Origin of the sequence: Pedobacter nutrimenti (genome assembly GCF_003208655.1) — a bacterium.
Lineage (GTDB): Bacteria > Bacteroidota > Bacteroidia > Sphingobacteriales > Sphingobacteriaceae > Pedobacter > Pedobacter nutrimenti.
Window position 1 is genome coordinate 57672 of the sequence record NZ_QKLU01000006.1, and the last position, 57671, is coordinate 115342.

The 57671-nt window shown below is 44.9% G+C and carries 38 protein-coding genes (1 of these 38 only partly in view); 28 read left to right on the plus strand and 10 right to left on the minus strand.

Annotation, left to right across the window (positions count from 1 at the left end; translation table 11 throughout):
* Position 1: 1 nt before the first annotated feature.
* Positions 2 to 1189 (minus strand): alginate lyase family protein, encoded by a 1188-nt coding sequence (locus tag B0O44_RS16990; RefSeq protein ID WP_110833161.1) that lies wholly within the window; start codon positions 1187 to 1189, stop codon positions 2 to 4.
* 179 nt (positions 1190 to 1368) lie between these two features.
* Between B0O44_RS16990 and B0O44_RS16995 the strand changes: the two genes are divergently transcribed.
* From B0O44_RS16995 to B0O44_RS17020, 6 genes are all read left to right on the plus strand, one after another.
* Positions 1369 to 4290, plus strand: coding sequence for a helix-turn-helix and ligand-binding sensor domain-containing protein (locus B0O44_RS16995; protein ID WP_110833163.1), 2922 nt, complete (start codon positions 1369 to 1371; stop codon positions 4288 to 4290).
* A 203-nt stretch (positions 4291 to 4493) separates the two neighbouring features.
* Positions 4494 to 7652, plus strand: coding sequence for a SusC/RagA family TonB-linked outer membrane protein (locus tag B0O44_RS17000; protein WP_110833165.1), 3159 nt, complete (start codon positions 4494 to 4496; stop codon positions 7650 to 7652).
* Between the two features lie 11 nt (positions 7653 to 7663).
* Positions 7664 to 9193 (plus strand): RagB/SusD family nutrient uptake outer membrane protein, encoded by a 1530-nt coding sequence (locus B0O44_RS17005; protein WP_110833167.1) that lies wholly within the window; start codon positions 7664 to 7666, stop codon positions 9191 to 9193.
* Positions 9194 to 9255: 62 nt separating this feature from the next.
* Positions 9256 to 10749 (plus strand): glycoside hydrolase family 30 protein, encoded by a 1494-nt coding sequence (locus B0O44_RS17010; RefSeq protein WP_110833169.1) that lies wholly within the window; start codon positions 9256 to 9258, stop codon positions 10747 to 10749.
* Between the two features lie 23 nt (positions 10750 to 10772).
* Positions 10773 to 12530: a cellulase family glycosylhydrolase gene (locus B0O44_RS17015; protein ID WP_110833171.1), complete on the plus strand. Its 1758-nt coding sequence runs from the start codon at positions 10773 to 10775 to the stop codon at positions 12528 to 12530.
* Positions 12531 to 12664: 134 nt separating this feature from the next.
* Positions 12665 to 13924, plus strand: a complete 1260-nt coding sequence (locus tag B0O44_RS17020; protein WP_110833173.1) for a prephenate dehydrogenase — start codon at positions 12665 to 12667, stop codon at positions 13922 to 13924.
* Here the strand turns inward: B0O44_RS17020 and B0O44_RS17025 are convergent.
* Both B0O44_RS17025 and B0O44_RS17030 read right to left on the minus strand, forming a co-directional pair.
* Complete coding sequence (locus B0O44_RS17025) at positions 13921 to 15021, minus strand: hypothetical protein (protein ID WP_110833176.1); 1101 nt, start codon at positions 15019 to 15021, stop codon at positions 13921 to 13923. The genes B0O44_RS17020 and B0O44_RS17025 overlap by 4 nt on opposite strands.
* A complete protein-coding gene (locus B0O44_RS17030) occupies positions 15015 to 15647 on the minus strand; it encodes an ABC transporter ATP-binding protein (protein ID WP_110833179.1) in 633 nt (210 codons plus the stop codon). The genes B0O44_RS17025 and B0O44_RS17030 overlap by 7 nt, the downstream gene beginning before the upstream one ends.
* A 28-nt stretch (positions 15648 to 15675) precedes the next feature.
* Between B0O44_RS17030 and B0O44_RS17035 the strand changes: the two genes are divergently transcribed.
* The 20 genes from B0O44_RS17035 to B0O44_RS17130 all read left to right on the plus strand — a co-directional run bounded on the left by B0O44_RS17035 (position 15676) and on the right by B0O44_RS17130 (position 46064).
* Positions 15676 to 16275: an HPP family protein gene (locus tag B0O44_RS17035; RefSeq protein ID WP_245943686.1), complete on the plus strand. Its 600-nt coding sequence runs from the start codon at positions 15676 to 15678 to the stop codon at positions 16273 to 16275.
* Between the two features lie 164 nt (positions 16276 to 16439).
* A complete protein-coding gene (gene rhaT, locus B0O44_RS17040) occupies positions 16440 to 17513 on the plus strand; it encodes an L-rhamnose/proton symporter RhaT (RefSeq protein WP_110833184.1) in 1074 nt (357 codons plus the stop codon).
* Positions 17514 to 17529: 16 nt separating this feature from the next.
* Positions 17530 to 19650 (plus strand): bifunctional aldolase/short-chain dehydrogenase, encoded by a 2121-nt coding sequence (locus B0O44_RS17045; protein ID WP_110833188.1) that lies wholly within the window; start codon positions 17530 to 17532, stop codon positions 19648 to 19650.
* Between the two features lie 69 nt (positions 19651 to 19719).
* Positions 19720 to 20994: a TIM barrel protein gene (locus B0O44_RS17050; RefSeq protein WP_110833192.1), complete on the plus strand. Its 1275-nt coding sequence runs from the start codon at positions 19720 to 19722 to the stop codon at positions 20992 to 20994.
* A gap of 11 nt (positions 20995 to 21005) precedes the next feature.
* Positions 21006 to 22394, plus strand: a complete 1389-nt coding sequence (locus tag B0O44_RS17055) for an FGGY-family carbohydrate kinase (protein ID WP_110833195.1) — start codon at positions 21006 to 21008, stop codon at positions 22392 to 22394.
* 37 nt (positions 22395 to 22431) lie between these two features.
* Complete coding sequence (locus B0O44_RS17060; RefSeq protein WP_110833198.1) at positions 22432 to 23172, plus strand: (Fe-S)-binding protein; 741 nt, start codon at positions 22432 to 22434, stop codon at positions 23170 to 23172.
* Positions 23169 to 24527, plus strand: coding sequence for a lactate utilization protein B (locus B0O44_RS17065; RefSeq protein WP_110833200.1), 1359 nt, complete (start codon positions 23169 to 23171; stop codon positions 24525 to 24527). The genes B0O44_RS17060 and B0O44_RS17065 overlap by 4 nt, the downstream gene beginning before the upstream one ends.
* Positions 24524 to 25108: a LutC/YkgG family protein gene (locus B0O44_RS17070; RefSeq protein ID WP_110833203.1), complete on the plus strand. Its 585-nt coding sequence runs from the start codon at positions 24524 to 24526 to the stop codon at positions 25106 to 25108. Before B0O44_RS17065 ends, B0O44_RS17070 begins: the two co-directional genes overlap by 4 nt.
* A 211-nt stretch (positions 25109 to 25319) precedes the next feature.
* Positions 25320 to 28400 carry a SusC/RagA family TonB-linked outer membrane protein gene (locus tag B0O44_RS17075; RefSeq protein WP_110833205.1) on the plus strand — a complete coding sequence of 1027 codons (3081 nt, stop codon included), beginning with the start codon at positions 25320 to 25322 and terminating at the stop codon, positions 28398 to 28400.
* A gap of 47 nt (positions 28401 to 28447) precedes the next feature.
* Positions 28448 to 29998 (plus strand): RagB/SusD family nutrient uptake outer membrane protein, encoded by a 1551-nt coding sequence (locus B0O44_RS17080; protein ID WP_110833207.1) that lies wholly within the window; start codon positions 28448 to 28450, stop codon positions 29996 to 29998.
* Positions 29999 to 30012: 14 nt separating this feature from the next.
* Positions 30013 to 30843, plus strand: a complete 831-nt coding sequence (locus B0O44_RS17085; RefSeq protein ID WP_110833209.1) for a phytanoyl-CoA dioxygenase family protein — start codon at positions 30013 to 30015, stop codon at positions 30841 to 30843.
* Positions 30843 to 31676 carry a sugar phosphate isomerase/epimerase family protein gene (locus B0O44_RS17090; RefSeq protein WP_110833210.1) on the plus strand — a complete coding sequence of 278 codons (834 nt, stop codon included), beginning with the start codon at positions 30843 to 30845 and terminating at the stop codon, positions 31674 to 31676. Before B0O44_RS17085 ends, B0O44_RS17090 begins: the two co-directional genes overlap by 1 nt.
* Before the next feature lie 7 nt (positions 31677 to 31683).
* Positions 31684 to 34551: a glycosyl hydrolase gene (locus B0O44_RS17095; protein WP_110833212.1), complete on the plus strand. Its 2868-nt coding sequence runs from the start codon at positions 31684 to 31686 to the stop codon at positions 34549 to 34551.
* A gap of 12 nt (positions 34552 to 34563) precedes the next feature.
* Positions 34564 to 36030 (plus strand): glycoside hydrolase family 28 protein, encoded by a 1467-nt coding sequence (locus B0O44_RS17100; RefSeq protein ID WP_110833213.1) that lies wholly within the window; start codon positions 34564 to 34566, stop codon positions 36028 to 36030.
* A gap of 22 nt (positions 36031 to 36052) precedes the next feature.
* Positions 36053 to 37513, plus strand: a complete 1461-nt coding sequence (locus tag B0O44_RS17105) for a glycoside hydrolase family 28 protein (protein ID WP_245943687.1) — start codon at positions 36053 to 36055, stop codon at positions 37511 to 37513.
* A 90-nt stretch (positions 37514 to 37603) separates the two neighbouring features.
* A complete protein-coding gene (locus B0O44_RS17110; RefSeq protein ID WP_110833216.1) occupies positions 37604 to 39895 on the plus strand; it encodes a GH92 family glycosyl hydrolase in 2292 nt (763 codons plus the stop codon).
* Positions 39896 to 39898: 3 nt separating this feature from the next.
* On the plus strand, positions 39899 to 41740 hold the full coding sequence (locus B0O44_RS17115) for a CocE/NonD family hydrolase (RefSeq protein WP_110833219.1): 1842 nt from the start codon (positions 39899 to 39901) through the stop codon (positions 41738 to 41740).
* A gap of 6 nt (positions 41741 to 41746) precedes the next feature.
* A complete protein-coding gene (locus B0O44_RS17120; protein ID WP_110833222.1) occupies positions 41747 to 43057 on the plus strand; it encodes a M28 family metallopeptidase in 1311 nt (436 codons plus the stop codon).
* Positions 43058 to 43067: 10 nt separating this feature from the next.
* Entirely contained in the window at positions 43068 to 44099 is a 1032-nt protein-coding gene (locus tag B0O44_RS17125; RefSeq protein ID WP_110833225.1) for a GntR family transcriptional regulator, read from the plus strand.
* Between the two features lie 69 nt (positions 44100 to 44168).
* The gene (locus B0O44_RS17130; protein WP_110833227.1) at positions 44169 to 46064 is read left to right on the plus strand and encodes a TonB-dependent receptor plug domain-containing protein; all 1896 of its coding nucleotides are present in this window, start codon (positions 44169 to 44171) and stop codon (positions 46062 to 46064) included.
* A gap of 3 nt (positions 46065 to 46067) precedes the next feature.
* Here the strand turns inward: B0O44_RS17130 and B0O44_RS17135 are convergent, their stop codons facing one another.
* The 4 genes from B0O44_RS17135 to B0O44_RS17150 form a co-directional block, all read right to left on the minus strand.
* Positions 46068 to 46787 (minus strand): YqjF family protein, encoded by a 720-nt coding sequence (locus B0O44_RS17135; RefSeq protein WP_110833229.1) that lies wholly within the window; start codon positions 46785 to 46787, stop codon positions 46068 to 46070.
* A 448-nt stretch (positions 46788 to 47235) separates the two neighbouring features.
* Positions 47236 to 48783, minus strand: coding sequence for a RagB/SusD family nutrient uptake outer membrane protein (locus B0O44_RS17140; RefSeq protein WP_170123363.1), 1548 nt, complete (start codon positions 48781 to 48783; stop codon positions 47236 to 47238).
* 43 nt (positions 48784 to 48826) lie between these two features.
* Positions 48827 to 51931, minus strand: a complete 3105-nt coding sequence (locus B0O44_RS17145) for a SusC/RagA family TonB-linked outer membrane protein (RefSeq protein ID WP_245943688.1) — start codon at positions 51929 to 51931, stop codon at positions 48827 to 48829.
* A gap of 153 nt (positions 51932 to 52084) precedes the next feature.
* A complete protein-coding gene (locus B0O44_RS17150) occupies positions 52085 to 52441 on the minus strand; it encodes a hypothetical protein (RefSeq protein ID WP_110833233.1) in 357 nt (118 codons plus the stop codon).
* 158 nt (positions 52442 to 52599) lie between these two features.
* On the opposite strand from B0O44_RS17150, the gene B0O44_RS17155 reads away from it, so the two are divergent.
* Positions 52600 to 52944: a single-stranded DNA-binding protein gene (locus tag B0O44_RS17155; RefSeq protein WP_110833235.1), complete on the plus strand. Its 345-nt coding sequence runs from the start codon at positions 52600 to 52602 to the stop codon at positions 52942 to 52944.
* On the opposite strand, the gene B0O44_RS17160 is transcribed toward B0O44_RS17155, so the two are convergent.
* Together B0O44_RS17160 and B0O44_RS17165 are read right to left on the minus strand one after the other, a co-directional pair.
* The gene (locus B0O44_RS17160) at positions 52931 to 54991 is read right to left on the minus strand and encodes a TonB-dependent receptor (RefSeq protein WP_245943690.1); all 2061 of its coding nucleotides are present in this window, start codon (positions 54989 to 54991) and stop codon (positions 52931 to 52933) included. The two genes, B0O44_RS17155 and B0O44_RS17160, sit on opposite strands and share 14 nt — an antisense overlap.
* A gap of 320 nt (positions 54992 to 55311) precedes the next feature.
* Positions 55312 to 56547: an NADP-dependent isocitrate dehydrogenase gene (locus B0O44_RS17165; protein ID WP_110833237.1), complete on the minus strand. Its 1236-nt coding sequence runs from the start codon at positions 56545 to 56547 to the stop codon at positions 55312 to 55314.
* Positions 56548 to 56709: 162 nt separating this feature from the next.
* Here B0O44_RS17165 and B0O44_RS17170 point away from each other — a divergent pair, with 162 nt between their 5' ends.
* Entirely contained in the window at positions 56710 to 57135 is a 426-nt protein-coding gene (locus B0O44_RS17170) for a hypothetical protein (protein WP_110833239.1), read from the plus strand.
* Here B0O44_RS17170 and B0O44_RS17175 read toward each other — a convergent pair.
* Positions 57132 to 57671 carry the 3' portion of a DNA polymerase III subunit gamma/tau gene (locus B0O44_RS17175; protein WP_110833242.1) on the minus strand. It continues 1260 nt past the right edge of the window, so 540 of the gene's 1800 nt are visible here — the last part of the coding sequence; its start codon lies beyond the right edge, outside the window; its stop codon occupies positions 57132 to 57134. The genes B0O44_RS17170 and B0O44_RS17175 overlap by 4 nt on opposite strands.

Below are 57671 nucleotides of genomic sequence, written 5' to 3' on the forward strand. Positions count from 1 at the left end.
TTTAGCGGTAAAGCAAGTCGGTCATCAGGTTCTCATTTGTTCTTGGGAGCGCGGCGGCAGCTTCCAGATAGGTGCTGCTCTTGTATTTTAATCCTGCGAGCAAGAGTGGTCTGTACATTTCCCCTTTATTATAAGGACTGATCTGTTTATGGTCTTTAGGTTTATCACCAATGGTGTAAGGGATCAACCAGTCCAGTGCTTTGCGTAAGCTTCTGCCGTCGGTGGTGCTGTAATTCCACAGGTCAATATCGAGTTTTTCGCCCAGTATGGCCAGGTTAAACCAACCGTTAAGGTTCATGGTACTGTAACCATAAGCGTTCGTTCTTTCCAGTTCGAGCGGCTGCTGGCCATCAGGTTCAATTTGTACAGGTATCCTTTTTAAGCTCTCTTTTAAGGTTTGAGCGGCCAGTTTCCGGTCACCGGTAAACAATGCAAAAGCGACAATTTGGGTATCATAATGCGTACCATGATTGTTTTTCGCATGGTGTTCGTCCTGTCCGTTTTTACTGGTCATCATCCAGTTGAGGTATTGTTTGTACCAGTCTTTAAGGCCTTGCATTTCTTTGGTGTTCCAGGAGGCAGAACCAGTCAGCAGGCCGGCCCAGTCTGCAAGATCGGCCAGTGAACGGGTTTCAATGATGCCAATTCCCCTTCCGTCATTGACGCCCCTGATCGCCTGGGCATAGTTCAGGTTGGGGTTCATTTTTGTTTCTGGGTTCAGGAACCAGATCTGCATGAGTTGGGAGGCCTTAGCGGCGTATTTTTCTGTATTTGTAAAATAATAAGCCAGCGAAAGAAATTTACATTTATTGTTCAGGTCACTTAAATAAGTACCATCGGTTATTGTCCTGATTTCCGGATTACGCTCTCCGTCTTTTCTGATATAGGGCCGGCCATCTGCCTTGGCGGGATCCGGCCAAAAATAAGGGGCCAGGCTCATGTAATCGTGCTTTGATCCGCTTGGTGGAGTAAACGATTTGTCCAAAACAGACTTCGGTTTAGTGTCCAGGTAACCATCGGCAGTTTTAAGCACAAAATCAACTTGTCTGGTTACCTCTTTGTCTTTTCGAAGATAGGCCTCTTTTTTTGTTTTCAACAGGCCTGCATTTAGTAAAGAAACTTCCGGTAGCTGGGCATAAGAACTGGTGAAAAAAAGAACAAGAGCAATTGATAAACCGAATACTTTCATTTTTAAGGGGTGAGGTGAAGAGAAACAAATCTACTCTTTAAATATAAAAATAAAAAAGAGCTGCAGATCAATAAAATTGGCATTCTATTATGAAATATTGGAATCTTATTAAGAAAAATTATTAAATTGAATCTCGACTTAAAAATCTTTAAGTCAAAAAGAGAAACCATCATTCCCCCATGAATTATTTAAAGAACGTCCCGGTCCTGATCCTTTTTTTGTTGAAAATTTCAGCATTCGCACAAGCCCCTTTAGCCCTTCCGCAAATCATCAATTATAGTTACGGACAATATAAAGGTGGCATTCAGAATTGGGATGTGGCACAAGATGCCAATGGCATTCTCTATTTTGGGAATAACGATGGTTTACTGAGTTTTAACGGCAGGTTCTGGACCATTTATCACCTGCCGAATTTTACGGTGGTCAGGTCTGTTGAAGTAGATGCCCACAATAGGATATTTGTAGGGGGGCAGGATGAAGCCGGATATTTTTTTCCTGATGCCCATGGTGTGCTGACCTATCATTCCCTGATAGGCCTGCTTCCTTTAAAAGAACGTAAATTTGCTGATGTCTGGAATATTGTGATCCGGGGAGATGAGGTCTTTTTCAGAACACTCAATAAAATCCTTCATTTTAAGGACAACCGCATGCGGGTCTATAAACCCGAAACACAATGGGACTTTATGGGAGAGGCCAATAACCAGGTCTTTGCACAGGCCAAAGATAAAGGCCTGATGATTTTCAACAATGGCAGCTGGAAACCACTTCACCCCGCTGGAGACTGGAGCCGTTCGTCCATTACGTCCATGTTGAAATATAATGGAGACACTGTGCTGATGAGCACCCTGAAAAATGGCTTGTTTACACTTGTCGGAAATCAGATCAAACCATTTAAAACAGATGTAGACCAAATTTTTTTTAACGACCGGATTTATTGTGCAGTTCCAGTAAATAAAGATTGGTATGCTTTTGGGAGTACCTCAGCAGGCATACTGATCATGAATAAGAAAGGCCGGCTGCTTCAGCGTTATACCTACGAGGAGGGCTTGCAGAAGGACAACATCAGAGGTTTATGGATCGATAAAAACAAAAGCCTCTGGGCGGCCCTGGATGATGGAATTGATCTGGTTGGCATCAACAATGCCATTAAAACTGTATTTCCGGATAAAAATAAACAGGCAACAGGCTATGCCATTAACCTGTTCAAGAATACCCTGTATGTGGGGACTTCCAATGGTTTGTATGCATCTGCCATTGATCCTTTGGAAAAAGACATCAGTTTATCAAAACGGGCATTTTATGAAGTAAAAAATGCAAAAGGACAGGTGTGGGGACTCCAGGAGATTAACAATCAGCTTTTGATGGGGCACGAAGATGGCTTTTTTACCATTGAGGGCGGGCAGGCGAAGAGAATTTCAACTTCAGGCACCTGGCTCTTTAATCCCGTATCCTGGGTTTATCCGGTTAAAGATGTAATTGCAGGTAACTATTACGGACTGCAGCACCTTGTTTTTAGAAATGGGAAGTTTGAGGATAAGGGACAGCTTTCAGGATATACCGACTCCTTCCGTTTTCTTGATTTTGACAGCGACGAAAATACCGCCTGGGTTTCTCATCCCAATTGGGGGATTTATAAAATGAAGCTTTCTGCCGATTACAATAAAATCCTCAAAACAAAGATTTACAATAAAAACAATGGTCTGCCTTCCAGTCTGCACAATTATTTGTACAGAATTAAAAACAGAAGGGTAATTGCAACAGAAAGAGGAATTTATGAGTACGATGCTGCTGCTGATTCTTTTAAACCCTCTTCCTTGTTTAACCGTGTATTGAAAGACATACCCATCCAGTACCTTAAAGAAGATAATGAAGGGAACGTGTGGTTTATTTCCAACAAAAAGGTGGGGATTATTGACATCACCGGGGCTACAGAATCAAAACCATTTACCATTATTTACTTGCCGGAGCTGAATGAAAAGGTGGTTGGTGGTTTCGAATCCATTTATGCCCTTAACAATGAAAATGTCTTTATCGGTGCCAGTAAAGGCGCTTTTCATATCAATTATAAAAAATATAAGGAAAACAAGTTTAGTTCGACCATACTGCTTGGCCAGGTGAAGTTATTTGGTAAAAAAGACAGTATTCTTTTTGGGGGCTATTTTATGAAGAAAGGACACCTTTCAACTTTTCAGGACCCGGATGAACTGGTACAGCTTCCACATTACTTAAATGCCCTGCATTTTGAATATTCCTCCACACTTTTTGAACAACAGAACAATATTGAATTCAGCTTCCAGTTAAAGGGATTTGACAAGAACTGGTCGGCCTGGAGTGCTAAAAGCGAAAAGGATTATACCAATTTGTCTCCAGGTGATTATACTTTCCGGATCAAATCCAGGAATAACCTGGGGAGTGAGTCTCCCGTTCTGGAATATAGCTTTACCATTTGGCCGGCCTGGTACCGGAGCGTTTGGGCTTATCTGATCTATGGTATGGTGCTGGTCTTGTCTGTCTTTTTTATTTTCAAATGGCAAAAATTAAAATATCATAAGGAACAGGAAAAACTGAATTACCTGCACCAGCTAGAGACGGACAGGAATGAAAAACAGATTGCCCATCTGAAAAATGAAAAACTGGAAGCAGAGGTCGACTTTAAGAACCGGGAACTGGCAACCATGACCATGCACCTGGTGCAACGGGGCAAAGTCCTGATCCGGATTAAAGAAGTGATTTCCAGTTTGGTCAAAAGACAGGATACCCAGGATAGCGCGCAAAGTTTCCGGCATTTGCTTCGGTTGATCCGGGAGGTCGAGAAATCAGATGAAGATAAAGACCAGTTTACCTTGCATTTTAACCACATCAATGAGCAGTTTTTTAGCAGGTTGAAGGACCGGTATCCGGACCTGACACCTAATGAGTTAAAATTATGCGCGTACCTGAAAATGAACCTTTCCACAAAGGAAATTGCGCAACTCATGAACATTACCATTAAAGCCGTGGAAGTTGGACGTTACCGTTTGCGTAAAAAATTGCAGCTCCAGTCAGATACCAATCTCTATGATTTTCTGATGCAGCTTTCCAGAGCTTCAGATGGTTATTAATTTGTTGATTATTAGTTTTTTATGGTATTGCTGTAGTAGTAATGTAGTGGCTTTTTTTTAGCTTTTTTTTCGTTTGGGTAAGCGGTGTAGGGGTAGTGTAGGGCAGTCAAAAACAACGGCTTAAACACTCGTACTCTAATTTGGTATCACTGAAATCGCCAGGTTTCAGCCAATTAACCAAATACTAAACCAAACTAAATTGTATGAGCTTAAAATCTACGTTCATTTTTCTCCTGGCTTGCGTATTGCTTTTTCCAGCAATTTCAAACGCACAGGACATTACAGTGAAAGGTACCGTAACAGACCAGAAGAATGGAATCCCCATTCCTGGTGTTACTGTTAAAGCATTGGGAAGTTCAAAAGGGACTTTGACCGATGTTTCCGGAAATTTTGTTATTGCAGTACCCCAGGGTACAAAACTGACCTTTTCTCAATTGGGAATGGTTTCCCAGACCGTCACGGTCAGTTCATCTGCAGCCATCAGGATTGCCCTTTCAGAAGACTCCAAAGCCCTTGGCGAAGTGGTCGTGGTAGGTTATGGTACCCAGAAAAAAAGTGTGGTGACCGGCGCCATTTCTGGTGTTAAGGCTGCAGATCTTGAAAACCAACCCGTCAACCGGATTGAGCAGGCTTTGCAGGGAAGGACTTCAGGTTTAACCATTGCGGCCACTTCCGGGCAACCGGGTTCAGCTTCAACAGTCCGTTTACGTGGGGTGACTTCCTTTGGTGAAAATTCCAACAACAAAAACAATCCATTATGGGTGGTCGATGGTGTGGTGATTGATAATGGGGGAATCGGCTATTTAAATCAATCGGATATCGAATCTATAGAGGTACTTAAAGATGCCGCCGCCGCCGCGATTTATGGTGCCAGATCTGCCTCAGGTGTTATTCTGGTGACCACCAAAAAAGGAAAAGAAGGAACATTGACGATCAATTACAGTGGGTATTATGGTACCCAGGCACCTGCTAAAAAACTGGACCTGCTCAATGCAAGCCAGTATGCCGATGTGATCAACAGGGCTTTTGCCGCGGGACTTAAAAATGGAGGTCAGCCGCTTCCTTTTCCTAACCCATCTGCTCTTGGACAGGGTACAGACTGGCAATCTGTAATTTTTAACAACGATGCGCGTAAACAGAACCACGAGGTCAGCATTAGTGGTGGAAATGAAAAATCAACATTTTATACCTCCGCAGGTTACAACCTGATGGATGGTATTGTAGCCACCCCTATATCGAAATGGAACCGGGCAAATGTCAGGTTAAATTCTACCCATAAAATCAGAAAATGGTGGACCATAGGTGAAAATCTGGGCTACAGCCATACCGTTAACAGCGGTATCGGTGCAGTGAACCGGGAATTCGGCGGGCCTTTAAGTTCTGCCATCAACCTGAGCCCGACCATGCCAATTGTAGAAACCAATCCGGCACTGCTGGGGCAGCTTCCCTATACCAATGCCAATGTGGTCAGAGATGCTAATGGCAACCCATACGGCATACCGGCCTCGGGTTTTCAGGAGATGACCAATCCACTGGCTTATATTCAAACCAGGTTGGGCAATTACAACTGGGATCATAATATTGTGGGTAATGCTTTTGTCGAATTGGAACCCCTTAAAGGATTGCGCATCCGTTCTACCATAGGGACTAAACTGGCTTTTTATGGCAATGATGCTTTTTCACCTCTGGCCTATTTTAGTACCACGGCCAGTACCCCCCGTTCTACTTTCAGGCGCGAGCTGAATTACAGCATCGCTTATAACCTGGAAAACACCATTTCTTATACCCGGGATTTTAACAAACACAATGTAACCTTATTGTTGGGCCAGGGAAATTACAAAGACGGGTATTCCAGACAACTGGTCACCACCTATTTTGATATTCCCGCAACAGATTTTAACTCTGCCAATATGAGGTTTAAACCTATTGAGGCCAACAAAACCACCAGTGGAGATGAAGGAACTGAGCACAAGGTCAACTCTTTCTTTTCCAGGGTACAGTATAACTACGATGAGAAATACCTGTTAACAGCATTAATCAGAAGGGATGGCTCCTCCCGTTTTGGACCAAATCATAAATTTGGTTATTTCCCTTCAGTTTCTGCGGGCTGGGTGCCAACAAGAGAGGATTTTTTTCCAAAAAATAATATCGTAAACACTTTAAAAATTCGTGGAAGCTACGGGGTTACCGGAAATGACGTGATTGGTGATTTTGCCTATGTTGCCACTGTGGGCAGTGGAAGGAATTATCCTTTTGGTACAGCCGGGAATGTGATCATTGGTTATAGTCCCGAGGCCTCCCCGAACCCAAACCTGAAATGGGAAGAGACCAAACAAACAGATATCGGTATAGATGCAACGCTCTTTAATGATTTCACTTTGACGGCAGATTGGTACAAAAAGAAAACCACAGGAATTCTTCAAACCCCGCCAACCCCTGATTATGTAGGGAGCGGAAGTCCTGCCAGAAATTTAGGAGACATGCAGAATACCGGTTTTGAGCTGGAGCTGGGGTATAGAAAACAAATCGGACAAATCCGCTTTGGGATCAGCGGAAATGCTTCCTGGTTAAAAAACGAGGTAACCAAGCTGGCCCCCGATGTGAATTTTATAGAAACAGACGGAGCATCTTTCCAAAATATGGGTACCATAACCCGCACACAACCAGGTCATAGTTTTAATGAATTTTATGGCTACCAGAACCTGGGCTTATTTCAAAGCCAGGCAGAAATCGATAATTATAAAGGACCTAAAGGAACCGTTTTGCAACCGAATGCAAAGCCTGGTGATATTAAATTTGCCAATCTGAACGGCGATGAGACTATTGATGTGAATGACCGTACTTTTCTGGGCAGTCCTATTCCTAAATTTACTTATGGCTTTACCATTAATTTAGGTTATAAGAATTTCGACCTGGTGGCTTTTGGAAGTGGCGTTGCCGGCAATAAGATTTTCCAGGGCCTACGCCGTCTGGACATTGCCAATGCCAATTACCAAACCAAAATTTTAAACAGCTGGACCCCGTCCAATACCAATACGAACATTCCCCGCCTGGCGGTAGATGACCCTAATGAAAATTATAAGAAATTCTCCAGCCTGTATTTGGAAAACGGAGATTTTTTCAGACTCAGGACTTTACAGATTGGCTATACCCTTCCAAAAGCAACAGTAGAAAAGTTAAAACTGCAAAAATTGCGGATCTATGTGCTGACCGAGAATTTATTTACGATTACCAAATACAGTGGTTATGACCCGGAACTGGGGGTTGGTCCTGATGCAGGTAGTGGTGGTGCCTTCAGTATAGACCGGGGTGCCTATCCACAGGCCCGTACATTTCTTATAGGTATTAATGTTGGATTTTAATTTAAGTAAAAATGAAAAAGAAATATATATATATGCTGACAATGACCCTGGCCCTGGGGACATTAGGTGCTTGCAAGAAATACCTGGATGTAAATCCCCAGGACAGGATCCTCACTTCCAACTATTATAAAACACAAACCGAAGTTTTTTCAGGGCTGGTGTCTATTTATGATAGTTTTGGTTACCAGTACAGTGGTTTATATGATAAAGTTGCCATTATGGATGTGGCTTCTGATGACCACTGGGCAGGTGGTGGGGGCCCGGGCGATATCAATGACCTTCAGGTCATGGAAACGTATAAGCTCAATTCCCAGTCCGGACCTTCCACTTATTTGTGGTCAAAGGGATATCAGGGCATTTTTAGAGCAAACTTCTTTTTGTCCAAAGTAACGGATGCCCCGATAGATGCGGGCTTGAAAAGCCGTTTTGCTGCGGAAGCAAAAACCCTGAGGGCCATTTTTTACTTTGATCTGGTCAGGTTCTTTAAAAATATCCCGCTTTTACTTCAGGAAGTTGACCCGGCCAAAGTAAATGATGTTGTACAGGCTTTGCCAGCAGAAGTATATGCGCAAATGGAAAAGGACCTTAGCGAAGCCATTCCCGCTTTACCGGCAACGGTTCCGGCAGCGACAGAAGGCGGGCGCATTACCAAAGGGGCAGCACAAGCCCTATTGGGTAAAGTTTATCTGTGGCAGAAAAAGTTTGACAAGGCTGCCGAGCAGTTTGCCCTGGTGAACGGACCAACCCCGGGACAAGTTAATCCTGCAAATGGTTATAAACTGCTAAATAATTATGCAGATCTTTGGAATGTGAACAATAAATTTAACAGTGAATCCATTCTTGAAATTGTTAAAACCACTTCTTCAAATGGTGGTTGGAGCAATGCGGGAGCGTCTGACGGGAATTTATTAAACATCATTACCGGGCCCAGAGGTTATCAGCCAATTAAACCAGATGCACCCGACTATTATCCGGGTTATGGCTTTCTGTCTTTCACCAAAGAGTTTTTTGCCGTGATCCATTATGATCCGCGTAATGCGCCGACGGTTGCAAACCTGGACAGCCTTAGAAAAAATGGAATTGCCAATTACAGCGATTCCTATAACAATACGGGTTATATGCTGGAGAAATTTATTGGACGGCAAAAGAATAAACCAGCTACCGGTCAGACGGAGCTGAACTTTGGACAGGACATCTATGAAATCCGTTTGGCAGATACTTACCTGCTGGAGGTGGATGCACTGCTAAACGGTGGGGCAGCTGTAGGTGCCGGAAGCCGGGCTTACCAGCTTTTAAATGCGGTCAGGGCAAGGGTAGGATTGAACCCCGTTGCAGTAACGATGGATAACCTGGTGCTGGAAAGACGTCTGGAACTGGCAGGTGAAGGCCATCGCTGGCTCGACCTGGTGCGTTGGGGCAGGACTTCAGTATTGGCTTATAAAGGATTTGATGCGACTAAAAATACCGTGTTCCCGATTCCACAAAAAGAACTTAATAACACAAAAATAGAACAGAACAAAGAGTGGGGCGGCACTAAATAACCTCTTCACACCGGAGGCGGGCGGTTGTCTGCCTCCATTTTAAACAAAAAGCAATAAAAAATATGCACATTAAAAGCTCAAAAACCAAGTTAACAAGCCTCTTACTTACCCTATTGTTCAGCTCGGGCGGAACGTTGCTTTTTGCACAGGTAAAAAAAAGACCTTCCCTTCAGACCCCCTATTCGGCAAAAGGAAAAACAATTACGGTGTACACCACAGCCGAACAATCGGATCTGCGCATCAGCCAATCGGGAACTTTGAATTTTAAAGATTTAAAACAACCTTTGGAAACTCAGATTTGCGTATTTGTGGATCCTGACCGTAAATTTCAAACCCTGACCGGTATCGGAGGCACGATTACTGATGCGGTGGCAGAAACGTATGCCAAACTGCCCAGGGAAAGCCAGCAGGAATTTCTGAAAGCTTATTATGATCAGCAGGAAGGAAATGGCTATTCGCTGGCCAGAACCACCATCCACAGCAGTGATTTTTCCAACGACAGTTATACCTACATCAAAGAAGGTGACAAAAGCCTTAAAAGCTTTACGGTCGAACATGATCAGAAATACCGCATCCCCTTGCTTAAACAGGCCATTGCGGCCGCAGGCGGACAGCTGACTTTATTTGTCAGTCCATGGAGCCCTCCCGCTTTTATGAAAAGCAACAACAATATGCTCCGTGGTGGCCAATTACTACCTGAATTCAGGCAAACCTGGACAGATTATGTGGTTAAATTCATTAAAACTTATGAAAGTATCGGCATCCCGATCTGGGGCCTTACGGTTCAGAATGAGCCTATGGCTACCCAAAAGTGGGAATCCTGTATTTTCAGTGCAGAACAGGAGCGGGATTACATCAAACAGTTCCTGGGGCCTGGTCTGAAAAAAAATGGACTGTCAGGTAAAAAATTAATAGCATGGGACCACAACAGGGATCAGGTTTATCAGCGGGCAAGTACCATTCTGGAAGATCCTGAAGCGGCCAAATATGTCTGGGGCATCGGCTACCACTGGTATGAAACCTGGACAGGTAGCGACATGCTGTTCAATAATGTTAAACTGGTCCATGAAGCTTTCCCTGAAAAACAACTGATCATGACCGAAGGCTGTGTCGAAAAATTTAGCAGGGACAGTATAGGCCGCTGGGATTTGGGTGAACGTTATGGCTATTCGCTGATTAATGATTTTAACAGTGGAGCGGGTGGCTGGACCGACTGGAATATGCTGCTGGACGATCAGGGCGGACCCAATCATGTGGGCAATTTTTGCTTTGCACCCATACATGCAGACCTGAAAACCGGGAAGCTGTTGTACACCAATTCCTATTATTATCTGGGCCATTTCTCGAGGTTTATAAAACCCGGAGCAAGGCGGGTTGCTGCTTCTTCGGGCAGAGATAAACTGATGACCACAGCCTTTGAAAATAAAGATGGTAAATTGGTTATAGTGGTGATGAATAAAACAAAGGACAAAGTGCCTTATTATCTCTGGATCAAAGGACAGGCTGCTGAAACCGTCAGTTTACCGCATTCCATTTCTACTTTTATTGTTCAATAGTTCCTCTAGATATCCTGTACTATATGTCACTTAAATTAAAGAAAGAAACGGTATGCCTGTTTCTATTGTTGCTCGTCTGTTCAGTTTCGGGCCGGGCCCAGGGTTTTCTGCGGGCCGAAGGAAAAAAAATAGTTAATGAAAAAGGAGAAAATGTATTGCTTAGAGGCATTGGTCTTGGTGGTTGGATGTTGCAGGAGGGCTACATGCTTAGAATCAATAAAGAAGCCCAGCAGCACCGTATCCGCGAACGTTTTGAAACGCTGATCGGGGCGGAGCAAACCCGTCAGTTCTATGAACGCTGGCTTTCGGGTCATACCCGTAAAGTGGACATAGATTCCCTGAAAGCATGGGGTTTCAACTCGGTGAGGCTACCGATGCATTATAACCTGTACACCCTGCCGGTAGAAAAAGAACCGGTGGCAGGACAAAATACCTGGCTGGAAAAGGGTTTTGCCATGACCGATAGTTTATTGTCCTGGTGTAAAGCCAATCAGATTTACCTGATCCTGGACCTGCACGCTGCTCCGGGAGGCCAGGGAAATGACCTGAATATTTCGGACAGAGACCCTTCAAAACCTTCACTTTGGGAAAGCAAGGACAATCAGCAAAAGACCATTGCTTTATGGAAAAAACTGGCAGAACGCTATGCAAATGAGCCTTGGATTGCAGGATACGACATCCTGAATGAGCCAAACTGGGGTTTTGAGGACCTGGCCAACGATAAAAACGGTCTTAAAGAACAGAAAAATGTTCCACTGAAAGAACTGATGGTGGCCATTACCAAAGCCATCCGGGAAGTGGACCAGAAACATATTGTCATTATAGAAGGCAATGGTTGGGGAAACAATTACAACGGGATTTTGCCCCCATGGGACAATAATATGGTGTTGAGTTTTCATAAATACTGGGCGTACAATGACCAGGCATCGGCAGCACATATTCTAAAAGCCAGAGATCAGTACAACATTCCGGTTTGGATAGGTGAAACCGGGGAAAATTCCAATGTTTGGTACACCGAAGCGATCCGTTTGTTTGAAAAGAACAATATTGGCTGGGCCTGGTGGCCGTTAAAAAAAATTGGGATGAATAACCCTATACAAATCAGGTCCAACCCCGATTATGACCAGGTGATCAGCTACCTCAATGGTCAAGGCAAACGTCCTGAGGAAAGTGTGGCTTTAAAAGGACTTATGAAACTGGCCCAGGACATCCGGCTGGAAAATGCCGTCGTTCAACGGGATGTAATCGATGCCATGTTCCGTCAGCCATTTTCGACACAGGCCATTCCTTTTAAAGCAAATAAAATTACCGCAAATACCCTTTTAAATGCGGTGGACTATGACCTGGGTATCAATGGTGCCGCTTATTTCGATAAGGATACCGCAGATTATCATGTTTCTACGGGAAAAAATACACCGGGAAACAGGGGACATGCGTACCGGAATGATGGGGTGGACATCAGTAAAGATTCCGGACCGGGTTATTATGTCAGTAGTATAGAAGACGGGGAATGGCTTCAATATACCATTGATGTGGCCAAAAAGGGATTGTACAACCTGAAATTAAACATCGCTTCTGCCGGTAGTGGAAAGGTGACCCTACTGCTCAATGGAAAACCAGTCGGTAAAAGCCTGCAGCTCCAGAATACGGGTGGACTGGAGGTGTTTGCTCCGGTCGAATTGAAAGGAATAAATTTACCGGCGGGACGGCAACGTTTACGGGTCCTGGCCGATCAGGGAGGCTTTAACTTTAGCAGCCTGCAGTTGCAGAGGGAAAATTGATTTAAATAGATTGTTCTTTTAGAACACGGCCTCTTTAATATATTTGTGTTTAATTGTGCGCAGTCCTGCAAAGAATTTAAAATTACTTTGCAGGCTGCTTTATTTTTAAAGGAGGTTTCACAACCCTATTTATTATGGATATCGGAATAATCGGTTTAGGTGATATGGGCAAGCTTTATGCCAGATGCTTTGCTAAAGCAGGCTATACGGTCTTTGGATCAGATCTGCCTCAGTTCAGGGAAAAACTAAAAGAAGAACTTGAGCCCCTTGGAATTACCTTACTGGAAGATGGGAAAGCAGTTGCCAGGCGTTGCGATGTAATTTTTTATGCCGTGGAGGCAGAAAAAATCGGCGAGGTTTTGGCTTTATACGGAAGCTCTACCAAGTATGGTGCAATTGTGGCGGGACAAACCTCTATCAAACATCCGGAAATTGCGGCCTTTGAAAAATACCTGCCCAAAGATGTCCACATCATTACCTGTCACTCCCTTCATGGGCCTGCTTTTGATCCTGCCGGTCAGCAATTGATTGTTATTCCGCACCGCACAAGTGCAGAAGCTTATAGGCGCATGATCGATTTGCTGGAATGCCTGGGCTCGGTGATGGTTGAAATGCCCGATTTTCATGATCACGATAAAATAGTGGCCGATACGCAGGCCGTTACCCATGTTGGTTTCGAGAGCATGGGGACTGCCTGGAAGGAAGCCGGTTTTTTTCCCTGGGAAAATGAGGCTTACCTTGGGGGGATTGACAACGTAAAAATTCTCACCACACTGAGGATCTTTAGTTATAAAGCACATATTTATGCCGGGCTGGCCATTTTGAACCCTTATGCCCGGCAACAGGTCCGGCGTTATGCCCAATCTGAATCGGAACTGTTCAAATTGATGATCATGGAAGAGGAAGCAGCATTCAGAAAACGTCTTTACCAGGCCAGGGATTTCATTTTTCATGAATCCAGAAAACCATTGCTACTGGATGACCAGGTGATGAAAGAGTTTTCGCTTTCGGGAAATGCAGGAACACGAAAACCCAATTCTCACTTAAGTTTGCTGAGCATGGCCGATGCCTGGTACAACCTACGGGTAAATCCATACGATAACCTGATTTGTCAGACCCCACCTTTTAAATTAAGACTGGGAATTGTGGAATACCTTTTCAGGGATGAAGAATTGCTCGAAGAATCTATACAGGCAGCCCTGTTTGATAAAAAAATCCGTGCAGATGATTTAGAATTTCATTCTGCGGTAAGGGAATGGTCCTCTATGATCGGGTATGGTGATATGGAAGGATACAAGCAGCATTTTGAACAGGTTAAATTGTTTTTTGGTGACCGCTTGGAGCATGGACGCCAGCAAAGTACAGAGATGATCAGAAGGCTCAAAATGCATTAATCGGGAGCAGTGCTTTCTCTGAGGTCTTTTTGGTAAAAACTATAAAAAAAATAAAAAACCGAAGCGGAAGCCAGAATTAAACTATAAGGCAGGATCAGTCCGCTGAGAATCGCCAGACTGGAAAGAATAAAAAAGAAAAGCAGGAATTTAAGCCCATCTTCCGGATGCTGCAAAGCGAAAAAAAGCATGCGGAAAAAAAATAAGCCCGATAGGCCAAAAAGCAGTCCTTGAAAAATTGCCCATAGGTTAAACTGCACTTTAAGCGAAAAGAACAGCAGTTCCGGTAAAAAAAGGAGAACTAAAACGCTCAGCTGGCGGCCCAGTGTTCTAATGGCTGAAACGGGCAGACTCCGGTTAAAAGATAAAGTGGCGGCATCCTGGCTGACCAGTACAGAAATGAGCACATTATGGCTAAGAATGGCAGCGAGCAGGCCAAACAGCACCACCCGGATGTCATTCCCTACATCGGCAAACATCCATAGCATGGCTTTAAAGAGCACAAATGACAAAACTTTACAGACCAGCAACATCAGGGGCTGTTTCTGAAAAACATAAACCACCGGCCACAGGATAAAGGGTTTCCTGAAAACAGGCAAAGGAATACGAAACAGGGGTTGACGGTCGAGGAAACTATAAATGCTTTTTCGCCTGGAAAACCAACTCAGGCACATCAACAAAACAGGCATAAACAAGGCCACACTTAAGACGGTATAATAATAGCCATAACACCAGGCTAGCCCCAACAACAATACCGCATAAATTAATACCGGCAGCAGCAACAGGGCATAAAGTTGCAGCCAAACCAGTAACTGGCGTTTTTTTGCAGCAGCAGGAAGAAGCTGCATAAATGCATAAGCCGGCAAATTTTTCTTGTTACCGATGAACAGCTGACACTTTAGGGCATATAAAATCCAGAGCAGAAAACAGCCTGTGAGTAATAAAGGAGAAGAGGCAATGGCCAGCAGCAGGGCCTTATGATAATTAAGGAGTTGTGAAGCTTCTACTGTACCAAAAAGAAGGTAAAAGAGAAACAGGAATAAGCCGGCATGCTGGATATAAAATTCCCTGGAAAGGGTTTTGGTCAGCAACTTTAACATAACTGCAGGTTGCGGTCTTGAATTTGAAAACAAGCCTGGATGCGGAGCTGGGCAGGGTCAATATCCTGATGGGAAGAAAGCATGAAACTGGCCCCTTTTGCACTGTATTCCCGGATCAGATCATATAAAACAGTTGAGGCGGCAGTGTCAATGGTAATTAGTGGTTCGTCAAGAATATAGAGTTTAACCTCGCCAGTAAAAGCACAGATCAAAGACAGTTTTTTGAGCATGCCGCTGGAGTAAGACCCAATTTTCTGATCCATGAAATCTGTCATGCCAAAACTTTCGGTGATGCGCCGGGCCAGCTGCGGATCTGCTTTACGGACCTGCAGGTGATAATCTAAAAGATCATTGCCGCTAATGTAATCGGGATACTGCGGTTCTGCTTCTGCATAACTGATCAGAGAACGGTAGGCTACAGGATTTTTTCTGATGTCGGTTTGGTTGAGGCTTAGTTCACCCAGGAAAGGGCTTTGGCCTGCTATTACCCTAAAAAAGGTTGTTTTTCCCGTTCCGTTTCCGCCTTTGATCCAGTAAATTCCCTGACCAAATTTAAGTGTGGGACAATCCAGGACGGTATGGCTTCCGTACTTTTTGAGCAGATTTTTAATATTCAGTTCTGTCATTGTGATTTTAGAACATAAAAATGACGATTTGTTACGTAATAAGCGCTACTTTTGCGGCAAAATGCCAGTAAAAAAAATCAGAAGACACTATCGCCGGGCCAGGTATGTTTTATACCGGGAAACCTTAATTGATGCGAAGGAACATGTCCTGACTTTTTTAGGTTCATTTGCTGGTATCGGCGGGATTGCACTGCTCAACAGTAAGTATTTTGTCGCCAGTGATAACCTGTTTTTGCTGGCCTCTTTCGGTGCGTCCTCCGTTTTAATTTATGGGATCATCAACAGTCCCCTGGCCCAGCCCCGCAACCTGATTGGCGGACATGTGATCAGTGCCCTGGTGGGCGTGACCATTCATAAATTGATCCCGGGTGAAGTCTGGCTGGCCTGCGCACTATCTGTTTCTATTTCCATTGTGCTTATGCAGGTCACCAAAACCCTGCACCCTCCCGGAGGAGCGACAGCATTGCTGGCCAATATGGGCAGTGAAAAAATCAAATCCATGGGCTATCTTTTTGTCCTTACCCCTGTGCTTTCAGGAGTCCTGATCCTGCTGGCAGTTGCCTTGATTTTTAACAACCTGCGCCACCGCCGGTATCCCCATAAAAGCTGGTTCCGAAAAAAGCTTTAAGTCCGGAGCCTCCCCTTGCGGCAGTCTTTGCCGGGACTAAAATTTAGATTACATTAGTCTTCAGGTCTTTAGGTCTGCTGTGCTTAAAATTTCCAAGCATGACAGTACATGACAGGTCTGTAAAGCCGCTTATCTATTTTAGTCAAATCAAATAAAACCTATTCATGCAAATTATTTTTGGTGTTATATTCCATTTTATCGGAGGCTTTGCTTCAGGAAGTTTTTACATCCCCTACAAAAAAGTCAAAGGCTGGGCATGGGAAAGTTACTGGATTGTCGGAGGCTTGTTCTCCTGGCTGATCGTTCCACCGCTGGCGGCCTGGTTAACGATTCCGGGTTTTACAGAAATTATCCGCCATACACCTGCTGCGGTACTGACAATGACTTACTTTTTTGGGTTGCTCTGGGGTATCGGGGGCCTGACCTATGGCTTGGGCGTAAGGTATTTAGGGGTTTCCCTTGGTAGCTCTATTATTTTGGGGCTTTGCTCTGTTTTTGGGGCAATCATTCCTTCGGTTTATTATGATTTTTATCCCAAAGCCGGAAAAGACAGCCTGACTATGATGCTTAATAGCCAATGGGGACAAATGGTCCTGCTTGGTTTGCTGGTCTGTGTGATTGGGATCGTCATTTGCGGAAGGGCGGGGGCGCTAAAAAGCCGGGAACTGGAAAAAGAGCGGTCGGTAGCCGACATTGAATTTAAAATAGGCCTGGGGTTGTTTGTCGCCATTATTTCGGGGGTACTCAGTGCCTGTTTTGCCTTTGGCATAGATGCCGGCAAAGAGATGGCCAATGAAGCAAACCTCATCTGGAAAAGTTCACATCCTGGACAGGGCGAGTTCCTGTTCCAGAACAATGTTACCTATATTATTATACTGTGGGGAGGTTTAACCACCAATTTAGTCTGGTGTATGATCCTCAATGCCAGAAATAAAACTTTTGGGGATTACAGCAACCCTAAAACCCCCTTGCTTAAAAACTATATTTTCTCTGCCCTGGCAGGTACAACCTGGTTCCTTCAGTTCTTTTTTTATGGGATGGGAGAAAGTAAGCTGGGCAATGGCGCCAGTTCCTGGATCCTGCACATGGCTTTTATCATCCTGATTGCCAATGTCTGGGGATTGTTGCTCAAAGAATGGAAGGGGGTGAGCAAAAAAACCTTGTCTGTTGTACTGGTTGGAATTCTTACCATTATCCTGTCCATCCTCATTGTTGGCTATGGAAACTCTATTAAATAATCATTAAATCAGTAATATGCCTGTTGGAAAAAACGCTTTTAAACACGTCAGTTATCTTTGGGACAAAGAAGAAGCCTCCCGTCTGGAGGGTGATGAGGTTGCCTTGTTGATCTATCGCTCCAATTTGCTTGGAGCAGACCTTCGTTTAACCAATTACGGAGGAGGAAATACGTCCTGTAAGGTACAGGACCGTGACCCGCTCAGCGGGAGCCTGAAGGAAGTCATGTGGGTCAAAGGTTCAGGTGGAGATCTGGGTACTTTAAAAAGAGAAGGGCTGGCCGCTTTGTATGTAGACCGGCTCAGAAGCCTGGAACATATTTATAAGGGATTGGAATTTGAAGATGAAATGGTGGAACTTTTTAACCACTGCATTTTTGATCTGCAATCTAAAGCACCTTCAATTGACACCCCATTACACGGATTTTTACCATTCAAACATATAGACCATCTGCACCCCGATGCAGCAATTGCCATTGCTGCAGCCAAAGACGGGGAACAGATCACCAAAGAACTGTTTGAGGGGAGCATCGGCTGGGTAAACTGGCAGAAACCCGGATTTGATTTGGGATTGCAGCTGCGAAAATGTCTGGAAGAAAATCCGGGCATCAGGGGAATTATGCTCGGGTCCCACGGTCTTTTTACCTGGGGTGATACTGCTTACGAAAGTTATGTGAATACCCTTGAAGTCATTGAACGCTGCGCAGAATATCTGGAGTCCCGGTATGGGCAAAAAGGGGCCGTATTTAACGGGCCTAAAATTCAAAGTGAGCCAGAAGCATTCAGAAAAAAGCAAGCCGCTGCAATAGCCCCTGTTTTAAGGGGTTTCTGTTCCAGTGAACGTCACATGATTGGACACTTTACCGATGACCCAAGGGTATTGGAATTTATCAACTCCAATGATCTGGCCCGTTTGGCCCCTTTGGGAACCAGCTGTCCGGATCATTTTTTAAGAACAAAGATCAGCCCATTGGTCTTGCCGCTGAACGCTGCCGCCGACCTTTCGGACCTGGTAAAACTGAAAGAAACACTGGCCCCTGAATTTGAAGCCTACAGGACCATGTACAAAGCGTATTATATGCAATGTAAGCATGAAAACAGCCCGGCGATCAGAGATGCCAATCCAGTCATTATCCTTTATCCGGGTATTGGCATGTTTTCTTTTGCCAAGGACAAACAAACCGCAAGGGTAGCTGCGGAGTTTTACATCAATGCCATTAATGTGATGAAAGGCGCTGAGGCGATTTCAAGTTATACTTCTTTACCAAGACAGGAAGCCTTTAACATAGAATACTGGTTGCTGGAAGAAGCGAAATTACAACGGATGCCCAAACCTAAGGCCCTGTCGGGAAAAATTGCTTTGATTACCGGAAGTGCCGGGGGCATTGGAAAAGCCATTGCCCGGAAATTTGTACAGGAAGGGGCTTGTGTGGTGATCAACGACAACGACAGCGGACGCCTGGAAGCTGCCGCCCAAAAATTCCATAAGGAATTTGGTCCCGATGCCTATGTGGCAACCCTTTTGGATGTGACCAGTACAGATCATATACAGGAGGCTTTTGAAACAGCAAGCCTGGCCTTTGGCGGAATAGATATTGTGGTAAACTGTGCCGGGATATCCATTTCAAAATCCATTCAGGACCATACCGAAAAAGACTGGGACCTTTTGTACAACATCCTGGTTAAAGGCCAGTTTCTGGTTACCCAAAAAGGTGTTGAACTGATGCGTAAACAGCGTATAGGAGGAGATATTCTTAATATTGTAAGCAAAAATGCCCTGGTGTCGGGTCCTAATAATGCCGGTTATGGTTCAGCCAAAGCAGCCCAGCTACATTTGAGCCGTTTAACTGCTGCAGAACTTGGTCAGGATAAGATCAGGGTCAATACTGTAAACCCCGATGCCGTAATTTCTGATAGTAAAATCTGGGAAGGCTCCTGGGCAGAAGGCCGGGCAAAAGCTTATGGGATTACTGTAGAGGAACTCCCGGCATATTATGCGGGCAGGACCTTGCTCAATGAAGTTATTCTTCCGGAAGACATATCCAATGCTTGTTTTGCATTGATCGGAGGGTTAATGAACAAGTCTACAGGTAACATTTTGAATGTAGATGGCGGAATTGCCAATGCTTTTCTCCGTTAGTCTGTTTTTATAAAGTCAAAACAATTAATTTAACCGGCGCGCTCAACCTAAACCAAATTTAAACCAAAAATGCAACTTGAAAAACATCAACTGGACCGGCATAACGATAAGTTATTCAATGGCCATCAGCGAAAATTGTCTTTTGTACAAGAGTTTACACCGGAATGCGAAGCGATCATTAAAAAATTAATGGCTTTTCAGATTGGGATACCCAGTTGGGCTTTGGGCAACGGAGGGACCCGGTTCGGACGTTTTTCAGGTGCAGGGGAACCCCGTAATCTGGAAGAAAAAATAGAGGATGTTGGCCTGCTGCATGCGTTAAACCGTTCCAGCGGAGCCATTTCCCTGCACATTCCGTGGGATAGTGTGGCCGACCCTTCCAATATCCGGAACCTGGCTACCCAATACGGACTGCGTTTTGATGCCATGAACTCTAACACTTTCCAGGACCAGAAAGGCCAGGAACAAAGCTATAAATTTGGCTCTTTGCAGCACACAGATAAAGCCGTGCGCAAACAGGCTATTGAACACAATATCGAGGTGATCCGGCAAGGTGTAGCCCTGGGCTCGGAGGCCCTGACCATCTGGCTGGCGGATGGCTCCTGTTTTCCTGGGCAGCTCAATTTCAGAAATGCCTTTCAGCGTACCCTGGAAAGCCTGAAAGAAATTTATGCCGCTTTGCCGGCCCATTGGAAAGTATTTATAGAATACAAAGCATTTGAACCCAATTTTTATTCTACAACCGTAGGTGACTGGGGACAATCCCTGCTGTTTGCAAATAAGCTTGGCCCAAAAGCCTTTACGCTGGTTGACCTTGGTCATCATTTGCCCAATGCGAATATTGAGCAGATTGTGTCCCTATTGCTGATGGAAGAAAAACTGGGTGGTTTCCATTTTAACGACTCCAAATACGGAGATGACGACCTGACCGCGGGAAGTATAAAGCCTTATCAGCTGTTCCTGATTTTTAATGAACTGGTAGAGGGTATGGATGCCCGCGGAATGGACCATGCCAGTGATTTGGGCTGGATGATTGACGCCTCCCATAACATAAAAGATCCGCTGGAAGACCTGATGCAATCGGTGGAAGCCATTATGATCGCCTATGCCCAGGCCTTAAGCGTGGACCGTAAAGCCCTGCAGCTTGCCCAGCAGGAAAATGATGTGGTGCGTGCACAGGAAATTTTGCAGCAGGCTTTCCGTACCGACTTGCGCCCTTTGGTTGCTGAAGCCCGTTTCCGTGCAGGAGGGGCGCTGGAGCCATTAAGCTTATTCCGGGACCTGGAGTTGAGAAAAGAACTGATCAAAGAGCGGGGCAGGGAAACGGTAAGCACCGGTTTGTAAAGCGATTGTCTATGAACCCCATTCCTGTAATCGCTGTATTTGATGTTGGAAAGACCAATAAAAAGCTCTTTCTGTTTGACGAGAATTACAAAATTGTTTTTGAACGCTCTGCCAGGTTTATGGAAACGGTAGACGAAGACGGTGCGGCCTGTGAAAACCTCGAAAGTTTACGGCTTTCTATATTTGATTCCCTTAGGGAAGTTTTCCGCAAAAAAGAGTTTGAAGTAAAAGCCATTAATTTTTCCACCTACGGGGCCAGTTTTGTCTATATTGATCAGAACGGAACGGCCCTTGCACCATTGTATAATTACCTGAAAGCCTATCCGGAAGCTTTGAAACAGCAGTTTTATGATAATTATGGAGGCCCGCTTAAATTTTCCAGTCAAACCGCCTCTCCGGTGCTGGGCAGTTTAAACTCCGGACTTCAGTTGTACCGCATCAAATACGAAAAACCTGAACTTTTTGAAAAAGTAAAATACGCCCTTCATCTACCCCAATACCTGAGCCATCTGATCTCCGGGGTAGCTTGTTCTGACATTACCAGTATCGGTTGTCATACGGGGCTTTGGGATTTTGAGAAAAATGAATACCACTCCTGGCTGAAAGAAGAAAATATCCTTGGAAAACTAGCTCCGATAAAAGCTTCAGATGAAACTTTTCCGGCCTGTTTTCCCGGAAACAATTACCTGGTTGGAACAGGGCTTCATGACAGTTCTGCTGCCCTGATCCCTTACCTGGCCAATTTTACAGAGCCTTTTGTCCTGCTGTCTACCGGAACCTGGTGCATTACGATGAACCCTTTTAACCACAGCCCCCTAACCGAAGAAGAATTACAAAAAGACTGCTTGTGTTACCTTCATTACAAAGGTAAGCCGGTAAAGGCTTCCAGGTTGTTTGCCGGTTATGAACACGAGCAACAGGAAAAAAGGATCATCGAGCATTTTAACCAGGATAAATCCAGGTACAAAGACCTGGAACTGGATATGGAGATTGTATCCAGGCTGCAGGAAAGAAATAAAAATACCACAACCACTGTACGCCGGCAAAAAGAACTGAGCAGTTCGGGCTTTGAATTCAGGGACCTGAACACGTTTTCATCAGGAGCAGAGGCCTACCATCAGCTCCTGATCGATATGGTTAACCTGCAGTTGGAATCCACCAATCTGGTGCTTAAAGATACTCCGGTAAAGCGGATTTTTGTGGATGGAGGATTTAGCAAAAACGCGATCTATATGCATTTGCTTGCCGCTGTTTTTCCGGAGATTGAAGTTTTTGCGGCTTCTATGGCACAGGCAACGGCGGTTGGGACTGCTCTGGCTATCCATCAGGCCTGGAACAGGAAAGCTTTACCCACAGATCTGATCGAACTGAAATATTATTCACACGCCCGTCTGGTTTAAATGAGCAGGGACCAGTCCGGGAGAAAGTAGATATCAAATGAAAGTTGGCCTTTTTGTTCCCTGTTATGTAGATCAATTTTATCCAGGTGCTGCTATAGCGAGTCTGCAGCTGCTGCAGAAATTAGGTGTTGATGTGCATTATCCCCTAAACCAAACCTGCTGCGGACAACCTATGGCAAATTCTGGTTTTGAACACCTGACCCTTGGTTGCAATGCGCTGTTCCTGAAAAATTTTCAGGCTTTTGATTACATCGTTTCCCCATCCGGCAGCTGCGTGTTGCACCTGAAAGAACATTTGGAGGTACCCGCTGCAGAACAGGCATCCTTACAGATGCGTCATAAAATTTATGAACTCACAGAATTTCTAACAGACATCCTGAAACTGGAACATTTGGATGCTTCTTTTCCTTTTCGTGTCGGTTTGCACCTGGGCTGTCACGGGCAAAGAGGGCTGGGGCTGGCACAAATGAGCGAAAAGGTAGCCCCCTTTTTTTCCAAGCCATTAAAATTATTGAATATGATCAGGGATATACAACTAGTGGAACTGGACCGGCCAGATGAGTGCTGTGGCTTTGGGGGAACTTTTTGTGTCGCCGAAGAAGCCGTTTCGGTAAAAATGGGAAAAGACCGCGTGGCCGATCACCAGCGGCAGGGGGCCGATTACATTACCTCAACGGATATGTCTTGTCTGATGCACCTGGAGGGGATCTTGAAAAGAAATAAAAGTCACATCAGGGTACTGCACATTGCAGAGATCTTAAACCATAAAGATAAATGAACCATTCAGAATTGGCCCGGGATTTTAACAAAGATGAGCAGCGTGTCGACTGGCATGATGAAACTTTATTCTGGATCCGCAACAAAAGAGACAAGGCTGCCCAGGCCATACCCGAATGGGAACAGTTAAGGGAAAGTGCTTCAGCGATCAAAGACAACGTTTTATCCGGACTTCATAATTATTTGCTGGAGTTTGAAAGCAATGCCCTTCGAAACGGAATTAAAATTCACTGGGCCCAGGACGCCGCCGAACACAATTTAATTGTACATTCTATTTTAAAGGCCAGTGGGATCAGGCAAATGATCAAAAGCAAATCGATGCTTACCGAAGAATGCGGCCTGAATGCATACCTGGAAAAAAGAGATATAGAGGTCATTGATACCGATTTGGGGGAAAGGATTGTTCAGTTGGCCAAAGAACCTCCAAGTCATATTGTGCTGCCTTGTATTCATAAAAAGAAAGAAGAAATTGGTACCCTTTTTCATGAGCATTTGGGAACCCGGAAAGGGGAGTCAGATCCGCTTGTCCTGACTGCAGCTGCCCGCGAAAATTTAAGGGCTGCTTTTCTAAGCAGAAGAGCTGCATTAACCGGTGTTAACTTTGCTGTGGCCGAAACAGGCGAATTTGTGGTTTGCACCAATGAAGGAAATGCAGACATGGGTGCCCATCTGGCGCAGGTGCACATTGCCAGTATGGGTTTGGAAAAAATCATCCCCAAAAGAGCACATTTGGGTATTTTTTTAAGGCTTTTAACCAGAAGTGCCACGGGGCAGCCCATTACGACCTATTCCAGTCACTTTCAAAAACCACGGGAAGGCCAGCAGATGCACCTGATAATTGTTGACAATGGCCGTTCGGCACAGCTTGGAAAACCCGATTTCCGGAACTCGCTGAAGTGTATCCGTTGCGGTGCCTGTATGAATACCTGTCCGGTGTACAGAAGGAGTGGCGGCCACAGCTATCAACATGCTATTGCGGGCCCCATTGGGGCGATCCTGGCCCCGAACTTGGATATGGAGCAACATGCAGATTTACCCTTTGCTTCTACTTTGTGCGGCTCCTGTACCCATGTTTGCCCTGTAAAAATTAACATTCATGAACAATTGTACAAATGGAGACAGGAAATCGTAAAAAAAACAGGTGTTCCTGCTGCGAAGGAAATGTCCATGAAGCTGATGAAAAATGCTTTGTCTGATCCTGCGTTATACCGTTTGGCCGGAAAAACAGGGCGCTTTCTGCTTAAATATGCCCCTTTTACCATTAATAACCATTTTAACCCCTGGTATCAGCAAAGAGAAATGCCCCAGGCTCCAGAAACCTCTTTCCGGAGCTGGTACCTGAAACATCAAAAATGAAAAGCAGGGAAAAAATACTTTCCAGGATTCTGGAACACCAGCCCGAAAGCACAGCGCTTCCCTTTAGTCCTGAAATTCAGGGGAATGAAACAGGATCTTTACAGATCTTTACAGAAGTTTTAACGAAAATTGGAGGTCATGTTTATCAACCCGGCAATTTAAACATCATGAAAGACCAGATCAGGGGATTGTTCCCCGGAAAATCCAGAAAAATTACAACGCTCTCCCTTTTTTCTGACCTCGCAGACACCGGATGGACCATCCAAAGTCCATCAGAACTGAAGGATGTGGAAGTGGCCATTATTGGCGCCCATTTTGGGGTAGCTGAAAACGGGGCGCTCTGGATCACGGAGGATCAGATGAAACAAAGGGTCGTTCCCTTCATTTGCCAACACCTGGTGCTGCTGCTGGAGAAAAAGGAAATCCTTTCAGACATGAAACAAGCCTATTCCAGAATAGGCGACAGCACTTATGGATTCGGAACATTTATTTCCGGGCCATCAAAAACTGCTGACATCGAACAATCATTAGTATTAGGGGCACACGGGCCTAAAAGCCTGCATGTATTCTTATTAGATTGAAGCCTGTAAAAGCTTAATTTTCTTATTGGATTCAAAGAATTCAATGGGCGATTTATGCCCTGAACCCTTGCTGAAACCGTAGTGGAAATCATACAGGATGCAGCAGGTTGCAGCTTATGAAATATTCCGGGAACTTAGTCAGGTCGATAGACAACAACAACCAAAATAGCATCAAACTAACCAATTTAAACTCAATTAAACCAAACAAACTATGGGTAGGAAATTTCTACATTACTGTACGGCAGGAAGACATGTGCTGGTCTTGCTGCTGCTGGTGGTGTTTCACAGCAGCGCTTTCGCCCAGGAAAGCATTAAAATTAGTGGCAAAGTCACCTCTGCGGAGGATCAGGGCGTATTGCCTGGGGTTTCTGTAAAAGTTAAGGGAACCAGCACAGGGACAGTTACAGACGCTAAAGGAACCTATACAATTGCCGCGGCTAAAGGAAGCACGCTGGTTTTCTCTTATGTCGGATTCAACGTACTGGAATTAACCGTTGGCCAAAACACGGTGATGAATGCTGTACTGCAATCTAGTAGTGCCGCTTTACAGGAAGTGGTTGTGGTCAGTTACGGATCTAAAAAACAACGTGACATTACCGGCGCAGTGACCAAAGTCAATGCTGCCGATCTTCAGAACCTTCCGGCAGCAGAGATTGGGCAGAAATTAACCGGCCGTGTACCGGGCCTGCAGGTGAATCAGGCATCAGGTCGTCCGGGGCAGGGTATGACGTTCAGAATCAGGGGTGCTTCTTCCCTGGGGTCAGGTAATCAGCCTTTATTTGTGGTTGATGGCCAGCCGATCACCGGGGACGTCAACCTGCTCAACCCGGATGATATAGAAAGTTTTAGTGTGTTGAAAGATGCCGCTGCAACCGCATTATATGGTTCCAGGGCTGCAAACGGAGTGATTATGATCACCACTAAACAAGCAAAAGCCGGGGCAACCACTGTTGCATTTAACATGTATTATGGTACACAGAAAGTCTTACAAAGAGGAAGACCAGATCTGATGAATGCCAGGGAATTTGCGACCTTTATGAAAGGCTATTATGAAGACCGGATCAAATATGAAAATTGGGTAAACCCGGTAACCAAATTACCTGAAGTACCGGCAGATTACAAAAATCCGGATCAGTATGGGGAAGGGACAGACTGGTACAATACCTTACTGAGAACCGCACCCATTCAAAATTATTCCTTAAACATTTCAACAGGTACAGAGAAAGTACTTTCCAGTAATTCCCTGACCTTTTTTCAGCAGGACGGTGTATTGTACAATACCGGAATGAAGCGTTTTTCTTTTCGCTCCAATAATGAATATAAACCAGGTTCTAAGGTGAAATTTGGTTTTAATGTTGCCCCAACCTACCAGATTGATAACAATACACGTGGTGCGCTGGATGGGAACAGGCAGATCCTGGTGGGTGGAGAAATCAGTTCCCCGCTTATTCCGGCAGTGAATCCTGACGGGTCTTTTCCAAGCAGGGCCAGTTCTTATGGGATGTATGCTTTGCCAAATTTTTACCAGCAATTGCAGATTATGAGTGTAAAACAGAATACACTGCGCATGCTGGCAAATGGTTTTGCGGATATTGAGATTCTAAAAGACCTGCATTTCAGGACAACCATCAATACAGATCTGGGCAGCACAGATTACAATTCTTTTAACCCTTCCACCTATGGTATTTTCGGGTCCCCTCCCCCAAATAACCCGTCGGCTGCCCATAGTTCAACAAATTATGTATCCTGGTTAAGTGAAAATTTACTGACTTATAAATACAAGCTCAAAGAAAACCACAACTTCGATTTTCTTGCTGGCTACAGTGCGCAAAAATATACCCGTAACTACCGGAACATTACCGGGACAGGTTTTCCAAACGATGCCATTCCATGGACTTCCGGAGCCTCGACAACCACAGGGGTAACCAATATGAACGCCTGGGACATTGCCTCTATGTTTGGAAGGATCAATTACGATTACAAAGGTAAATATCTTTTATCGGCCAATATCCGAAGAGATGGTTCTTCCCGTTTTGGTAAAAATAAAAAATATGGTACTTTTCCTTCTGTATCAGCTGGATGGATCCTGAGTGAAGAATCCTTTTTTCCAAAATCTGACAATTTCTCCTTTTTCAAAATCAGGGGAGGATATGGTTTGACCGGTAACAACAATATCGGGGATTACACCCAGATCTCTTTGCTTGGCCAAACGAATTATGTGTTCTCCGGTTCCCTGTCACAAGGATTGTCCATCAACTCCCTTGGAAATACAGACCTGACCTGGGAAACCTCTAAACAAACAGATATTGGTTTGGAAGCGACTTTTTTTAAAAACCGTGTCACAGTAACCTATGACTATTATAAGAAAAGGACAAATGGAATGCTTTATCAAATCAATATCCCATTTGCCTCGGGCTATTCAAGCATTAAATACAATGTGGGTGAATTCGCCATGTGGGGACATGAATTTCAGATCAATACCACCAATTTAACAGGCGCATTGAAATGGAATACAGGTTTAAACCTTTCCTTTAATGACAACAAAGTGTTGAGTTTGCAGGATGGCACACCTATCGGGGGAACCAACAAGTACAATGATTATAACCGTACTGCAGTTGGCCGCAGGATCGGAGAGCTTTGGGGTTATGTTTTTGATGGCGTGTACATGAACCAGGCCGAATTTGATTCGCAGCCGAAGGAAGCAACATCGACGGTGGGATCGGCCAGAATGAAAGACCTGAACGGTGATGGTAAAATTGACGGAAATGACAAAACTTATCTTGGAAACCCTAACCCAAGGTTCCAATTTGGAATGACCAATGATTTCAGGTATAAAAAGTTTGACCTGTCCATCGCCATATCCGGTCAGACGGGCAATAAAATTATGAACACCAATTTGCAGAACCTGCAGAACCTGGACGGAATTTTTAATATTGAAAAAAACATGATGAACCGCTGGAGGTCTCCGGAAAATCCGGGTAACGGACAAGTGCCAAGAACTTTGTCCAATACGACGGAATTGTACCGTCTGGCCAATTCCAACTGGGTGTTTTCAGGTGATTACCTGGCCATCCGGAACATTTCCCTGGGCTATACCATTGATATGAAGCAAAAATATTTTAAGTCATTGCGCGTATACACCAGTGTAAATCAGGCTTATGTTTTTACCAAATATCCAGGACAAAACCCCGAGGTGAACGACACCAGGGACAACCAGACCACCGCGGGTCAGGACAATGGATCTTATCCGGTACCGAGAACCATCAGTTTTGGACTTAATGTAAACTTTTAAAAGGAACAATTCATTCACGGGGTATTTCCCATGTAATAAGATACATCATGAAACAGTTAAAATATATTTTTATTCTGCTGACAGGAGGGTTAAGCATCATTTCCTGTAAAAAGAGCTTTCTGGAACTGGCTCCTGAAGGGCAGATGAACGAAGGCAATTTTTACAAAAGTACAACCGACTTTCAGCAGGCGGTAACCGGCGCTTATGTTCCCTTAAGAGACATCGCCAATTTTGCTTTTTTTGTTGATGAAATGCGCTCAGACAATGCCCATTACGATTACAACAGCAAAGACCGTGGCGGCCTGGGCTATGAGCAGCTGGCTGATTTTATGGACAATTCACAAAACGGTGTAATTGGCAACCGTTATCAGGCCGACTATAATGGAATTTCCCGGACCAATGTAATCCTGGACCGCTTGGAAAAAATTACTTTCAGTATGGCTGATGCCGACAAAAAACAAATTATCGGTGAGGCCAAGGCCCTCAGGGCGCATTACTATTTCGATTTGGTCCGTCATTTTGGGGCAGTGCCTTTGCATTTACATGAGGTGACAGATAAAAATGGGGCCTACCTGCCCAGGTCGGGGGTCGATGATGTCTACAAACAAATCATCAATGATTTTACCGATGCCCTGGCCAATGTGGCTGCACCGAAACTTCCTTCTGAAACGGGAAGGATCACCAAAGGAATGGTGGCCACAGAACTCGGACTGGTGTATATGACCTTAAAACAGTTTGATAAGGCGGTGCCTTTGCTGCAAAGCGTCACCACCATGGGCTATGACCTTTGGTCAAATTATGCTGATGCCTTTAAAAATGAAAATAAAAATGGTAAGGAATCTGTTTTTGAGGTCCAGTATAAAGATGGCAATGACGGTCAGTCGAGCGGGTTTATTTACCGCTTTATACCAAATGGTAATACTTTAAACATCCTTGGATTAAACTACATCAACCAGAATGGTGGATGGAATACACCCACCAGTGATCTTTTACAATCTTATGAAGCCGCAGACAAAAGGTTGGACGCGACAATCGGTGTGGTAGAGGGTACTTATGACTCGAATGTCGATTTTGTTCCTGCCCGTGTGGTCAGCAGTGTAAATTACACTACTCCACCAAATGTGATCAGCAAATATTTTGTCAGAAAATACCTGCATCCGCCTTATACAACCATACCAGATAAGAATTTTTACTATACGAAAGAAAACTGGCCAATTTTCAGGTATGCCAATGTACTGCTCCTGTATGCCGAAGCTTTAAATGAAACAGGACAATCCAGTCTGGCATTGGGGCCTTTAAACAAAGTCAGGTTCAGAGCTGGTTTAGGCGACATCACCACGACCGACCAGACCCAGTTGCGGAACATTATTGCGCATGAACGCAGAATAGAACTGGCTTTTGAAAATTCCAGATGGCTGGACCTGGTGCGCACCAATCAGGCCATTCCGGTCATGACTGCTTATGGCATTAAAACCAAGGCCATGTTTGGTTATATCCTTCCGGCCGCCTATAATGTAACCACAGAAAAACTCATCTATCCAATACCATTCAGGGAAATGCAGCTGAACGCTCAGCTTGTTCAAAATCCGGGATACTAATAATATTAAAGCGTATGAATTATCAGTTAACTGAAGATCAGGTTAAATCGTACCAGGAAAATGGCTTCCTGGTGGTGGAGGATTTTTTATCTCCCCAGGAACTCGAACATTGGAGGGCTACGGTAATGAATGCCGTTAAAAAAAGGGCCGGGCAGAAAATGCCCGGCAAAGACCTTAAAACGGGAGAATCCGATGGGATCAATGAAGACGCCGCTTATTTTGGAAAAGTTTTCGACCAGCTGCTGAACCTCTGGCAAACCGATGAAGGGGTAAAAGAACTGATGCTGGACGAAAGGATCGGTCATATGACCGCCCGCCTTGCCGGAGCCGATGGCATGCGGATTTGGCATGACCAGGCCTTATTTAAAAGGCCTTGGGCCAATCCGACTTCCTGGCACCTGGATACCCCTTTCTGGTCTTTTTCAGATAGAAAAGCCTTATCGATTTGGATTGCACTGGACGACGCCACTTTAGAAAACGGCTGTTTGTATTTCATTCCGGGTTCTTTTAAAGAAACTACTTTTGAAAACAAAGGTATTGGCAAAAACATGGACAGCATTTTTGAAGTCTATCCGCAGTTTTTAAAGGTGGCATCCGTTGCGGCCCCTATGAAGGCAGGAAGTTGTTCTTTTCATAACGGTTTAACAATACATGGTGCCGGGGCAAATATGAGCAGCGGTTACCGCAGGGCCATGACCTGTGCTTATATGCCCGATGGAAACCACTTTAACGGGCAGGCCAATATTTTACCTGAAGCCTATTTGAGTACATTGAACATCGGTGACCTGCTAGACAATGACCAACAAAATCCGCTCATCTATCAGCGCAGCAAAAGCAATTTATAATGGTGCTGGATTTTTTTTGTCCCAGATGGGGATTTGAAAATACAGACTGGGAGGAGTTCCTGGGACAGGTAAAGGCAGCGGGCTTTAAAGGAATAGAGTGGTTTCCCTATGGAGAATCGTCGGATATAGAAGAAGTTTGCCTGCTGTTAGAACGGCATAACCTGCAGTTTTCTATTGTGATGACTGTTGTTGGAGAAACACCTGATTTTGAAAGCTATTTGTTGAAACTCGAACAGCAACTCCTTGCTTTAAGCCAGATCGGAAAAAACAGCGTACGGCCATTATTTATCAGTGCCCAGGTTGGACGGGAATATTTCAGTGAAGAACAGATCCACAGATGCCTCTCTTGTTGTCTCGGTATTGGCCGGGACACAGGGGTGCCTGTTTATCAGGAAACCCACCGGAATAAGTGGTCCTTTGCAGTGCATGTGATGCCACAAATACTGGAAAAATACCCCGAACTGTTGCTCACACTGGATGTTTCGCATTGGTTTTGTGTTTCGGAAAGCTACCTGGAAGATCAGCAGGCCGCACTGGATAGAGCTATTGAACGGGCCAGGCACGTCCATGCAAGAATCGGGCATAGCCAGGGTTCACAGGTGCCTGATCCTGCCCTTCCACAGTATGCCCAGGCCCTGGAAGCCCATTTAAAAATATGGGACAAATGGATCAGTCAGCGGAGGGCATCCGGAGCAGCACGTTGTACCATGACCACCGAATTTGGGCCGCCTCCCTATCTGATCCAGACAAACAACAAGATTTCCGCCCGGCAGCAGCAATGGGACCTGAACCTTTGGATGAAGGACCTGCTGCACAGGCGTTACAATTTATAACACACACATGAAGAGAAGAAATTTTTTGATACAGGGTTCTTTAGCAGCCTCCGGTCTGGTTTTTATGAACGCGATCCCTTCCTTTGCCAGGTCGGTCCTGGAAAAAGGCACCCTGTTGCAAAACAATGATTTATATGATCTTTTTAAAAACCCGGAACTGTCTTACCGTCCTTTTGTACGCTGGTGGTGGAACGGGAACAAAATTGAAAAAGCAGAGCTGGCCAGGGAGCTCCGGATTTTAAAAGATGCCGGTATAGGCGGTGTGGAAATCAACCCGATTTCCTTTCCTTCCCGTACAGACGATATGGGAAAACCCAGTATTGAATGGTTAAGCGAACAGTGGATAGACCTGCTGAAATTTACCCTGGAGGAAGCCAAATCTTTGGGTATGACCTGCGACCTGCTGGTGGGTACAGGTTTCCCCAGCGGTGGTGCCTTTCTGGAAGATGAGGAACGTTCTCAGATCGTTGTTATTGCGGTAAAAAAAATGGAAGGACCGCTGGAAACAGAGTTGTCCCTTTTTGACCTTTGCAAAGAAGCCGATCCGGCCATTACCAACCCCTATAGTGGAAGAAAAATGGAGGTCCTGGAAGTGAAAATGGTACCCGACCCACTTAGCCGGATGGAAGAGGTGACTGATCTTTCCGGACAGATAAAAAGTGGAAGCATCAAAGTATCTGTCCCAAAAGGCAAACATGCCGTTTATGCCCTGGTGAAAGTAGAAGGATTTATGAAAGTGATCCAGGGAACCCCAGGAGGAATGGGACCTGTACTCAACCATTTTGATGGTAAAGCTGTCCGGAAATACCTGAACCACATGACCGATACCATTGAAAAAAGAATTGGCCCGCTTGCCCCGGATGTCCGCTCCTTTTTTGTAGACAGTATGGAAACCGAAGGGGCCAACTGGAACCATGATATGATGTCGGAATTTCAGAAAAGAAGAGGCTATGATCTGTATCCCTATTTGCCTTTTATCCTGTTTAAAATAGGAGGGATGGGCAATACAGCGGATGCCGGTTATACCGTACAAACCAGTAAGGATTTTAAGCAGATGCAGGAGCGGATCAGGTACGATTTCGAGCTGACCAAAGCCGAATTGTTCCAGGAGCGCTTTGTACATAATTTTGCCACCTGGTGCAGCGATCATAAAATCAAATCCAGGGCACAAGCCTATGGAAGGGGCTATTTTCTGCTGGAGGGCAGTTTTGAAATTGATATCCCGGAGTGTGAAACCTGGCTGAAATATGGTATAGGCGATGATGTTTCTGAAAAGGAATTTGCCCAGTACCCATGGCATCTGGGACAGGGCAATACCATGATCAACAAGTATGTTTCCTCGGCGGCGCACCTGAAAGATAAAAAACTGGTGAGCTCTGAAGAACTGACCAATACCGCCATGGTGTTTAATGAAGACCTGGAAATCCTGAAAATTGCAGGTGACCAAAGCACCATTTCGGGGGTTACCCACCCTATATTTCACGGCTTTAATTATTCTCCCAAAGATGCCGCTTTTCCGGGCTGGATCACCTATGGAGGTTATCTGAACGAGAAAAACAACATGTGGCCTTTTTTTAAATATTATACAGACTACCGGGCCAGGCTTTCTGCATTGCTGCAGCAGGCGACTATGTTTGCCGATATTGCCCTTTTGGCCCCGATTGCAGATCTGTGGGGAGAATATGGTGCACAAAATGAACCTTTTCCAACCGTGGTTTCTCCGGCTTATCAAATGCTGGTCTGGGAGGCCATTCACCAAAATGGAAATGCCTGCGACTATGTTTCAGAGCAGGTCATCCAGAATGCTGAAATGAAAAACGGGGGGCTCAATTATGGTAAACGTAAGTACAATACCCTTTTCCTTATTGAAGTCCGCAGCCTGGACCCGGCCACCGCAAAAAAACTCTATGATTTTGTGGCCGCAGGAGGAAGGATTTTCTGTATGGAAGCTTATCCCGAAAAATCAGCAGGCTGGAACAATTACCAGCAGCGGGATGAACAGGTCAGGTCCTGGGTCAACAAAATGAAGGCCTTTGCGGACCGCTTTATTTTTCTGAATAAACCTGCAGCCGATTTCACGGCCTGGTTTAAAGGTATTCAGGAACAATATAAGCTTCATCCTTATGTGCGCTTAAAAACACCGGTACGGGAGGTTACCCAAGTCCGTTACCAAACTAAACAGGCAGAGATTTTTCTGTTCAACAACAGCAGTAAACATCGTGTTTATAGCCTTGAAGCCAGCTTTAGCAAAGAGGTAACCTCCCAAAAACAAGCCTGGCTCTGGGACGCGGCCACTGGCGAACGCTTTAAACTGGAACTTAAAGAGGGCAAACTCCACCTGGAACTCGAACCTGCTGATTCCAGACTGGTCATTTTTGATCAGAACAGCAAAGGCGAAAACTGGAAAGCCAAACCATTAACAGGAAAAAATGCAATAGCCCTGGAGCAAAAATGGTCGGCAGAGTTCCGTCATAGTGACGGATCGGTTAAAACCAAGGAAATGAATAAACTTTCAGACCTGAAAGAGTTGCCGGAAGAAGTTAATTTTTCGGGGACGGTCATTTACCGGAACACCTTCCAGCATTCCGGCCAGCAGGCCTTACAATACCTGAACCTGGGCAAGGTGTATGGCATTTCAAAGGTGCTCGTCAATGGAAAAGATGCGGGAACCCAGTGGTATGGCCGCCGGATTTATAACATAGACCATTTATTGAAAAAAGGTACAAATCAATTGGAAATCCAGGTGATCACCACCATGGGGAATTACATGAAAACCTTAAAAGACAATCCGGTTGCGCAATACTGGACCAATGAAAAGAGAAAAGTCCAGCCTTTGCAGTCCATGGGCCTGCAGGGGCCTGTTCATGTTTATTAAACGCAGGAAAATATGAAATTTAAAAAATACATTTTAATTGCCCTGCTGCTCATCGAGTGTGCCACAGCCGGTGCAAAAGATTATAAGGCCTCGTTTTTTGGCATCCAGCCCGGGGGCCAGGTTTTAAACACCAAATCGATACAATTTGCCATAGACCACATTAGCGCCAGTGGAGGAGGACGACTGATTTTTGAAACCGGGAAATACCTTTCTGGCTCCATTTACCTGAAATCGGGTGTTACCCTGCACCTGGAAGAAGGGGCAACCCTGCTCGGTTCCTTAAACCCGATGGACTATGATAAGAAAATCTGGATGGCTTTTATTTTTGCCTACAACCAGCAAAATATTGGGATCACCGGAAAAGGGACTATAGACGGACAGGGGAAATATGTGGCCAGAAATGTGGTGGAAATGATTGAAAAAGGCCTGATCAAAGACAGCTATAAATATGGGCGCCCCTCTGAAGGGAGCCGGCCGATGATGCTGAACTTCCGGGAATGTAAGGACATTTTTGTCCAGGGGATTACTTTCCGGAATTCAGCCTGCTGGAACCAGACCTATGACCAGTGCAAAAACCTGGTGATCGATAGTGTTATTGTCGATAATGTGGCTTATTGGAACGAAGATGGGGTAGACCTGGTGGATTGTGAAGATGTCCGGGTGACCAATTGTTATATTGATGCAGCCGATGATGGGATCTGCCTGAAATCGCACGATGCCACCAAAGCCTGTAAAAACATCCTGATCAGCAACAATAAAATCCGGACCAGTGCCAACGGGATCAAATTCGGAACCGCTTCCAGGGGTGGTTTTTCCAATATCCGCATCCTGAACAATGTGGTTTTTGACACCTACCGTTCTGCCATTGCTCTGGAAGCGGTAGACTGTGGCTATATCGAAAACATAGAAATTGATGGCCTGGTTTCCCAGAATACGGGCAATTTGATTTTCCTCAGGACTGGAAAACGCTGGGGAGAAGGAAAAAGCCGTATGGAAAACATCCGGATCCGCAATGTGACCGCAGACATCCCCGCAGCCAAACCCGATGCGGCCTATGGCTACGAAGGACCTGAAGAAGACCAGCCAAGAAACCTTTCTCCGGGCATTATGATCATGGGCATTCCCGAGGCCATGATTTCCGGGGTCATCCTGGAGAACATTACTTTCCGGCATGCGGGAGGGGGAAACATTCATTATGCGAATGTACCCTTGCAGCAATTGAACCTGATTCCTGAAATCCCGGCCAAGTATCCCGACTTTTCGATGTTTAAAGAACTTCCGGCCTGGGGCATATTTGTAAGACATGCCAAAAACCTGCAGTTTTCGGGCATCAGTATGGAATGCGAAAAAAATGATTTCAGGATGCCAATCGTATTGGATAATGTGCAGCAAAGCCAGTTCAAAACTTTAAAAATTAAACAGGAAGGCCTGAAAAAAGAAATTTATCAAAACCGGAGTAAGGGAATTACCCTGCTTTAGTAAAAAAATTAAACCAATGAACATGAAAAAATATGTATTGCTGCTGCTGATTTGCCTGCAAGGCTTAACGCTTTTTGCAAAAGACTACAAAGCCTCTACATTTGGCATCCATTCAGATGGGACCACCTTAAATACCAGATCTATACAATTTGCAATTGATTACATCAGTGCTAATGGCGGTGGCCGCCTGGTGTTTTATGTAGGCCGTTACCTGACCGGTTCGGTGTACCTGAAGTCCAATGTTACCCTTCATCTGGAAGAAGGTGCCGTATTACTGGGCTCATTGAATCCTTTTGACTATGACAGAAAAGGTTTTTCGGCACTGGTTTTTGCTTTTAACCAGCAAAATATTGGCCTGACCGGACTGGGCATTATTGACGGACAAGGAAAGTACCTGGCCAGAAATGTAATTGACCAGATCGAAAAAGGATTGATCAAAGATGCCTATACCCATAGCCGGCCTTCTGCGGAAAACCGGGCCATGCTGGTGAATTTCAGGGAATGTAAAGAGGTAACGGTACGCGGGGTGACCTTTCGCAATTCGGCCAGCTGGACCCAAACCTATGATCAGTGTAAAAACCTCACCATTGACAGCATCCGGGTAGACAATACGGTGTACTGGAATGAAGATGGGGTGGACATTGTCGACTGTGAAGATGTTAAAATGACCAATTCTTATATCGATGCAGCCGATGACGGGATCTGCCTGAAATCGCACGATGCCACCAAAGCCTGCAAAAATATCCTGATCAGCAACAACAAGATCCGCTCGAGTGCCAATGGCATTAAGTTCGGAACAGTGTCTGCGGGTGGTTTTGTAAACATTAAAATCCTTAATAATGTCGTGTTTGATACCTACCGTTCGGCAATTGCGCTGGAAGCTGTAGATGGAGGGTATATAGAAAATGTGGAAATAGACGGTCTGCAGTCCATCAATACCGGTAACCTGATTTTTCTCCGGACAGGAAAACGCTGGGGGGAGGGAAAAAGCCGTATGAACAACATCCGCATCAGTAATGTAACGGCAGACATTCCTGCAAAAAAACCAGATGCCGGTTATGGTTATGAAGGACCGGAAGAAGACGAGCCCAGAAATATTTCACCAGCCATTATTGTGGCAGGTATTCCCGAATCAGTGATTTCCAATGTCAGTTTTAAAAACATCAGTTTCCGGCATGCCGGTGGTGGAAATATACAATATGCCAATGTGCCACTGGACAAACTGGAGCTGATTCCCGAACTTCCGGCCAAATACCCCGATTTCTCTATGTTTAAGGAGCTGCCTTCCTGGGGAATTTTTGCCAAACACGCCAAAGGGCTGCAGTTTTCGGGCATCAGTATGGAATGTGAAAGAAAAGATTTCAGGGTACCTGTGGTTTTGGATGATGTGCAGGAAAGTACTTTTTCGGGGCTAAAAATTAAGCAAGCAGGAAAGAAAAAAGACATTCATCAAAATAATACTAAGGGGATACTGTTAAAGTAAGTATTTTTATACCAGATCCCCGATGCCTATGCCTGCCGGTAACTGATCCCGGCAGGCATAGCCTCTTAAACCTACTAACAAAACAAACAGATGAAAAGAATTTTATTTGGTCTTTTTGGTCTTTTTTGTGCTTCTGGTCTTCAGGCACAAAAACAAGCCTATCAGTATGTTAAGCCTATTATTGGTACAGAAAAGATGGGACATACCTATCCCGGTGCCACCGTGCCTTTTGGGGCAGTACAACTCAGTCCGGAAACCGATACCCTTTCTTACGAGCTGAATGGTAAATACAATGCAGATGTTTATAAATATTGTGCAGGTTACCAATATGCCGATAAAACCATCGTTGGTTTTAGCCATACCCATTTCAGTGGCACCGGACATTCTGATCTGGGCGATTTTCTGATCATGCCCACCACCGGTAAACTTCAGCTGAACCCGGGAAGGGCAGACCAGGCCCGTAGTGGTTACCGCTCTGCCTATTCGCATCAAAATGAGGTTGCCCAGGCCAATTATTATAAAGTAAAACTCGATGATTACAACATCACCGCAGAAATGACCACCAGCCCAAGGGTAGGATTTCATCAATATACTTTCCCCAAATCAGAGCAGTCGCACATTCTGCTGGACCTGATGAGCGGGATCTATAATTATGACGATAAGAATGTCTGGACCTTTGTACGGGTGGTCAATGACACCCTGGTTACAGGTTATCGTCAAACTTCCGGATGGGCAAGGACCAGGACGGTTTATTTTGCAATGACCTTTTCGAAACCTTTTGTCGGTTATGGACAGAAAAACTATGATAGCAAACAGGTATATAAAGGCTTTTGGGGTAAATTTGACCAGACAAAAAATTTCCCGGAAATCGCGGGCAGAAAAATCAGGGCCTATTTTGATTTCAAAACCCAGGAAGGAGAAAAAATAAAAATCAAGTTTGCCCTCTCGCCGGTGAGCCAGGAAAATGCGCTGAACAATTTGAAAGCAGAAATACCGGGCTGGGATTTTGAAAAGGTAAAAAATGAGGGACAGCAGAGCTGGAACAAAGAACTGGACCGGATCAATGTGCAAACCCTCAACGAAGACGATAAGGTAAATTTTTATACCGCCATGTATCACGCTTTTATCAATCCGACCATCTACACCGATGTAAACGGGGAATACAAAGGACTGGACCAGAATGTTCATAAGGCAAGTGGCTTTACCAATTACACCACTTTTTCTTTGTGGGACACACACCGTGCCCTGCATCCCTTCTTTAACCTGATCCAGCCAAAACGCAATGCAGATATGGTTTCCTCTATGATGGCCCATTACGACCAGAGTACCCTGCATATGTTGCCGATCTGGTCGCATTATGCCAATGACAACTGGTGCATGAGCGGTTACCACAGTGTCTCTGTGATTGCAGACGCCATTATTAAAGGTACTTATACTGGAGATGCAGAAGCTGCATTGAATGCCTGTGTGACCACAGCGAAACACCGCAGTTATGAGGGCATCGGAGAATACATGGACAGGGGGTACATCTCTTCAGAATCTAACCGGACCTCTGTTTCCAATACCCTGGAATATGCTTATGACGATTGGTGCATTGCCCAGCTGGCCAAAAAATTAAATAAAACAGCCATTTATGAGGAATTCATCAAAAGATCTCAAAACTGGAAAAATGTTTATGACGCCAAATCTGGTTTTATGCGACCTCGCTTAAAAGACGGCAGCTTTAGAAAAGAATTTGATGTACTGACCACCAATGGACAAGGTTTTATAGAAGGGAATGCCTGGAATTTTAGCCTGTATGTTCCACACAATCCTGCAGAAATGGTGGCTTTAAGGGGTGGTAAAAAACATTTTGCTGCCCATTTGGATTCTCTGTTTACCATGCATTTACCGGATGAGTTTTTTGCAGAAACCGAAGACATTACCCGCGAGGGGATCATTGGCAATTATGTCCATGGCAATGAACCTGCACATCATGCGGTGTATTTGTACAATTATACCGATGCCCCCTGGAAAACACAGGACAGGGTGCGCATGATCCTGAAAAAAATGTACCTGCCTACTTCAGATGGCCTGGGCGGAAATGACGATTGCGGACAAATGAGCGCCTGGTATATTTTCAGTGCACTGGGCTTTTATCCGATGGCCCCGGGTTCGCTGAATTACGAACTGGGTAGTCCGGCCATTGTCCATGCTGAACTGAAACTGGAAAATGGTAAAACCTTTAAAGTGAATACAAAAAACCAAAGTGACAAAAATGTATATGTAGAAAAGGTATTATTGAATGGCAAAATACTGGACCGCAAATACATTAGCCATACAGAAATCATGAATGGTGGAGAAATCACCTTTTTTATGTCTTCAAAACCCAAAAAAGATTAAACAATGAAAAAAATCTGTGTTCTTTTATTGCTTTTAGCGGCGTTCCGTGTCAGTGCGCAGGAAAAAAATACGGCTCAGGATACGCTGTTTACCACGCAGCATTATGTGAAAGCAGAGCTGAGGATTCCAATGCGGGATGGTTTAACGTTATTCACAACGGTGTACAGCCCTAAAGATAAAAGTCAGAAATACCCGGTTATGCTTTGCCGTACCCCTTATAGTGTTGCCCCTTATGGCGCCCAGAAGTTTAAAATCCCAGCGGGCCCAAACCGGCTCTTTGACCAGGAGGGTTTTATTTTCGTTTACCAGGATATCCGCGGAAAGTATATGTCAGAAGGGGATTTTGTGGCAAACCGGCCCTATATCCCGGGCAAAAAAAGTAAAAAAGAAACCGACGAAAGCTCAGATACTTATGATACCATAGACTGGCTGCTGAAAAATGTAGAAGGCAATAACGGGAAAGTTGGGATCTGGGGAATTTCCTCTCCTGGTTTTTACGCCACCTCTTCTTTAATTGATTCGCACCCTGCTTTAAAGGCCGTTTCGCCGCAGGCGCCTGTAACCGATTGGTTTATGGGCGACGACCGCCACCACAATGGCGCTTTTTTCCTGATGGGCAGTTTTTCCTTTCTTTCTTCTTTTGGAAAACCAAGAGACAGTATGAGCACCCGGGGGCCTGCTGGTTTTTCAGACTATAAAACAACAGATGGTTATCGTTTTTACCTGGACGCAGGACCGCTTATAAATTTTAACGATCGTTTTCTGCATGGGACCAGTACCCTGTGGAACGAAATGATGGAACATGAAAGCTATGACGACTACTGGAAAAGTAGAAATCCCTTACCTCATCTGAAACAAGTGAAACCAGCGGTTTTGACCGTGGGGGGCTGGTTTGACCAGGAAGACCCCTATGGTCCGCTCAAAGTTTATCAGGCTTTGGAAAAAGCAGGGCCAAAAAATGAAAATATACTGGTCATGGGCCCCTGGTACCACGGCTCCTGGTCCCGCAAGGACGGAGATGTTTTGGCTGGTGTAAACTTTGGCAGTAAAACCGGTGAAAAGTACAGAGGGGAAATAGAGTTGCCTTTTTTTAAAAGCCAGTTGAAAGGAACAAAAGAAGAAAAATTACCCAAGGCCTATATTTTTGAAACCGGCTCTAGCCGCTGGAAAAAATACAGCCAGTGGCCGCCTGCTGACACCAGGGAACAGAATTTATATTTGCAGGAAGGAAATAAGCTCTCTTTTAAAGCACCGGAAAACAATAGCGGAGCTTATGCAGAATACCTGAGCGATCCGGCCAGGCCTGTTCCTTACAGTGCTGAACGCCGTGTGCTCAGGGGATTTGAGTATATGGTCGAAGACCAGCGCTTTGCCTATATGCGGCCGGATGTGCTCAGTTTTGAAACAGAAGCGCTGCAGGAAGATGTAACCATTGCCGGTCATTTGACGGCAGACCTTTTTATTTCTTCGACCGGAACAGATGCCGATTTTATTGTCAAACTGATTGATGTGGCACCTAATAATGGTTACCAGCTGATGGTCAGGGGAGAAGTGATGCGGGCCAAGTTCAGAAATGATTTTTCCAAGCCCGAAGCCCTGGTTCCGGGAAAAGTGACCGAAGTCCGTTTTGATATGCAGGACGCGGCACATTCTTTTTTAAAAGGCCATAAAATTATGGTTCAGATCCAGAGCTCCTGGTTTCCGCTGGTGGATAGGAACCCGCAAACCTTTACCAATATTTACAAAGCGTCAGCCGGTGATTTTCAAAAAGCGACCCAAAGGGTATACTTTAGCAGAAGCGCTGCCTCACACATAAAACTCCAATTGATACCCAATACACCTTAACAAAAAATGAGCACACCTAGAAAAATAATTACTTCTTTTTATACGGTACTGATCCTGGTCTGGGGTCTGGGCACACCGGTTTTTTCGCAGGAAAAAGCCTATGCCAGAAGCGTGATCAAAGCCCTGACTTCCCCTGCTTTTAAAGGCCGTGGATATGTGGAAAAGGGAGACAAAACCGCCTCGGCTTTTATTGCTGCAGCATTTAAAAAGTCGGGCCTGCTTCCCTTAAACAAAGGATCTTATTATCAGGATTTCAATTTACCTGTAAATACCTTTCCGGGCAAAGTAGAGGTTAAGCTGAACGGGCAATTGCTGGTTACGGCAAAAGACTATCTGGTTGGGGCCAGCAGTCCGGCTGTGCATGGCCATTTTAAGGTAATTCCGGTACGCAGGCAGGACATTAGTACCGACCAGGAGCTGAATGCCCTGGTGCTTAAAGCGAAGGATGCTTTTATTTTGCTCGATGACAGGCCTTTGGAAAAAGAATCTGCAGAAGCGCAAAGAAGCATTTCTGCAAATGTAAGGGCTTTAAAAACCAGTGAGAACCTCAACTTTAAAGGCCTTATCATTTTCACGAAAGAGAAACTGACCTGGACAACGCTGACCTACCAGACCATCCGTCCGGTGATTACCATAAATAAGGCCGATCTGGACCCTGCTTCCATCCATCAAATTGATGTCAATGTAGATGTGAAGTTTATCCCTGAATACCAAACCAGAAATGTTTGCGGTATGATCAGGGGAAGTTCTGGCACTGACTCTACCATTGTGATCTCCGCACATTTTGACCATTTGGGGCTGCTGGGCAAAAAAGTCTATTTTCCCGGGGCAAATGACAATGCCAGCGGGGTCGCGATGCTGTTGAGCTTTGTAAAACATTTCGCCAAACAACAACCCAAATACAATACCATTTTCCTGGCTTTTTCGGGGGAAGAAATCGGCATACTGGGTTCAAAGGCCTATGTTGAAAATCCTTTGACCGATTTGAGCAAAATCCGTTTTATGGTGAATTTTGATTTGGCCGGTACAGGGGAAGAAGGAATTAAAGTGGTAAACGGAACGGTTTTTAGAAAAGAATTTGACCGCCTGGTCCAGTTAAATGACCAGTATAAACTGGTGCCTAAGGTCGAGATCAGGGGAGAAGCCTGCAAGAGTGACCATTGCCGGTTTTATGAAAAAGGGGTTCCGTCTTTTTTCATCTATACCCAGGGTGGAATACAGGCCTATCATGATATTTATGACCGCGAAGAAACCCTTCCACTAACGGAATTTGATCATTATTTTGAGCTGATGGTTCGATTTTTTAATTCTTTTTAAAACTACTTAAATGAAAAGGGAGCGTTTTTTTGATCACATCTATGTAGACGGTTATTCTGCAACCCCTAAATACCTGCAGCTGACCAATTCCATCATCAGCGCCATTGCTGCGGGAAAAATCAAAAAAGACCAGATGCTGCCTTCCATTAATGAACTGAGTTATGAGCTGGAAATTTCGCGGGATACGGCAGAAAAGGGCTATAAACATTTAAAAAAAATAGGGGTATTGGGTTCTGTTCCTGGTAAAGGTTATTATATCATCAGTACCGATTTTAAGCAGGACCTGAAAATATTCCTGTTGTTCAATAAACTCAGTGCGCATAAAAAAATTGTATACGATGCTTTTGTGAAGGCCATTGGAGAGCATGTTGCCATAGATTTTTACATTTATAACAATGATTTTTCGCTCTTTAAAAAACTATTGGTCAACAGCAACAATGACTATTCCCATTATGTCATTATCCCGCATTTTCTTGAAGGCGGGGAAAATGCAGGGGAAATCATCAACAGCATTGCAAAAGACAAACTGATTCTGCTCGATAAGCAGATCCCGGGTGTAAATGGGGAATATGCCGCCGCCTATGAAAATTTTGAAAAGGACATTTACAATGCCCTGGACCAGGCCCGGCAGCAGCTCAGTAAATACCATACCTTGAAAATCATTTTTCCAAAAAGAAGTTATTTTCCCATAGAGATTTTAAAAGGCTTTTCCCTTTTTTGTCAGCAGTATGCCTTTAACTCGAAAGTGGTGTACAACATTCAGGAAGAGCCCATCGCGGAAGGAGAAGTGTATATTAACCTGATGGAAGATGATCTGGTGGTCCTTATTGAAAGGATCATTGGAATGAAACTCAAAATAGGGCGTCAGATTGGCATCATTTCTTACAATGAAACTCCTTTAAAAAAAATCATCCTCAGTGGCATTACCACCATTTCTACAGATTTTAAGAAAATGGGGCAGCTGGCTGCGGAAATGGTACTGGAGAATTCAAAAAAGCACGTTGAGGTCCCTTTTTACCTGACCATGAGGTCTTCTCTGTAAAAACAGCCCGAATGCGTTAACCTACATCAGCGGAAAGGCCCTATATTTGCGCCTCAAAATCAAACAACCATGTGCTTAAATAAAATTGTCCTCCCCGCTGTTTTGCTGGGTTTTTCTCTGTCAGCCAATGCCCAAAAGGGGCAACCGGCTATTTTTCAGAAGGACAGTGTCAATAAACTGAATGAAGTGATCGTGAAGGAAAACCGCATACAATTGCCTTTTTCCAAACAAAACCGCAACATCTGGATTCTGGACAAAGAGAAAATAAAAAGCCTGCCGGCCAGATCTGTTGCCGAACTATTGAGTTATGTTTCCGGTGTCGATGTCCGGCAAAGAGGTCCCGGAGGACAGCAGGCCGACATCAGTATGGACGGGGGAACTTTTGATGAAACCCTGGTGCTGATCAATGGGATTAAAGTTTCTGACCCCCAGACGGGCCACAATATGATGAACCTGCCCATTACCATGGATGACATTGACCATATTGAAGTACTCAGGGGATCTGCCTCCAGAATTTATGGCATCAATGCCTTAACCGGGGCCATAAATATCGTTACCCGTACCCCACAATCTACAGGGCTTTCGGCAGGTGTGTTTACCGGAAGTAGTTTTAAAAAAAATGAAGCCACAGGGAAAATCTTTGCCAATTACGGTTTGCAGGCTCATGGCAACCTGGTATTGAAGGGCTCCAGTCACCTGCTTTCCCTTGGACAGGAAGCCGGAAATGGCTACCGTTACAATACCGCTTTTAACAACCAGAAAGTGTATTACCAAGGAAAAATGGCAGTGGGAAAAACCGATCAGCTGGATGTGATGGCGGGTTATACGCATAACAATTTCGGCGCAAATGGTTTTTATTCTGCCCCTGGCGATAAAGAGTCGGAAGAAACCGTTAAAACCACATTGGCTTCTGTTGCCTATACAACAAAAATTACGGAAAACTGGACCATGGTGCCCCGCATAAGTTATCGTAATAATGTTGACGATTACCTGTACATTAAACAAAGCCCGGATAAATTCCATAACCATCACCAGACCAATGTGTTTGATGCCGAGCTGAACAATACCATACAAACAAAAATCGGTACTTTTGGATTGGGACTGGAAGGCCGGACAGAAAACATCAACAGTACCAATTTGGGTAAAAGAGACAGGACCAATGCCGGACTTTTTGGAGAGTATAAATTTGAACCGCTGAAGCGCTTGCTGGTCAATGTAGGGGCTTATGCCAATTACAATTCAGATTATGGATGGCAGGCTTTTCCCGGACTGGACCTGGGGTATAATTTTTATGGCAATTGGAGGGCATTTGCCAACCTGGGGACCGGACAGCGCCTTCCAACCTATACAGATTTATATTATAAGGGGCCGACCAATATCGGAAATGACCAGCTGCAACCTGAAAAATCCAAATATGCAGAAACAGGAGTTAAATTTAACCAGCAGGGTTTTGCCTTTAATGTCAGTTATTTCTTTCGCCGGATCAGCAATTTCATAGACTGGGTGAAGGCCAGTCAAACCGATCCGTGGCAGCCTCAGAACTTTAGCCAGGTGGACACCAAGGGTTTTACCCTGAGCGCAGATTATGCCCTGAAAAGCAATAGCCCTGATGTGTTGAGCGGTCTTCGCCTGGGGACTTCCTATACCCATCTGGAGCCTAGTTTTAAAACTACTCTGGAAAGTGCTAAATTTTCCCGTTATGCCCTGGAAAGCTTAAGAAACCAGTTGAGCGGAACCCTGAATGCCGAATTTTGCAATCTGCTTTCCATTACCCTTACGGCCAGGTACAACCAGCGGATCAATTACAAAGATTATACGGTGCTGGACAGCAGGATTACCTTTAAACAAAAACACTACAGCATCTATGCAGATGGCGCAAATCTTTTTAATGTACAGTACATTGAAGCCGGCGCAGTACCTATGCCGGGAAGCTGGTTTACTTTAGGCGTAAAGGCAGGAATATAAGGCTTAATGTTCAAATAGCAGGATCTTTTTGTTTTCAACTGAAACCCGGGAACCTTCTGCAAGCATGACCGAATCGGGTGTCTTTTGATTTAAAAAAGCAAAGTCTTTTCCATAGTTTAATTCGAAATCCACTTCGATCTGATAATTTTTAATGAGGTAATGTGTCCATTTGGGATGCTTTACCTCATATTCAATGGTTTTTTGGGGATGAAATAAGGAATAGCCCCAGTAATGTTCGGTAATGAATTCTGTTCGCGAACCAGGTTCTATGTTTAAAGCCGGCAGGGCGGCCTGCAGGGAAAAACTTTGCCACTGCTGCTGGTTTTTCCACTGGTAACTGATTTTTAATTCCTCCGGGCTTTCTTCCCAGGAATGTTTCATGGGCATATGCTGGTAATGTTCCTTATAAAAAGTATTTGCAATAAAGGCCAGGGCATATTTGGGGACAATTTCTTTGATAAAAACCACACCTCTTTTCCAGTTTTCCCCATTGGGGTAACGCACATAAAAGCGCAGGTTCACTTCCTCGAAATTGGAGTGAAAAGGGACCCGAACCCCCTTTAGCCGGGTGTCTTTAAATAAAAAACCAATCAGGCTTACATAACAGTGCCCTTCCCAAAAATCGAGTGTTGTTCCTGCGGGCAGGTGCTTTGTTAAAATGGCAGGATCAATTGCATAATTGGCTATGGCCAGTTTTTTCCATTCGGCGGTCAGAAAACTCATTGCTTAAAGCTAGTTATTTTTGAGCGGATAAGAAATTCGGTGGGGGTTTTGGCGGATATTAGAGTTTTGACGGAACAAATCTGACAGACACCAGTTCGGGGATGCGCCTGATCAGGCTCCTGCGGAGCAGCCCAGCCAATATCCCCTCTCCGGTGCCGCCAGTATTTGTTTAAAATTCAGTACGGAATTTTACTCCATTTCCGGAGGTTTAGTCCTTTGGCTAAAACACCTGCAGTGATACTTCATTATGGGTTAAAATTTAAGGAACAGTTCAGGTGTCTGAAGAGCGGATATTGGCTGGGCTGCACGCCTTTGGCGGGCCTGATCAGGCGCATCCGCGAAGCAGATCATCTGAACTGTTCTTCTGCGGATCATTAGAATCTTATCACAAGAATTGCATATAAAAACGGCTGTCTGAAACTCAGACAGCCGTCAGCTTAGGGAAATTTTAATAACCCGGATTCTGTTTGAACCCGGTATTGCCAACACTTTTGGCGATCTCAATTTCCGATTGAGGGACCGGCCAAATGGTATCCCTTAAAGGGAAAGTCCGGAAAGCATTGTTCGGGTCTTTAATGGTTGGAATAATAATGCGGTCAAAACGCCACCTTTTCAGGTCAAAAAAGCGCTGCCCTTCCAGGGCAAACTCAATCCTTCTTTCATGACGGATTTTTGTCCTCATGTCCGACTGGGACAAGCCATTTGGCAGGCCAGGTAGATTTACTCCGGTCCTGGTCCTGATTTTATTAACGGCATCGTAAACGGTCAGGTCAGGTCCGCTGAACTCATTCTGGGCTTCTGCATACATCAGCAGCACATCGGCATAACGCATCAGCACCCAGTCCTGATCACTTTGGGTGGCATAAGTAGTTGGGAAACGGGTAGGGTCAATGCCTTTTCGTGGCAGAAAACCGCTGGGTACCGCTGCGGCAGCCGGGTCAAAGGCTGTAGCAGCAGTGGTGCCCCTCCAGTCCCCGGGTACAATAACAGTCATTTTTAATCTGGGATCACGGTTGATGTAGGGTGTTGCAGCATTGTATAAAGGAGAGCTCTGTATCGATAAACCATCTGTACATTCGTAGTCATCGACCAGGTATTTGAGCACGTTCAGCGAGTTGGTGTAGGAAAATACCCAATCCTGAGGGCTGTAAAAGCTTGGAGGGGAGTACCGGGCCGAAAACATAATTTCCGGGTTGTTGTTTTGACCAGGCTTCAGGAACAGACTGCTGTAGGTTCCGGCCAGACCAAACTTGTTTTCGGTCATCACCAGTTTTGCAGCATCCGCAGCTTCTTTGTATTGTCCGTTGGCCAGCAGTACTTTTGCTTTGTAAGCCAGGGCTGTGCCCCGAACCGCATGCCCGCTGTAAGGGGTGTTGGGTAAATTAGCCGCGGCATAGTTCAAATCTGCCAGAACCGAATCCACTACAAGGCTTTTCGGCGAGCGGGGAACGGTAATACTGGCCTGGTCAAAGCTTAGTGGTTTAAGGGTCAGCACACAATCGCCATACAATTGCGACAGCAGGAAATAGTGATAGGCACGGATAAATTTCGCCTCTGCGATGTACTGGTTGCGGACGGTTGCCGACAAAGGGATGTCGTTGATCCTGACCAAAAACAGGTTGCAGGCAGCAATGGCCTGGTAGCTGTATTTATAGGCGTCAGAAATGATACCGGTGGTGGTGGCCTCAATATTTCCGGTCGCCACGTTGAGGAAGTTTCCAGCGCTGGAATTGGTATAACCATTATCGGTTAAGGATTCCCAGAACATATAAGCCCCGCCGAAACCGGCACCGGCATTACTCACACTGGTGGCATTGTTTCCGCGGCATAAAAAATTATAACAGCCGGCAAGGGCCAGGTCTGCGTCATTCTGGGTTTTCCAGAATGTATTTTGCGACAGTTGGGCCAGCGGGTCCTTCTGAAGGAAATCCTTTTTACAGGAGCTGAACATGGCCAGTACCGAGAGGATTATGGAAAATACAATTAATCTTTTCATCTGTTGATTTGTTTTAATCATCAAAGGTTTTATAAGGGTTCAGTTAAAAGGTTGCCCTTACACCGAAATTATAGGTCTTGTTTTGAGGGTGCGTTACATAACGGGTATTGGTGGCAATCCTTTCAGGGTCGAGTCCTGGAAATTTGGTAAAGGTGAATAGGTTTTCGCCCGAGAAATACAGTCGGATCGCACTCATTTTTATACGTTTAAGCAGCTTTTCAGGTAAATTATAACCCAACTGCACATTTTTGATCCTTAAAAAGGAAGCATCCTTTAAGTAGTAAGTAGATACCGTGCTGATGTTCTGGCTAACGTTTCCTGTTCCGGTCAGGTAAATGAGCGGCATGGTGGTGCTTGGATTACTTGGTGTCCAGGCATTGAGCCAGTCTGTAGTGGGTACAGAACCCTGGTTAAATGGCTGGAAGCCCCATCCGTTTACATATTGCTTTTGTCCCTGTGAACCGAAAAGAAAAATAGACAAATCGAAGTTTTTATATTCAAAATTGGCATTCAGGGAATAGTCATAGTTTGGAAAAATACCAGAAACGACTTTACGGTCATTCTCGTCAATTTTACCATCCCCATTCTGGTCCTTGAACTTGAAAGTTCCCGGAACCGGATTGTATGGCTGTTTCGGGGCGGCCGCAATTTCCTCTGCAGACTGGAATATTTTTTCAAACTCATAGACATAATAACTGTCAAAAGGCAGGCCGACCTGGTCAATTTGGGTCGCTTTGATGGTGGTGGCACTGTATTTTAAAAGTTTGTTCCGGTTGGCCTGCAGGTTGGCCGTAAAGGAATAACCCAGTTCTCCTATTTTGTCTTTATAGGAAAGGGAAAGTTCCACACCACGGTTGCGAACGGTTCCATTGTTGATCGTTGGCGGATCATAACCTACATAAATTGGCAACGGAGCAAGATCCAAAATATCGGTAGTAAGTTTGCTGTAATAATCGGCCGTCAGGTTCAGCTTGTTTTTCAGGAAAGAAATGTCCAGTCCAAGGTCAAAAACTTTTGTGCTTTCCCATTTGATGCTCTGGTCGACCAGACCGGTTTTACGGACGCCATCACTTAAGGTATTTCCGAATGGATAAGAAAAGCCTGTGGTGTATACATCCTGGTAAGGATAAGTACCAATGTTCTGGTTACCCAGTTTTCCTGTGGAAGCCCGGATTTTCAGATCGGAAATTACAGGGAGCAGGTTTTTGAAAAAATCCTCCTGTGAAATCCGGTAGCCCAGGGAAACAGAAGGGAAAACACCCCATTTGTTGCCCTCACTAAAACGGGAGGAGCCATCGTAGCGGATGTTACCTTCCACCAGGTATTTTCCTTTGTAGTCGTAGTTTAAACGGCCGTAGTAAGAATTAAGCGCCCATTCTGAAGCGGTTCCACTGTTGAGCTGGGAACCCGTTCCACCGGCGTCAATTTCAGGAACAGAGTTGTTCGGAAAAGTAACCCTGGAAGCAGAAAGACTTTGTAGTTTGTAATATTCAGCCTGTGTTCCGGCAAGCACATTCAGGGAGTGGTCCCCAAATTTTTTGGTATAGGTCAGCTGTGAATAACCGATCGGGTAAACATAATTGCGGTCAGTAACCTGTAAACCCTGTCCGCCCACATCCAGTGTGCGGAAAGGAGCGTCATTGGGGCCTGCAAACCAGAGGTACTGGTTAATAACCGGTTTATAATCGTAGGTTTTCTGAAAATCAAAATTGGTACCCACACTGGTTTTCCACTGCAGGCCATCGAGAATTTTTACATCTACAAATATATTGCCCTGCATGAAATAATCATTATTGGACGCCAGGGCATTTTCAGCAATGGCTACGGGGTTTTTATTGGCCGTCTGAAAAGCATAGGCGGTCGCGGTATAGCGGCCACTGCCATCGGGAAGTACGGGCCCATATAAAGGCGATTGAGACAGGGTAGAAAGGAAAAGGTCCTGACTGCCCGGTCTTGGGTAAGTCCGGCTGCCATAATTTAAGGTCAGGCTGCTTCCAAAAGTGACCCGGCTGTTGATTTTACTGTTGAGGTTAAACTGCAGGTTGTACTTTTTATATTTAAAACCCAGCATAATGTCCGGTTGGTTCACAATACCCAAACCTACATTGTAAGTGGTGTTTTCAGTCCCCCCGCTTAAATTCAGGTTGTGTGTTTGTACATTAACGGTTTTCATGACCGCGTCCAGCCAGTTGAAACTTGGGTACAGGTTTTTATCTGTGCTGTTGGTATAGGCATCGATTTGTGCCTGCGTAAAACGGTTGCTGGTGGGCGCTCCCGAGTTGATGGCCGCCTGGTTGTACATTTGCATATATTGCGCTGAATTGTACACCAGATCGGGCAGGCTGCTGGCCTTGGTGATGCCCAAATTGTAGCTGTAGGAAATTTGCATTTTACCCGCTTTGCCCTGTTTGGTGGTCACCAGGATCACGCCGTTTGCAGCCCTTGAACCATAAATGGAAGCAGAGGCCGCATCTTTTAAAACCGTTACACTTTCTATATTTTCGGGATTGAGCTGGGTCAGGTTCCCGGGAATACCATCTATAATCACCAGGGGCTCGTTTCCGGCACTGCTGAAAGTACCCATTCCCCGGACCCGAAGAACGTTACCTTCGTTTCCGGCTTCTCCGGAAGCCTGGGTAACCGAAAGGCCCGGAAGTTTTCCCTGCAACAACTGGGTGGGGTTGGTAGAGACCCTTTTGTTCAGGTCTGCACCACTTACAGTAGCCACGGCGCCCGTCAAATTGACTTTCTTCTGTGTGCCGTAACCCACCACCACTACCGTTTCCAGGTCTGTTTGCGTGCTTTTTAAGGTGACATTAATGGTTTGACGGCTGCCCACGGTCTCTTCCTGGTTCTCATAACCAATGGACGAGAACTGAAGTACGGCAGAAGGCCCGGGAACCGTAATACTGAATTTACCCATAGGGTCTGTTACCGTTCCGTTAGAACTTCCTTTGAGCTTTACGCCCACGCCTGGCAATGTTTGCCCGGAACTTTCTTTGACCACCCCCCGGATGGTTAAGCTGTTCTGGGCCAGTACAGTGTTGCCTAAAATGACAAGGAAGAGCATAGCGGAAACTGAGAATAACCGCCTCTTGCATTTTTTTAACAAATCGACTGCAGAATAATTAAATAAATCCTGTTTCATCTTAATTTTTAGTTTTTTTGGTTTTGTTGAATTTTTAACCACCCTGTTTCATCGGGTAGGGCGACCGGTTGTAATTAAGGAATGCAAGGTCTTTAAAATCCAAGGACAGAATATGAGGGGAATGAGTATAGTATTGTACGATTTTGGCAATGTTCAGGGCTTTTTTGAAGATTTCACCAGGAGGAAATCCCGGCCCTGGATGCTGTGGTAACCATACTCAAAACAGAAAAAATAGCAACGGTCTTTAAGGCTTTTGTGAATGTGGGTCTGGTAGGTGAAATCAAATCCGGCGGCCAGGAGCATGCGGTCACTAACCGTTTCTTTTCCCTGATCGTGGAAATTTTTTAAAATCCTGCGGTTCTTTTTTAAGATCCGGCTGATTTCCCTGTAAAGGGGCTGATCGGTTTGATGCTGCCGGTTGTAATGGCTGCTGCGGCACTGGTCATCACAGAATTTTTTGTCAGAGCGGCCAATAAAGGGTTCCTGACATTCCAGACATAATTTTTTCATAAACAATGATCTGGAGCCTAAAACTATATCAGCGATCTGGTAAAATGGTTATTTATTTAACCGTATTTATACGTTTAAACTACGGCTGTTCACAGAAAAGGCGGCAATTTTACGATGCTGAAGCTGCTGCAAAGGAGTTTGGCTTATAAATTTTAAATATGGAAAATTCAATAAATCATGTACGCCTGTCTGGTTTTACCGGTTCGCATCCGGTAATTGTCAATTTCGAAAACAACAAAAAAATGGGCAGGGTAAGTTTGGCGGTAAATGAGTTTTACCGGAACAGTGCCGGAGAAACGGTTAACCAAACCCAATGGTTTAACCTGGTGTTCTGGAACAAAAAAGTCGAACAGCTTGAAGCCAAGGTTAAAAAGGGAAGCGGTATCCGGATTGAAGGAAGGCTTTCCAACCAAAGTTACACGGATAAAAAAGGCGATATACGCTACAGCACAGAAATCATTGTGACCAATTTTGAAGTATTCGCGGAAGCTAATGCCGGTTAAAGCCTAAAGCCAGTCCAGCATAGAAATTTCTTCTGGCCGCGGCGTTGAAATACCTGCCGTTTGCTGCGTTCAGGTCATTGCCCAGGCTGTAGCGCTGGTTCAGTAAATTGTCTGCACCTGCAAATACTTCGGCCCTTACAGAACCAATTTTTAGGTTTTTCCAGCCAACTTTAAATTGCAGCAGGTTATAGGCTGCTGCATAAACGCTGTTCGCATCGTTGAGCGGAATTCGGGATGTATAATTGTGCTGAACAAACAGGTACCATGTACCAGGTAGCAACAGGTCGGCAGTGCTTGAAATTATGTTTTTGGGCACACCCGTTAAATCATTTCCGGAATAATTGTCTTTACGGTCTATGTAATCTTTAAATTTAAAACGGCTTAAAGTCCAGGCCGTACGCAGTTGCAGACCCCTGACCAGACCGTATGATTTTGCAGGGACCAGCCATGCAGAGAAAGCCGTCTCCAGGCCCCATTGTCCGGTTCCTCCGGCATTGAGAAAATACTCCGTATCATTTTGGTTCAGCCGCCTGACAATGGCATTTTGCAAATGGTAATAGAAGCCGGTGAGTTCTCCAAAAAACCTTTTGTTTTTTGTTTCAAAACGCAAACCGCTTTCATAGTTCCAGCCCGATTCAGGCTGCAGGTTTACGTTAATGACATTGTCCGAGGCCCTGATTTCTGCCAGTGTGGGCGGAGAATAACCCCTGCTCACTGAAGCCCTGAAAGAAAGGACCGGACTGCTTTGGTATGATAAAGCCATTCTTGGCATAAACTGGGGGTCAAAATTTTTCGTCTTTTCCGCAGAAGCTTGGGGAGCAATACTTTGATAGTGGTAGCCATACAAATTTCCGCTTGCCGAAATTTCCAGCAGCCATTTTTTAAAAAAATCCAGGTTCAGGTTTAAAAAAGCGAGGCTGGACAAAGCTTTCAAACGGTCCGAGGCCTGAAGGGCAGCGGGGCTGCCATAATTATTGTTAAAGTTCTCTACATCAGAGCGGGTCCGGGTGCTTTCCAGCCCCAGGTTTAGCTTCCAGTTCAGGTCCTGTAGTTCGCGGCTGTATTCTACATAGGTCCTCAGGCCAAGCGTAAATTCTTTGCGGTGCTCGTAATTGGTGATGAAAGGATTTTTGAAATTGGTATAGCTGCTAAAAACAGCTGTAACCTGTTTAAAATTGGGGCTGATTTGCCAGTCGTTGCTTAAGCCCCCAAAAAGGGTCTTGCTATAAATACCGGCCTGTTGTTCCACGGCACTTTTTACGGGACCGGCAGCAGGTCTGGCCTGGCTGGGGTCCTGATCATATTGCAGCGCATTTAAACCGCCCGGGGTATCGTAGTGCAGGTCTGAATAAAATACAAATGCTTTCAGGCGGGCACCAGCCGCATAACGGTATTGATCCATAACCTGAAAGTATTTGCGTTGCATGGCACTGTGCTGCCGGTAGCCATCACTGCGCTGATTGCCCTGGCTCAGTTCGAGCTGATTGTTTGTCCACTGGTGCCCAAAAGCTGCGCTTTGTTGGAACAGGCCATAGGAGCCACCCTGTATTTTAAACTGGGCTGGGCTGTTGCCCATTTGCAGTGGACTGATGAGCACCACACCCCCCGAATTCGCACCATAAATACTGCTTTGGGGACCTTTTAATACTTGGATCTCTGCAATGCTGCTGAGGTCCAGGGCATTCAGATAGGTATTTCCACCAGCATCGGTCAGGGGAAATTCATCGATATAGATTTTTATATTTCTGACCCCAAAAGGAGAACGGAGCAGACTGCCGCGAATGGAAAGCCTGTAACTCCCGGGCGACCTTTCCTCCATTCTGATCCCGGAAATGCTGTTTAAAACCGGAACCAGGCTGGTTCCCGGCACTTTGCCAAGTAGGCCAGAGTCCAGCACCGCAGCGGAACCGGTTGCCCTGAGCAGGGGCTGGGTCGAAAAATAAGGGCGGATGACCACCTCTTTTAATCTTTTTACCGAATCGGGAACGTTCTGGGCAAAAGCCTGTAAACCCACTAACAGCAGCAGAAAAAACAGTCGCATGTTCATGGTTTCAATTATAGTAAAGTTAATCCGTAAACAACAGGTTCTTTTGAAGCAAAAAGATATTCGCTTTTGGCATCACTGGGCTTAAGGGAGCAGTGCGCTACAAGTAGACGGAAACTTACTGAAATATTACCCGGACCTCAAGCGGATTTTACCCGGACCTGGTCCGGGCGATGTCCGGGTAATGTCCCTGTAAAGTCCCTATAAAGTCCGGGTTACGGCTAAAACAATACAAGTTTTAACCCGGTCCCAAACGCCCCAAAAAAGGGCATAAAAAAAGCCGGACCTTGAAGGGCCCGGCTTTTTGAATATACATGTTGGTCTTAGCCTAATCTGCTTTGCAGGTTTTCGTCAATTGCAGCCAGGAACTCTTCTGTATACAGGTAATCTTTACCGTGTTCTACTTTGTTGCCATGGATACAAACCGCTAAGTCTTTTGTCATTTTACCACTTTCAACCGTTTCAATACAAACCTGCTCTAAAGTGTGGCAGAATTTAATCAGTTCGGGGTTGTTGTCTAAAACACCACGGAACTCCAAACCTCTTGTCCATGCGAAAATAGAGGCAATCGGGTTGGTTGAAGTTGGTTTACCAGCCTGGTGGTCACGGTAGTGACGGGTTACTGTACCGTGTGCGGCTTCAGCTTCCATTGTCTTTCCGTCTGGTGTAACCAGTACAGAAGTCATTAAACCTAATGAACCAAAACCTTGCGCAACGGTATCAGATTGTACGTCGCCATCATAGTTTTTACAAGCCCATACAAAATTACCATTCCATTTTAAAGCAGAAGCAACCATGTCATCAATCAGACGGTGCTCATAAGTAATTCCGGCTTCATCAAATCTTGCTTTGAAATCATTCTGATAGATTTCTTCAAAAATATCTTTGAAACGGCCATCGTATTTTTTCAGGATGGTGTTTTTGGTAGACAGGTATAAAGGCCATTTTTTGCTCAATGCCTGGTTAAAACAAGCATTTGCAAAACCACGGATGCTTTCATCTGTATTGTACATCGCTAAAGCAACACCATCACCTTTAAAGTTGTACACGTCAAAAGACTGTACCTCACCACCATCTTCTGGCGTGAAAGTCAGGGTTAATTTTCCTTTTCCTTTAGTGACCAAATCAGTTGCACGGTACTGATCACCAAAAGCATGACGACCAATGCAAATCGGGGCAGTCCAGTTTGGAACCAAACGCGGAACATTGCTCATCACAATCGGCTCACGGAAAACAGTTCCATCCAGAATGTTACGGATGGTTCCGTTTGGTGATTTCCACATTTGTTTTAAATTAAATTCTTTAACGCGGTCCTCATCAGGAGTGATGGTAGCACATTTGATACCTACACCATATTTTTTTATGGCTTCAGCTGCGTCGATCGTAACCTGGTCATCTGTCTGGTCACGGTATTCGATACCAAGATCATAATATTTAATATCCAGATCTAAATAAGGAAGGATCAATTTGTCTTTGATGAACTTCCAGATGATCCGGGTCATTTCATCACCATCTAACTCTACAACAGGCTGGGTTACTTTAATTTTTTGTACAGACATATTATGGATTCAATTTTAATTGATAATAAGGGTCTGTTTAAAATTTTAAACAGGCTCTAAAAAAACAAAGATATAAATTTTGAATTTATAGCCTTGGTTTATGGCAAATTCCCAAAACAATTAAAGATTTAATAACGTTATCATGATATAACATTATACATCATGGGTACAAGCGACAACAACCAGCGCGGATTTAAAAGAGCCAATGATCGATTGCATGGTTCTGATCTGGGCGAAACGAAAGATTTTAACAACCTTTCTTACGATAAAGAAAAGAACAGTTTTGAATATGACGTAAAGAGCGATGATCCGGATTATGACCATCCTTTACCTTATGATACGACTGCGGCCAATGGCGCGGATGAAAACTCGGCCTATGATGAGGCGAACCCTTATGTAGGGGATGAATATGCCAGCCGGGAGACACAAATTCAGGAAGGACTGGAAGACCTGGGAATGCGGGTAGACGACAAAAGGGTCATTGAAGTCAAACCGGAGGATGAATTTCTGGCCAGGACGCCCGAAGATGACCGTCCCGATCTGGATGAAGAGGGGTATCCCCTGAATGATACCCCGCCCAGACGTTAAAGGTTAATGTCCAGGTTAAAGCGTTTGCGCATTTCCTCCAGCTGTGGATTTTTTTGAGCCAGGTACTGGTATTTTTCAATACTGGTGTACAGGCGGTTTTTCAATTGTTTTTCCACTCTTTTGGGCACAATGGTAATGTTGAAATTGCGAAGCTGGGCCCGCAGGAAATTCAGGAAAAAAACCTTTTCTTCATGAAGAATGCCTTCCTGTATTTTGTTTTCTGTTAAAACGGTAATTTCATCACCATTAAGTTCGGGCTCGTTACTGGTAAAAAGGGTATAAATGTGAATTTTTCCTTCTTCCTTAGATTTTTCTGCGTACTGGTTCCACAGGGTCAGCAGGCTTTCCAGGCTAAAAGCTTCCCGGGCATCGCCCTGGATGTATTTGGGCTCGTCGCTTTCTTCGCCTGAGGCGACGCTTTCCAGTGCCGTCAGTGAAGGAATCAGGGTCGCACCCGCCCTGCCGGTCATGGGCTGCGGTTTTAAAATGATTTTATCCGGAAGTATTTTTACGCTGCTTTGGTTTTGTACTGCTGC

What these genes read in the sequence shown, in the direction of transcription:
- B0O44_RS16990 (WP_110833161.1), bottom strand. Translation starts at nt 1,189, where the DNA reads ATGAAAGTATTCGGTTTATCAATTGCTCTTGTTCTTTTTTTCACCAGT.
- B0O44_RS16995 (WP_110833163.1), top strand. Translation starts at nt 1,369, where the DNA reads ATGAATTATTTAAAGAACGTCCCGGTCCTGATCCTTTTTTTGTTGAAA.
- B0O44_RS17000 (WP_110833165.1), top strand. Translation starts at nt 4,494, where the DNA reads ATGAGCTTAAAATCTACGTTCATTTTTCTCCTGGCTTGCGTATTGCTT.
- B0O44_RS17005 (WP_110833167.1), top strand. Translation starts at nt 7,664, where the DNA reads ATGAAAAAGAAATATATATATATGCTGACAATGACCCTGGCCCTGGGG.
- B0O44_RS17010 (WP_110833169.1), top strand. Translation starts at nt 9,256, where the DNA reads ATGCACATTAAAAGCTCAAAAACCAAGTTAACAAGCCTCTTACTTACC.
- B0O44_RS17015 (WP_110833171.1), top strand. Translation starts at nt 10,773, where the DNA reads ATGTCACTTAAATTAAAGAAAGAAACGGTATGCCTGTTTCTATTGTTG.
- B0O44_RS17020 (WP_110833173.1), top strand. Translation starts at nt 12,665, where the DNA reads ATGGATATCGGAATAATCGGTTTAGGTGATATGGGCAAGCTTTATGCC.
- B0O44_RS17025 (WP_110833176.1), bottom strand. Translation starts at nt 15,021, where the DNA reads ATGTTAAAGTTGCTGACCAAAACCCTTTCCAGGGAATTTTATATCCAG.
- B0O44_RS17030 (WP_110833179.1), bottom strand. Translation starts at nt 15,647, where the DNA reads ATGACAGAACTGAATATTAAAAATCTGCTCAAAAAGTACGGAAGCCAT.
- rhaT (WP_110833184.1), top strand. Translation starts at nt 16,440, where the DNA reads ATGCAAATTATTTTTGGTGTTATATTCCATTTTATCGGAGGCTTTGCT.
- B0O44_RS17045 (WP_110833188.1), top strand. Translation starts at nt 17,530, where the DNA reads ATGCCTGTTGGAAAAAACGCTTTTAAACACGTCAGTTATCTTTGGGAC.
- B0O44_RS17050 (WP_110833192.1), top strand. Translation starts at nt 19,720, where the DNA reads ATGCAACTTGAAAAACATCAACTGGACCGGCATAACGATAAGTTATTC.
- B0O44_RS17055 (WP_110833195.1), top strand. Translation starts at nt 21,006, where the DNA reads ATGAACCCCATTCCTGTAATCGCTGTATTTGATGTTGGAAAGACCAAT.
- B0O44_RS17060 (WP_110833198.1), top strand. Translation starts at nt 22,432, where the DNA reads ATGAAAGTTGGCCTTTTTGTTCCCTGTTATGTAGATCAATTTTATCCA.
- B0O44_RS17065 (WP_110833200.1), top strand. Translation starts at nt 23,169, where the DNA reads ATGAACCATTCAGAATTGGCCCGGGATTTTAACAAAGATGAGCAGCGT.
- B0O44_RS17070 (WP_110833203.1), top strand. Translation starts at nt 24,524, where the DNA reads ATGAAAAGCAGGGAAAAAATACTTTCCAGGATTCTGGAACACCAGCCC.
- B0O44_RS17075 (WP_110833205.1), top strand. Translation starts at nt 25,320, where the DNA reads ATGGGTAGGAAATTTCTACATTACTGTACGGCAGGAAGACATGTGCTG.
- B0O44_RS17080 (WP_110833207.1), top strand. Translation starts at nt 28,448, where the DNA reads ATGAAACAGTTAAAATATATTTTTATTCTGCTGACAGGAGGGTTAAGC.
- B0O44_RS17085 (WP_110833209.1), top strand. Translation starts at nt 30,013, where the DNA reads ATGAATTATCAGTTAACTGAAGATCAGGTTAAATCGTACCAGGAAAAT.
- B0O44_RS17090 (WP_110833210.1), top strand. Translation starts at nt 30,843, where the DNA reads ATGGTGCTGGATTTTTTTTGTCCCAGATGGGGATTTGAAAATACAGAC.
- B0O44_RS17095 (WP_110833212.1), top strand. Translation starts at nt 31,684, where the DNA reads ATGAAGAGAAGAAATTTTTTGATACAGGGTTCTTTAGCAGCCTCCGGT.
- B0O44_RS17100 (WP_110833213.1), top strand. Translation starts at nt 34,564, where the DNA reads ATGAAATTTAAAAAATACATTTTAATTGCCCTGCTGCTCATCGAGTGT.
- B0O44_RS17105 (WP_245943687.1), top strand. Translation starts at nt 36,053, where the DNA reads ATGAAAAAATATGTATTGCTGCTGCTGATTTGCCTGCAAGGCTTAACG.
- B0O44_RS17110 (WP_110833216.1), top strand. Translation starts at nt 37,604, where the DNA reads ATGAAAAGAATTTTATTTGGTCTTTTTGGTCTTTTTTGTGCTTCTGGT.
- B0O44_RS17115 (WP_110833219.1), top strand. Translation starts at nt 39,899, where the DNA reads ATGAAAAAAATCTGTGTTCTTTTATTGCTTTTAGCGGCGTTCCGTGTC.
- B0O44_RS17120 (WP_110833222.1), top strand. Translation starts at nt 41,747, where the DNA reads ATGAGCACACCTAGAAAAATAATTACTTCTTTTTATACGGTACTGATC.
- B0O44_RS17125 (WP_110833225.1), top strand. Translation starts at nt 43,068, where the DNA reads ATGAAAAGGGAGCGTTTTTTTGATCACATCTATGTAGACGGTTATTCT.
- B0O44_RS17130 (WP_110833227.1), top strand. Translation starts at nt 44,169, where the DNA reads ATGTGCTTAAATAAAATTGTCCTCCCCGCTGTTTTGCTGGGTTTTTCT.
- B0O44_RS17135 (WP_110833229.1), bottom strand. Translation starts at nt 46,787, where the DNA reads ATGAGTTTTCTGACCGCCGAATGGAAAAAACTGGCCATAGCCAATTAT.
- B0O44_RS17140 (WP_170123363.1), bottom strand. Translation starts at nt 48,783, where the DNA reads ATGAAAAGATTAATTGTATTTTCCATAATCCTCTCGGTACTGGCCATG.
- B0O44_RS17145 (WP_245943688.1), bottom strand. Translation starts at nt 51,931, where the DNA reads ATGAAACAGGATTTATTTAATTATTCTGCAGTCGATTTGTTAAAAAAA.
- B0O44_RS17150 (WP_110833233.1), bottom strand. Translation starts at nt 52,441, where the DNA reads ATGAAAAAATTATGTCTGGAATGTCAGGAACCCTTTATTGGCCGCTCT.
- B0O44_RS17155 (WP_110833235.1), top strand. Translation starts at nt 52,600, where the DNA reads ATGGAAAATTCAATAAATCATGTACGCCTGTCTGGTTTTACCGGTTCG.
- B0O44_RS17160 (WP_245943690.1), bottom strand. Translation starts at nt 54,991, where the DNA reads ATGAACATGCGACTGTTTTTTCTGCTGCTGTTAGTGGGTTTACAGGCT.
- B0O44_RS17165 (WP_110833237.1), bottom strand. Translation starts at nt 56,547, where the DNA reads ATGTCTGTACAAAAAATTAAAGTAACCCAGCCTGTTGTAGAGTTAGAT.
- B0O44_RS17170 (WP_110833239.1), top strand. Translation starts at nt 56,710, where the DNA reads ATGGGTACAAGCGACAACAACCAGCGCGGATTTAAAAGAGCCAATGAT.